Below are 56576 nucleotides of genomic sequence, written 5' to 3'. Positions count from 1 at the left end.
TGTCGTTCTCAAAATCGGTGGAGCTGCATGACAAAGTCATCGGGCATTATCTGAACATAAAACACTATCAATAAGTTGGAGTCATTACCCAGAGTATACTGTTATCGAAAAAACCACTTTAAATCAAAATTTTAACATCCCATTAAAGGCGCGTTATATCAAAACGGGTAATGTAAAAAGTGGTCTGGTTAATTCTGTCGCCACCTTTGAAGTGTATTATCGATAAGCTTTCCCTGACTCCTATTTCATAAATGTTAATGTGGTTTTACTTTGCAGTGCAATCATTAACATTTTTTGATTCCTCTGGTTGATTCTTGAACTTTTATATTGAACTGAAGGGGATGCTACTTGCTATCGCCGTAGCGTTTCGAATATTATCTCATCTTTATAATAATCATTCTCGTTTACGTTATCATTCACTTTACATCAGAGATATACCAATGGCGCGTTCCAAAACTGCTCAGCCAAAACACTCACTGCGTAAAATTGCAGTTGTAGTAGCCACAGCGGTTAGCGGCATGTCTGTTTACGCACAGGCAGCGGTTGAACCGAAAGAAGACACTATCACCGTTACCGCTGCACCAGCGCCGCAAGAAAGCGCATGGGGGCCAGCTGCAACTATTGCGGCGCGACAGTCCGCTACCGGCACCAAAACCGATACACCGATTCAAAAAGTGCCGCAGTCAATTTCTGTTGTGACCGCCGAAGAAATGGCGCTGCATCAGCCTAAGTCAGTAAAAGAAGCGCTTAGCTATACGCCAGGCGTTTCGGTCGGTACGCGTGGTGCATCAAACACTTATGATCATTTGATTATTCGTGGTTTTGCAGCAGAAGGCCAAAGCCAGAATAACTATCTCAACGGTCTGAAGTTGCAAGGCAACTTCTATAACGATGCAGTTATTGACCCGTATATGCTGGAACGCGCTGAAATTATGCGTGGCCCTGTTTCTGTTCTTTACGGTAAAAGTAGCCCTGGCGGCCTGTTAAATATGGTCAGCAAGCGCCCAACCACCGAACCGCTGAAAGAAATCCAATTTAAAGCGGGCACAGACAGCCTGTTCCAGACCGGTTTCGACTTTAGCGATGCGCTGGATGATGATGGCGTTTACTCTTATCGTCTGACCGGACTGGCGCGCTCTGCCAATGCCCAGCAAAAGGGCGCGGAAGAGCAGCGTTATGCCATTGCGCCAGCGTTTACCTGGCGTCCGGATGATAAAACCAATTTCACCTTCCTTTCTTACTTCCAGAACGAGCCGGAAACCGGTTATTACGGCTGGCTGCCGAAAGAGGGAACCGTTGAGCCGCTGCCGAACGGTAAGCGTCTGCCGACAGATTTTAACGAAGGGGCGAAGAACAACACCTATTCTCGTAATGAGAAGATGGTGGGCTACAGCTTCGATCACGAATTTAACGACACCTTTACTGTGCGTCAGAACCTGCGCTTTGCTGAAAACAAAACCTCGCAAAACAGCGTTTATGGTTACGGCGTCTGCTCCGATCCGGCGAATGCTTACAGCAAACAGTGTGCCGCTTTAGCGCCAGCCGATAAAGGTCACTACCTGGCACGTAAATACGTCGTTGATGATGAGAAGCTGCAAAACTTCTCCGTTGATACCCAGTTGCAGAGCAAGTTTGCCACTGGCGATATCGACCACACTCTGCTGACCGGTGTCGACTTTATGCGTATGCGTAATGACATCAACGCCTGGTTTGGTTACGACGACTCCGTACCGCTGCTCGATCTGTACAATCCGGTGAATACCGATTTCGACTTCAATGCGAAAGATCCGGCAAACTCCGGTCCTTACCGCATTTTGAATAAGCAGAAACAAACGGGTGTTTATGTTCAGGATCAGGCGCAGTGGGATAAAGTGCTGGTCACCCTGGGCGGTCGTTATGACTGGGCGGATCAAGAGTCTCATAACCGCGTTGAAGGGACGACCGATAAACGTGATGACAAACAGTTTACCTGGCGTGGTGGTGTTAACTACCTGTTTGATAATGGTGTAACACCTTACTTCAGCTATAGCGAATCGTTTGAACCTTCTTCACAAGTTGGGAAGGATGGTAATATTTTTGCGCCGTCTAAAGGTAAGCAGTATGAGGTCGGCGTGAAATATGTACCGGAAGATCGCCCAATTGTGGTTACTGGTGCTGTGTATAATCTCACTAAAACCAACAACCTGATGGCGGACCCTGAGGGTTCCTTCTTCTCGGTTGAAGGTGGCGAGATCCGCGCTCGTGGCGTAGAAATCGAAGCGAAAGCGGCGCTGTCGGCGAGTGTTAACGTAGTAGGTTCTTATACTTACACCGATGCGGAATACACCACCGACACTACCTATAAAGGCAATACGCCTGCACAGGTGCCAAAACACATGGCTTCGCTGTGGGCTGACTATACCTTCTTTGACGGTCCGCTTTCAGGTCTGACGCTGGGCACCGGTGGTCGTTATACTGGCTCCAGCTATGGTGATCCGGCTAACTCCTTTAAAGTGGGAAGTTATACGGTCGTGGATGCGTTAGTGCGTTATGATCTGGCGCGAGTCGGCATGGCGGGCTCCAACGTGGCGCTGCATGTTAACAACCTGTTCGATCGTGAATACGTCGCCAGCTGCTTTAACACCTATGGCTGCTTCTGGGGCGCAGAACGTCAGGTCGTTGCAACCGCAACCTTCCGTTTCTAATTTCTCTTTTGGGGCACGGATTTCCGTGCCCGTTTCACAAGTTGGCTGTTATGCAGGAATACACGAATCATTCCGATACCACTTTTGCACTGCGTAATATCTCCTTTCGTGTGCCCGGGCGCACGCTTTTGCATCCGCTGTCGTTAACCTTTCCTGCCGGGAAAGTGACCGGTCTGATTGGTCACAACGGTTCTGGTAAATCCACTCTGCTCAAAATGCTTGGCCGTCACCAACCGCCGTCGGAAGGGGAAATTCTTCTTGATGCCCAGCCGCTGGAAAGCTGGAGCAGCAAAGCGTTTGCCCGCAAGGTGGCTTATTTGCCGCAGCAACTTCCCCCGGCTGAAGGGATGACGGTGCGTGAACTGGTGGCGATTGGTCGTTACCCGTGGCATGGCGCGCTGGGACGCTTTGGCGTGGCAGATCGCGAAAAGGTCGAGGAAGCTATCGCGCTGGTTGGTTTAAAACCGCTGGCGCATCGGCTGGTCGATAGCCTCTCAGGCGGTGAACGTCAGCGGGCGTGGATCGCCATGCTGGTGGCGCAGGATAGCCGTTGTCTGTTGCTCGACGAACCGACCTCGGCTCTGGATATCGCCCACCAGGTTGATGTGCTGGCGCTGGTGCACCGTTTAAGTCAGGAACGTGGTCTGACGGTCATTGCCGTGCTGCACGATATCAATATGGCTGCGCGTTACTGTGATTATCTGGTCGCCCTGCGCGGCGGTGAAATGATTGCTCAGGGAACGCCTGCGGAAATTATGCGCGGCGAAACCCTCGAAATGATTTATGGCATCCCGATGGGTATTTTGCCGCATCCGGCGGGTGCTGCACCTGTGAGTTTTGTTTATTGATGAGCGGCTTACCTCTTATTTCGCGCCGTCGACTGTTAACGGCGATGGCGCTTTCTCCGTTGTTATGGCAGATGAATACCGCCCGCGCGGCGGCTATTGATCCCAATCGTATTGTGGCGCTGGAGTGGTTGCCGGTGGAATTACTGCTGGCGCTCGGCATCGTACCTTACGGCGTGGCGGATACCATCAACTATCGCCTGTGGGTCAGCGAACCGCCATTACCTGAATCGGTGATTGACGTCGGTTTGCGGACAGAACCTAACCTTGAACTGCTGACCGAAATGAAGCCGTCGTTTATGGTCTGGTCGGCAGGGTATGGCCCTTCACCAGAAATGCTGGCACGCATTGCGCCTGGGCGCGGATTTAACTTCAGCGACGGCAAACAGCCGCTGGCGATGGCGCGTAAGTCACTGACGGAAATGGCAGATTTACTTAACCTGCAAAGCGCAGCAGAAACGCATTTAGCGCACTATGAAGACTTTATCCGCAGCATGAAACCCCGCTTTGTGAAGCGTGGTGCGCGCCCATTATTACTGACGACGCTTATCGATCCGCGCCATATGCTGGTCTTTGGCCCGAACAGCCTGTTCCAGGAAATTCTCGATGAGTACGGCATCCCAAATGCCTGGCAGGGAGAAACCAACTTCTGGGGCAGTACCGCCGTCAGTATCGATCGTCTGGCAGCGTATAAAGACGTTGATGTGCTCTGTTTTGATCACGACAACAGCAAAGATATGGACACCCTAATGGCGACGCCGCTGTGGCAGGCTATGCCGTTTGTCCGTGCCGGACGCTTTCAGCGCGTCCCCGCAGTCTGGTTTTATGGTGCGACGCTCTCGGCAATGCATTTTGTGCGTATTCTGGATAACGCCATTGGAGGTAAAGCGTGAGTAAACGTATTGCGCTTTTCCCGGCGTTATTGTTGGCGCTGCTGGTGATTGCCGCAGCGATGCTCACCTGGATGAACTTCTCGCAGGCGCTGCCGCGTAGCCAGTGGGTGCAGGCCACCTGGTCGCCGGATATCGATGTCATCGAGCAGATGATTTTTCACTACAGCTTGCTGCCGCGTCTGGCGATTTCGCTGCTGGTGGGCGCGGGTCTGGGGCTGGTGGGCGTGCTATTTCAGCAAGTGCTGCGTAACCCGCTGGCGGAGCCGACCACGTTGGGCGTCGCAACTGGTGCGCAACTGGGAATTACTGTCACTACACTCTGGGCGATCCCTGGTGCGATGGCGAGCCAGTTTGCTGCGCTGGCGGGGGCTTGCGTTGTTGGCTTAATCGTTTTTGGCGTCGCGTGGGGGAAACGGCTTTCGCCGGTAACACTGATCCTCGCGGGGCTGGTGGTGAGCCTTTATTGTGGGGCAATTAATCAGCTACTGGTTATCTTCCATCACGACCAGCTGCAAAGCATGTTCCTGTGGAGTACCGGAACGCTGACGCAAACCGACTGGGGCGGCGTTGAGCGTTTATGGCCACAGCTGCTGGGCGGCGTGATGCTGACGTTACTGCTACTTCGTCCATTAACCCTGATGGGGCTTGATGATGGCGTGGCGCGTAATCTCGGGCTGGCCTTATCGCTCGCGCGTCTGGCGGCGCTGTCGCTGGCGATAGTCATCAGTGCTCTGTTGGTGAACGCGGTGGGGATTATCGGCTTTATCGGGTTGTTCGCGCCACTGCTGGCAAAAATGTTGGGGGCGCGGCGTCTGCTGCCAAGACTGCTGCTGGCGTCGCTGATTGGTGCGCTGATCCTCTGGCTTTCCGATCAAATCATCCTCTGGCTGACTCGCGTGTGGATGGAAGTTTCTACCGGTTCGGTGACGGCGTTGATAGGTGCGCCGCTGTTACTGTGGCTGCTGCCGCGTTTACGCAGCATTAGCGCGCCGGATATGAAGGTGAACGATCGTGTCGCTGCTGAACGCCAACATGTGCTGGCGTTTGCCCTCGCGGGCGGCGTGCTGCTGTTGATGGCTGTGGTGGTGGCGCTGTCGTTTGGTCGTGATGCGCACGGCTGGACGTGGGCGAGCGGGGCGCTGCTCGATGATTTAATGCCCTGGCGCTGGCCGCGAATTATGGCGGCACTGTTTGCGGGCATCATGCTGGCAGTGGCGGGCTGTATTATTCAGCGGCTGACCGGAAACCCGATGGCAAGCCCCGAAGTGCTGGGGATTAGTTCAGGCGCGGCGTTTGGTGTGGTATTGATGCTGTTTTTGGTGCCGGGTAATGCCTTTGGCTGGCTGTTACCCGCGGGCAGTCTCGGCGCGGCGGTGACGCTGTTGATCATTATGATCGCCGCCGGACGCGGTGGATTTTCTCCACACCGCATGTTACTGGCGGGGATGGCGTTAAGTACAGCGTTCACCATGCTTTTGATGATGTTGCAGGCAAGTGGTGACCCGCGAATGGCGCAAGTTCTGACCTGGATTTCCGGTTCGACCTACAACGCGACCGAGGCGCAGGTCTGGCGCACCGGAATTGTGATGGTGATTTTGCTGGCGATTACCCCGCTGTGCCGCCGCTGGCTGACCATTTTACCGCTGGGAGGTGATACCGCACGAGCCGTGGGAATGGCGCTGACGCCGACGCGAATTGCGCTACTGCTGCTGGCGGCTTGCCTGACGGCGACCGCGACAATGACCATCGGGCCGTTGAGTTTTGTTGGCCTGATGGCACCGCATATCGCACGGATGATGGGCTTTCGACGGACGATGCCGCACATCGTGATTTCGGCGCTGGTAGGGGGATTGTTGCTGGTGTTCGCTGACTGGTGTGGGCGGATGGTGCTGTTTCCATTCCAGATCCCAGCGGGGCTGCTGTCGACCTTTATCGGCGCGCCGTATTTTATCTATTTGTTGAGAAAGCAGAGCCGTTAATTTTTCCATATAACGGCCCTTAACTCCTGGATGGATAAAGCTTTTACGCGGCAACGGATGCCCGATGCGACGCTGTGGCGTCTTATCGGGCCTACAAACGGTCCTGATCTGTAGGTCGGATAAGGCGTTTACGCCGCATCCGACAAACCATGCTGGATCACAACTTCGCAAATACCCGACGTGCAGCATCGATGGTGTTATTGATATCTTCCATGCTGTGCGCCACAGACATAAAGCCCGCTTCAAACGCTGACGGTGCCAGGTAAACACCTTCGTCCAGCATCATATGGAAGAAACGCTTAAAGCGCTCGACGTCGCAGGCCATCACATCCTGATAGCACGTCACGGACTCGGCGTCGGTAAAGAAAATACCGAACATGCCGCCAACGTGGTTAACGACCAATGGAATTCCCGCTTCTTCTGCCGCTTCCAGCAGACCTTCTGCCAGACGTGTTGTCAGCTCATCCAGCGTCTCGTGAACGCCCGGCTGCGCGACTTCATTCAGACAGGCGAAACCGGCTGCCATCGCAATCGGGTTACCGGAAAGCGTACCCGCCTGGTAGACCGGACCGGTTGGGGCCAGCGCATCCATCACATCACGACGACCACCGAATGCGCCTACTGGCATTCCACCGCCGATGATTTTGCCCAGGCAGGTGAGGTCTGGCACCACGTCGTAATAATCCTGCGCGCCAGCCAGCGCTACGCGGAAACCGGTCATCACTTCATCGATGATCAGCAACGCGCCAAATTCGTCACACAGCGCACGCAGACCCGGCATGAACTCTGGCAGCGGCGGAACACAGTTCATATTGCCTGCCACCGGCTCGACGATAATACAGGCAATCTCTTGCGGGTATTGCTCAAACGCGGCGCGTACAGAAGCCAGATCGTTATAAGTACAGGTTAAGGTATGTTTGGCGAAATCTGCCGGAACGCCCGGCGAGTTTGGCTGGCCTAACGTGAGTGCGCCAGAACCGGCTTTTACCAGCAGGCAGTCAGCGTGACCGTGGTAACAACCTTCAAATTTAATGATTTTGTCGCGACCGGTAAAACCGCGGGCCAGGCGGATGGCGCTCATCGTCGCTTCGGTGCCGGAGTTCACCATGCGCACCATATCCATGGTCGGGACCAGTTCGGTCACCAGTTGCGCCATTTTCACTTCCATTTCGGTCGGTGCGCCAAAGCTCAGACCGCGTTCGGCGGCTTCAATCACGGCATTGCGGATCGCCGGATGGTTATGGCCCAGCACCATCGGCCCCCAGGAACCGACATAATCGATATAGGCTTTGCCATCAACATCGTACAGATAAGCGCCGTCCGCTTTTTCGATAAACAGTGGAGTGCCGCCCACGCCGGTAAAGGCGCGAACAGGGGAGTTCACACCGCCAGGGATCAGCTCGCGCGCTGCGCTGTATAGATTTTCAGACTTACTCATGGAGGGTTCCTGATTCGTAGAAAAAGTGAATGGCTGCTATTCTATGTTATTCATAACAAGTTAAATACTCGTCAAACGTCAGGTTGCTTGTACTGGTACAATCCTGATTTCTTAGAGTATAAAAGTTTTGTGCATTTGAAACATTACGCTTTGCAAAGGATTTTCATGGAACGTGCGAGTAAAATGCCGTCATCTTATTTGTATGACCAATAAGTGATCATTGGATGAAAACTGATACTCCCTCTTTAGAAACACCGCAGGCCGCGCGCCTGCGACGCAGACAACTGATTCGCCAACTTCTTGAGCGCGATAAAACACCGTTAGCTATTTTGTTTATGGCTGCCGTCGTCGGCACGCTTGTCGGGCTGGCAGCGGTTGCTTTTGACAAAGGCGTCGCCTGGTTACAGAACCAACGGATGGGGGCGCTGGTCCATACGGCCGATAATTATCCGCTACTGTTAACCGTCGCTTTTCTCTGTTCGGCAGTGCTGGCGATGTTCGGCTACTTTTTGGTGCGCAAATACGCGCCGGAAGCCGGTGGCTCGGGGATCCCGGAAATTGAAGGGGCGCTGGAAGATCAACGTCCCGTTCGCTGGTGGCGTGTATTGCCGGTGAAATTCTTTGGCGGGCTTGGGACACTCGGCGGCGGCATGGTGTTGGGGCGTGAAGGGCCAACCGTGCAGATCGGCGGTAATATCGGTCGGATGGTGCTTGATATATTCCGCCTGAAAGGTGATGAAGCGCGCCATACGCTGCTGGCAACCGGTGCAGCAGCGGGGCTGGCGGCGGCCTTTAACGCGCCGCTGGCGGGTATATTGTTTATTATCGAAGAGATGCGTCCGCAGTTTCGCTATACGTTAATTTCGATTAAAGCGGTATTTATTGGTGTCATTATGTCGACCATTATGTACCGGATTTTTAATCATGAAGTTGCGTTGATTGACGTCGGTAAACTTTCTGACGCGCCGCTTAATACACTGTGGCTTTATCTGATCCTCGGTATTATTTTTGGCATTTTCGGCCCTATTTTTAATAAATGGGTGCTGGGGATGCAGGATTTGCTGCACCGTGTGCACGGCGGCAATATTACCAAATGGGTACTGATGGGCGGTGCGATTGGCGGTCTGTGTGGATTGCTGGGGTTTGTGGCACCAGCAACTTCGGGCGGCGGTTTTAACCTGATTCCTATCGCCACGGCGGGGAACTTCAGCATGGGAATGCTGGTGTTTATCTTCGTCGCGCGAGTCATTACTACCTTACTTTGCTTCTCTTCCGGTGCGCCGGGCGGTATTTTTGCCCCGATGTTGGCGCTGGGTACTGTGCTGGGTACTGCTTTCGGAATGGTTGCCGTTGAGCTGTTTCCGCAATATCACCTTGAGGCGGGGACGTTTGCTATTGCCGGAATGGGGGCGTTACTGGCGGCATCTATTCGCGCGCCGTTAACGGGGATCATTCTGGTTCTGGAGATGACCGATAACTATCAGCTCATTTTGCCAATGATTATTACCGGTCTTGGCGCAACACTATTAGCACAATTTACCGGTGGGAAACCGCTATACTCGGCGATTCTTGCACGCACGCTGGCGAAACAGGAAGCTGAGCAACTGGCGCGAAGCAAGGCCGCATCAGCCAGCGAGAATACTTGAACGAAATACCAGGGTATTAGATAATGGCGATTATTATTGGGTTAGAATTTGCCCAATTGCCGATGTCGTTTGGAGCAAAATATGAGTGATGACGTAGCACTGCCGCTGGAGTTTACCGACGCAGCAGCCAACAAAGTTAAAAGCCTGATCGCTGACGAAGATAACCCGAATCTGAAATTACGCGTGTATATCACCGGTGGCGGTTGTAGCGGCTTCCAGTATGGTTTCACCTTTGATGATCAGGTGAACGAAGGCGATATGACCATCGAAAAACAGGGCGTTGGCCTGGTGGTTGACCCGATGAGCCTGCAATATCTGGTCGGCGGTTCTGTTGACTATACCGAAGGTCTGGAAGGTTCTCGTTTCATCGTGACCAACCCGAACGCGAAAAGCACCTGCGGTTGCGGTTCTTCCTTCAGCATCTAATCTGTTGTTCATGTGCCGGATAAACTATCCGGCACATCTTCACTCTTCAACGCCCATTCTCATCCAGCGCAAACGTCGGTAGCTTAAGATGCCAACGAATAGCCGCCAGTCGAATCAATAGCGTCACGACCATGCCCATCATACTGGCTGTTTCCAGGGGCACGGAAAATGTGTAATAAGCCGTAGCGTGGACAATACCGCCGATAATACAGGCCGTTGCGTAGATTTCTGTGCGTAAAATCATGGGGATTTCGCGGGCCAGTACATCACGAATGATCCCGCCGCCAACGCCAGTAATGACGCCCATACAAACCGCGATCAACGGACCGGCTTCCGCATTAAAGGCTTTATTCACGCCAATGCCGACAAACACCGCCAGACCAACGGCATCCAGCACCGGCAACATCCATTTCGGTAAGCGTCTTGGCTGGCGCACCAGCACGATCGTCAGCATGCTGGTCACCATTGCAACAACCAGATCGGTGGGATCTTTCACCCAAAAGACCGGGCCGTGATCCAGCGCCATGTCGCGAATTGTCCCGCCGCCTACTGCGGTAACCACGCCTAATACCAGGACACCAAAAGGGTCCATACGCAATTTTCCGGCTAACAAAACGCCGGAGATGGCAAATACCGCTGTGCCGACTATATCCAGCCAATAGACGAGCATTGTTCTATCCCCACTGAGCACCTGAAAAGATCAGGCGCTAATCTACCTGTGAAAGCGCATTACAGAGCTGTTGTGCAGCGAGGATAATACGTGGGCTTGCACGTTCAAACCAGTCACTCGTGAGAGGAATAACGGGAATTTTGAGCTGTTCGCCCCAGTATTGTTTGATTTTAGGAATTTGGTCCGGTCCGCCGGTAATGATAATTGCCTGTGGCGCGCGTGCTAACACCTGTTCGCGGCTAACTTGCGGCCAGGGAACCCGGCTGTCTTTAAAGATGTTTTCTCCGCCACAAACTTCGAGTACCTGGTTTTGAATCGATTCTTTTCCACTGGTAAATGGCGGATTAATGCCGAATTGCAGAAAAACACGTTTTTTAGGTTTATCAGCATATTGCGCTTTCAATTGTGCGTACTGGTCCAGCAGAGATTGCGCGGCTTGTTCAGCCTTGTCCGGTTGTGGGCTCCAGGGGGCCAGTTGACGTAACGCATTGGCAATTTGTTCAATGCTTGTCGCATCGACCCACATCACTTTTATTCCCAGCGAAGCTAACTGGTCAACCTGCCGCTCGGCATTACCTCCACGCCAGGCAATCACCAGATCGGGTTTAAGGGCCACAATGCGTTCGAGATTCATCCCCTGCCAGGTTGAAACCTGCTCAATCTTTTGCGCTTGTGGAGGGTAGTCGGAATAACTGCTGACCCCAACCGGCGTGATCCCGGCGGCAAAAGCAAGTTCAGTGTTGGCGGGTGAAAGCGTGATGACGCGCGGTGCGGCGTTGAGCCACAGCGGCGCGAGAAAAGACAGGGCGACCAGCGCCCTGAACAGTGACTTAGCCATGTGCCAGTTTCTGCACCAGTGACTCAACCATCAGGCTGGACTGTTTAGCAGCAACAGCCAGGAACTCATCGAAGCTAAGATGAGACTGTTGATCGGCCACGTCGGAGATGGCGCGTACGACAACAAACGGGACGTTGAAATTGTGGCAGACATGAGCGATTGCCGTCGCTTCCATCTCTACAGCAATGGCCTGCGGGAAGTTGTGGCGGATTTTCGCCAGGCCAACAGAACCGTTGATGAAAGCGTCGCCGCTGACAATCAGGCCACGTACAGCGTTAAGATTCAGTTCGGCAATGCAGGCCTCAGCGGCAGCGATCAGTTTATCGTCAGCTTTGAAGCCAGCCGGGCAGCCAGGTAACTGACCGTATTCGTAACCAAATGCCGTGACATCCGCGTCGTGATAACGTGCTTCGTCCGAGACAACGATATCGCCCACTTTCAGCGTTGGCGCCAGGCCACCGGCAGAACCGGTGTTAATAATCACATCTGGCTTGCAGTGTTCCAACAGCAGAGTTGCACCCAGTGCCGCAGCAACTTTACCGATGCCCGATTTCAGAAGCGCAACCTCGGTTCCATTCAGTTGGCCGGTATAGATTTCGCAACCGCCCAGACTGATAGTTTGACGGTTTTCGATTTTGTCACGCAGCAGCGTAACTTCTTCTTCCATTGCACCAATGATGCCGATTTTCATAGATTTACTCGCGATAAGCCCGATTTGAAGGCATAGTTTACCATGCGCTTACGGGGAAGCGTATTTCTCACGCGGGAGAGGACATGGCACAGATTGATTTCCGAAAAAAAATAAACTGGCATCGTCGTTACCGTTCACCGCAGGGCGTTAAAACCGAACATGAGATCCTGCGAATCTTCGAGAGCGATCGCGGGCGTATCATCAACTCTCCGGCAATTCGTCGTCTGCAACAAAAGACCCAGGTTTTTCCACTGGAGCGCAATGCCGCCGTGCGCACGCGTCTTACCCACTCGATGGAAGTCCAGCAGGTGGGGCGCTACATCGCCAAAGAAATTTTAAGCCGTCTGAAAGAGCTTAAATTACTGGAAGATTATGGTCTGGATGAACTGACCGGCCCCTTTGAAAGTATTGTTGAGATGTCATGCCTGATGCACGATATCGGCAATCCGCCGTTTGGCCATTTTGGTGAAGCGGCGATAAATGACTGGTTTCGCCAGCGTTTGTATCCGGCTGATGCCGAAAGCCAGCCTCTGACCGATGATCGCTGCTGCGTGGCGGCATTACGTTTACGGGAAGGGGAAGAACCGCTTAACGAACTGCGGCGCAAAATTCGTCAGGACTTATGCCATTTTGAGGGGAATGCACAAGGTATTCGTCTGGTGCATACATTGATGCGGATGAATCTCACCTGGGCACAGGTTGGCGGTATTTTAAAATATACCCGTCCGGCGTGGTGGCGTGGCGAAACGCCTGAGACGCATCACTATTTAATGAAAAAACCAGGTTATTATCTTTCTGAAGAAGCCTATATTGCCCGGTTGCGTAAAGAACTTAAATTGGCGCTTTACAGCCGTTTTCCATTAACGTGGATTATGGAAGCTGCCGACGACATCTCCTATTGTGTGGCAGATCTTGAAGATGCGGTAGAGAAAAGAATATTCAGCGTTGAGCAGCTTTATCATCATTTGCACGAAGCGTGGGGCCAGCATGAGAAAGGTTCGCTCTTTTCGCTGGTGGTTGAAAATGCCTGGGAAAAATCACGCTCAAATAGTTTAAGCCGCAGTACGGAAGATCAGTTTTTTATGTATTTACGGGTAAACACCCTAAATAAACTGGTACCCTACGCGGCACAACGATTTATTGATAATCTGCCTGCGATTTTCGCCGGAACGTTTAATCATGCATTATTGGAAGATGCCAGCGAATGCAGCGATCTTCTAAAGCTATATAAAAATGTCGCTGTAAAACATGTGTTTAGCCATCCAGATGTCGAGCAGCTTGAATTGCAGGGCTATCGGGTCATTAGCGGATTATTAGAGATTTATCGCCCTTTATTAAGCCTGTCGTTATCAGACTTTACTGAACTGGTAGAAAAAGAACGGGTGAAACGTTTCCCTATTGAATCGCGCTTATTCCACAAACTCTCGACGCGCCATCGGCTGGCCTATGTCGAGGCTGTCAGTAAATTACCGTCAGATTCTCCTGAGTTTCCGCTATGGGAATATTATTACCGCTGCCGCCTGCTACAGGATTATATCAGCGGTATGACCGACCTCTATGCGTGGGATGAATACCGACGTCTGATGGCCGTAGAACAATAACCAGGCTTTTGTAAAGACGAACAATAAATTTTTACCTTTTGCAGAAACTTTAGTTCGGAACTTCGCGCTATAAAACGAATCTGAAGAACACAGCAATTTTGCGTTATCTGTTAATCGAGACTGAAATACATGAAAAAAACCACATTAGCACTGAGTGCACTGGCTCTGAGTTTAGGTTTGGCGTTATCTCCGCTCTCTGCAACGGCGGCTGAGACTTCTTCAGCAACGACAGCCCAGCAGATGCCAAGCCTTGCACCGATGCTCGAAAAGGTGATGCCTTCAGTGGTCAGCATTAACGTAGAAGGTAGCACAACCGTTAATACGCCGCGTATGCCGCGTAATTTCCAGCAGTTCTTCGGTGATGATTCTCCGTTCTGCCAGGAAGGTTCTCCGTTCCAGAGCTCTCCGTTCTGCCAGGGGGGCCAGGGCGGTAATGGCGGCGGCCAGCAACAGAAATTCATGGCGCTGGGTTCCGGCGTCATCATTGATGCCGATAAAGGCTATGTCGTCACCAACAACCACGTTGTTGATAACGCGACGGTGATTAAAGTCCAGCTGAGCGATGGTCGTAAGTTCGAGGCGAAGATGGTTGGCAAAGATCCGCGCTCTGATATCGCGCTGATCCAGATCCAGAATCCGAAAAACCTGACCGCAATTAAGATGGCGGATTCTGATGCACTGCGCGTGGGTGATTACACCGTAGCAATTGGTAACCCGTTTGGTCTGGGCGAGACGGTAACTTCCGGGATTGTCTCTGCGCTGGGACGTAGCGGCCTGAACGCTGAAAACTACGAAAACTTCATCCAGACCGATGCTGCGATCAACCGTGGTAACTCCGGTGGCGCGCTGGTTAACCTGAACGGCGAACTGATTGGTATCAACACCGCGATCCTCGCACCGGACGGCGGAAACATCGGTATCGGTTTTGCTATCCCGAGCAACATGGTGAAAAACCTGACCTCGCAGATGGTGGAATACGGCCAGGTGAAACGTGGTGAGCTGGGTATTATGGGCACTGAGCTGAACTCCGATCTGGCGAAAGCGATGAAAGTTGACGCCCAGCGCGGTGCTTTTGTAAGCCAGGTTCTGCCGAACTCTTCCGCCGCGAAAGCGGGCATTAAAGCGGGTGATGTGATCACCTCACTGAACGGTAAGCCAATCAGCAGCTTTGCCGCACTGCGTGCTCAGGTGGGCACTATGCCGGTAGGCAGCAAACTGACCCTGGGCTTACTGCGCGACGGGAAGCAGGTTAACGTGAACCTGGAACTGCAGCAGAGCAGCCAGAATCAGGTTGATTCCAGCACCATCTTCAACGGCATTGAAGGCGCTGAGATGAGCAACAAAGGCAAAGATCAGGGCGTGGTGGTGAACAACGTGAAAACGGGCACTCCGGCTGCGCAGATCGGCCTGAAGAAAGGTGATGTGATTATTGGTGCGAACCAGCAGGCAGTGAAAAACATCGCTGAACTGCGTAAAGTTCTCGACAGCAAACCGTCTGTGCTGGCACTGAATATTCAGCGCGGCGACAGCACCATCTATCTGTTAATGCAGTAATCTTCCTCAACCCCTTCCTGAAAACGGGAAGGGGTTCTCCTTACAATCTGTGAACTTCACCACAACTCCATACATCTTCCTCATCCTTTGGGCATTTGCACAATGCCGTACGTTACGTACTTCCTTATGCTAAGCCGTGCATAACGGAGGACTTATGGCTGGCTGGCATCTTGATACCAAAATGGCGCAGGATATCGTGGCGCGCACCATGCGCATCATTGATACCAATATTAACGTAATGGATGCCCGCGGGCGTATTATCGGCAGCGGCGATCGTGAGCGTATTGGTGAATTGCACGAAGGTGCATTGCTGGTACTTTCACAGGGACGAGTCGTCGATATCGATGACGCGGTGGCACGTCATCTGCACGGTGTGCGGCAGGGGATTAATCTACCATTACGGCTGGAAGGTGAAATTGTCGGCGTAATCGGCCTGACTGGTGAACCAGAGAATCTGCGTAAATATGGCGAACTGGTCTGCATGACGGCTGAAATGATGCTGGAACAGTCGCGGTTGATGCATCTGTTGGCGCAGGATAGCCGTTTGCGGGAAGAACTGGTGATGAACCTGATTCAGGCGGAGGAGAATACTCCCGCACTCACTGAATGGGCGCAACGGTTGGGGATCGATCTCAATCAACCGCGAGTGGTGGCTATTGTTGAGGTCGATAGCGGTCAACTTGGCGTGGATAGCGCAATGGCGGAGTTACAGCAACTGCAAAACGCGCTGACTACACCCGAGCGTAATAATCTGGTGGCGATTGTTTCACTGACCGAAATGGTGGTGTTGAAACCGGCGTTGAATTCGTTTGGGCGCTGGGATGCAGAAGATCATCGTAAGCGAGTTGAACAACTGATTGCCCGCATGAAAGAGTATGGTCAGCTACGTTTTCGCGTTTCGCTGGGTAACTATTTTACCGGACCAGGCAGTATTGCCCGCTCTTATCGTACGGCGAAAACGACGATGGTGGTGGGTAAACAGCGGATGCCAGAAAGTCGCTGCTATTTTTATCAGGATTTGATGTTGCCTGTGTTGCTCGACAGTTTGCGTGGCGATTGGCAGGCCAACGAACTGGCGCGACCGCTGGCGCGGCTGAAAGCGATGGACAATAACGGTTTACTGCGGCGAACGCTGGCGGCGTGGTTTCGTCACAATGTGCAACCGCTGGCAACGTCAAAGGCGCTGTTTATCCATCGTAATACCCTGGAATATCGGCTTAATCGTATATCGGAACTGACCGGGCTTGATTTGGGCAATTTTGATGACAGGTTGCTGCTGTATGTGGCGCTGCAACTAGATGAAGAGCGGTAGGTCGATTACAAAATTACAGCCGGGTGAGACTTTACCCGGCCCACAGAATGACATTATTTACGCGTCAGTTTTTCCAGATCGGCTTCAATCTCGCTGATTTTGTTAGTGACGACTGATTCCAGGTGACGTAAATCGTCGAGGATCTTACGCTTAAGATCGACCTCGCTGCGGTCACGCTGGCAGATTTGATCAAGTTCATCAATGATATACCGCAGGTTCGGGCTGATTTCCTGCACTTCTTTATAACCTTGACCCACACCATCAGCGACGACCGTTTTGCGCTGACGTGGATATTTAAATTTCACGCTCTTGGCGAAAAACTCGCCTTTGTCTTTCTGGAAATAGATTTTCAGAATATCGTTGTTGGCTTCCTGCCGGAGGCTGTAACGATCAATTTCTTCAGGATTGGTAATACCCAGACTTTTCAGATTGTCGTACATAGCGTTACCTCAAAATGAGTCAGTAAATTGTGCTTATTTTAGCATTTGGCCTGGCCCGCCCGGCTCGACTGTGATCGCAGAAAGCCTTTTTCTTCCAGACTTCTATCATGGCGTAAAAATCAAAAAATTACCTGCTTTATTCTGGCGATAAAATTCACGTTCTACACCAGTTCCAGCATCGTTACTTCCGGGCGGCTGTTCAGACGCAAACCATATAAACTGCCCACGCCGCGGGTTGTGTAGATGTGTCGTTCGCCAAAGGCATTTAATCCGGCGACGTAACGTTTATCTTCGACAGGGGCAAAAGGTTCACCAACCAACGGTACGCGCAGTTGCCCGCCGTGAGTATGGCCGCACAGCATCAGATCCCAGGGATCATCACGCATGACTTCTTTGCTGTCGGGATTATGCGCCAGCACCAGTCTTGGCAGATTGGCTTCGCTGGCGGGAGGCGGTTTGCATTGTCCGGCCCATAAGTCACCGGTGCCTACCAGTTCGAATTGCCTGTTCGGCGTGGCGATCACCGTAGCCTGGTTAAACAACACCGTGATGCCCACTGATTTCAACGTCTCGCCAATTAAGTGATTTTTTTCTGTACCAACAGGGCGATCGTGGTTGCCGAAGCAGGCAAACGTCGGCGCACATTCGGCAAGGGGGGAGAGTACGTCACTAAACGCCGAAAAATTCAGCGGCATATCAAATAATACGTAATCGCCGCCCAGTAATATCAAATCGGGCTTTTGTTCTATGCCAAGAGCAATCGCGTCAGAAATCAGGCTTAAAGGAACAAAACGAGAGTAATGGAGATCGGCCAGAAACAGAATTTTGAATGGTGCGGCTTTTTCTTCAAAAAAGGCGAAGCGGTGATGGCTTAATTCAAGCCAGCCGGGTTCCAGGTAATGCATATAACCGAAACCTGAACTCACCGTTAACGTCGCGGCGGCAGCCTGTAAAAAACGCCTGCGTGTGATCATCATTCATCCCTGTAAAAAAACGGGCAGCTTCATGCTGCCCGTGTACTTACTTTTAGTCGATGGTGCGTAGCAGTTCGTTAATGCCAACTTTGCCGCGAGTTTTCGCGTCAACTTTCTTAACGATCACCGCACAGTAGAGGCTGTATTTGCCATCTTTCGACGGCAGATTACCTGAAACAACCACAGACCCCGCCGGAACGCGACCGTAGTGGATTTCGCCGGTTTCACGGTCGTAAATACGGGTGCTTTGACCAATGTATACGCCCATAGAGATGACGGAACCTTCTTCGACAATTACGCCTTCAACCACTTCAGAGCGCGCGCCGATGAAGCAGTTATCTTCAATGATGGTCGGATTAGCCTGCAGCGGCTCCAGCACGCCGCCGATACCTACGCCACCGGAAAGGTGGACATTTTTACCAATCTGCGCACAGGAACCGACGGTCGCCCAGGTATCAACCATGGTGCCTTCATCAACATATGCGCCGATGTTGACGTAAGACGGCATCAGCACGGTGTTACGGGCAATGAACGCGCCCTGACGCACTGCCGCTGGTGGCACGACGCGGAAGCCTTCTTTCTGGAAACGTGCTTCATCGTAGTTAGCGAATTTCATTGGCACTTTGTCGAAGTAGCGGCTTTCTGCCCCTTCGATCACCTGATTATCATTAATACGGAAAGAGAGCAGCACCGCTTTTTTCAACCACTGATGCGTCACCCACTGACCGTCAATTTTTTCCGCTACACGCAGTGCGCCGGAATCCAGCAGGGCGATCACCTGATTTACCGCTTCGCGGGTAACGGTGTCTGCATTGGCTGGCGTGATCTCGGCACGGCGTTCAAAAGCGGTTTCAATAATGTTCTGTAACTGCTGCATTGTTAAACTCTTTTCATATCAGTAAACACATCACCCTTTATCGTTTGGATTGAGGGCCTCTGTCAACCGCTGATGCACTTCCTGCTGCAACTCGTTATTAAGCGCACGCCGGTCAGCGGTGGCAATTATGAATAAATCTTCTACTCGCTCGCCAATGGTTGTAATTCGGGCACCATGAAGCGAAATTCCCAGATCGGCAAAAATTTTCCCGACTCGCGCCAGCAAGCCAGGTTGGTCGAGGGCGATCAGTTCGAGGAACGATTTGCGGTCGGTATGGGTCGGCAAAAACGTCACTTCGGTTTCAACAGTAAAATGGCGCAATTTGGCAGGCTGGCGACGCGGCTGCGGTGGCTGCCAGCTACTTTGTGTCAGTACTTGCTCCAGACCAAACCGAATAACCTCATGACGATCGGCGGACAGCGGGCTGCCATCGGGTTCCAGCACTATAAAGGTATCCATCGCCATACCGTCACGAGTGGTGAAAATTTGTGCGTCGTGGACACTTAAATTGCGGCGGTCTAATTCGGCACAGACGGCAGCAAACAGATAGGGGCGGTCCGGGCTCCAGATAAAAATCTCGGTGCCTCCACGCGTAGCCTGCGGGCTAAGCAGTACCAGCGGTTTGCTTAAATCATGCTGTAATAAATGGCGTGCGTGCCAGGCCAGTTGATTTGGGCTATGACGGACAAAATAGTTAGCGCGACAGCGTGACCAAATTTGGTGCAGCGCCTCTTCGTCGATGTTATCCATGCGCAGTAGTGCCAGCGCCTGGAGTTGGTGATGGCGAACCCGTTCGCGCATATCCGGCGTGTTTTGCATTCCGCGTCGTAGCTGCTTTTCGGTGGCAAAATAGAGTTCGCGCAACAGACTTTGCTTCCAGCTATTCCACAGTGTTTCGTTGGTGGCGCAAATGTCAGCCACTGTCAGGCATACCAGATAGCGCAGACGATTTTCCGTTTGAACTTCTTCGGCAAACTGCTTGATGACTTCCGGGTCCTGAATATCGCGGCGCTGAGCTGTCACCGACATCAACAAGTGCTGGCGAACCAGCCAGGCCACCAGCTGTGTTTCGCGTGAGTTCAGCCCGTGGAGTTCGGCAAAATGCACTACATCCTGAGCACCGAGAATGGAGTGGTCTCCGCCGCGTCCTTTGGCGATATCGTGAAACAGCGCGGCGATGAAAATCAGCTCAGTTGACGGCAGGCGCGGCCAGACGTCCACACACAACGGATGGCGCTGTCGCGTTTCTTCACTGGCAAAACTCTCCAGTTTCAACATCACGCGGATAGTATGTTCATCCACCGTGTAGGCGTGGAACAGGTCAAACTGCATCTGCCCGACGATATGCGACCATTGCGGCATATACGCGCCGAGCACGCTATGGCGATGCATTGGCAATAGTCCGCGTCGCACCGCTCCGGGGTGGCGTAGAATGCTCAAAAACAGTTTTCGCGCTTCCGGAATATTGCACAGTGGTTGTTGCAGATGGCGACGGGCGTGGCGCAACTGGCGCAGCGTGGTGGAGTAAATGCCGGTGATCGCACTGTTGCGCACCATGGTGTAGAACATACGCAAGATGGCTTCCGGCTGGCGCATAAACAGTGTTTCATCGCGCAGGTCGATTAGCGTACCGCGTAGCTGAAACTCATCGTCGATTGGACGTGGTTTTTCGTCGGCGGGCAGGGCGAGGATGGCTTCATCGAACAGTTGCAGCAGCATCTGGTTGAGTTCGCTGACGCGGCGCGTAACGCGGAAGTAATCCTTCATCATCCGCTCGACGGGTTCGTTACCTTCGCCACTGTAATTCAGACGCTGGGCGACGCTAAGCTGGCGATCAAACAGCAGGCGATTATCGTAACGGCTGACGACCAGATGCAGGGCAAAGCGAATACGCCACAATATATGCAGACATTCGTTTAATTCCGCCCGCTCCGCTGAGGTTAAGAAGCCAAACCCTACCATTTCATCCAGTGAAGTCGCGCCAAAATGACGGCGGGCAACCCATTGCAGAGTGTGGATATCACGCAAGCCGCCGGGGCTACTTTTGATGTCTGGCTCAAGGTTGTAGCTGGTGCCGTGGTAACGCTGATGGCGCTGGTTCTGTTCTTCAACTTTCGCTGCGTAGAATTTGTCGGAAGGCCAGAATCCTTCGCTGAAAATATGTTTTTGCAGTTCGAGGAATAACGCAACATCGCCAATTAACAAGCGGGATTCGATTAAATTGGTGGCGACGGTTAAATCCGATAACCCTTCCAGTATGCACTCCTCAAGCGTGCGTACGCTATGACCGACTTCCAGCTTCACATCCCAGAGCAGCGTTAATAGCTCGCCAACTTTCTGTGCCTGATCGTCCGGGAGTTTCTTACGGCTTAAGATCAGTAAATCGATGTCGGAAAGTGGATGCAATTCACCGCGGCCATAGCCACCGACGGCAACCAATGCCCGGTCGGCAATCTGGCTGAATCCCGCTTCAATCCATAACCGTTGCAGGAGTTGGTCGATAAACTCGGTGCGTGCCTCAATCAATTGTTCTGCGGAGTTCCCATTGTCAAAGGCATCACCCAGCCAACGCTGGAAGGTATCAATATGGGCTTTTATCCCACAAACGGTTAATTCATCACGGGGCCAGGCGCATGGATTTTGCGGTTGACCGGGCAGGGTGGGGAGAGCGGTGTTTGCATACTGTTCTGGAAGGGTATTCATTGTGCGCCACCCATAAGATTAAATTATCGTATTAAAAAAGCCGGCATTCGCCGGCTTCATCTTATTCTTCGTGCGAGATTATCGCTGGGATGGTGTCATCCTTGCGTAGCGTCAGAATTTCGCAGCCGTTATCGGTCACCACAATAGTATGCTCATATTGTGCAGACAAGCTGCGATCTTTGGTTTTTACCGTCCAGCCATCTTTCATGGTGCGGATCTCTTTTTTGCCCGCGTTGACCATTGGCTCGATGGTGAAGGTCATCCCCGGTTTCAGCACGACGTTGGTTTCACGGGAGTCATAGTGCAGCACCTGCGGTTCTTCGTGGAAGCCGCGACCAATACCGTGTCCGCAATATTCACGAACGACGGAGAAGCCTTCTGCTTCGACAAATTTCTGAATCGCCGCACCGATTTCGCGCAGATTAATGCCCGGTTTTACCATGCGCAGCGCCAGGTAAAGGCTCTCTTGCGTTACGCGGCACAGACGTTCGCCCATGATGGTTGGCTTACCGACGATAAACATTTTTGAGGTATCGCCGTGGAAACCATCTTTGATTACAGTGACGTCGATGTTAACGATATCGCCATCTTTCAGCAGCTTGGCGTCGTCCGGGATACCGTGGCATACCACTTCATTAATAGAGATACACACGGATTTCGGATAGCCGTGATAGCCGAGGCAGGCAGAAACCGCGTGTTGTTCATTAACAATGTAATCATTACAGATGCGATCCAGCTCGCCGGTGCTGACGCCCGGTTTAACATACGGTTCGATCATTTCCAGCACTTCGGCAGCCAGTCGGCCAGCGACGCGCATTTTTTCGATATCTTCAGGGGTCTTGATTGAGATAGCCATTAATTCTGTCCATCAGCGTCGGTGATACCGACAATATATATGTAAGTGTCGTCAATGGTATCACACCCGGGCAAATTGAGAATCATTCTGAATTTCGCCAAACGTGCCACTGAACGTTTTCTATAATAGAAAATTCATCGTCTGATGCTGTACACAGCGCCAACAATTATTGGTGTCCACGACGTATTTGTGGTATAAAGCGCGCCGGACTTCCGATCCATTTCGTATACACAGACTGGACGGAAGTGACAATCTCACTTTGTGTAACAACACACACGTATCGGCACATATTCCGGGGTGCCCTTTAGGGTCGGTAATATGGGATACGTGGAGGCATAACCCCAACTTTTATATAGAGGTTTTAATCATGGCAACTGTTTCCATGCGCGACATGCTCAAGGCTGGTGTTCACTTCGGTCACCAGACCCGTTACTGGAACCCGAAAATGAAGCCGTTCATCTTCGGTGCGCGTAACAAAGTTCACATCATCAACCTTGAGAAAACTGTACCGATGTTCAACGAAGCTCTGGCTGAACTGAACAAGATTGCTTCTCGCAAAGGTAAAATCCTTTTCGTTGGTACTAAACGCGCTGCAAGCGAAGCGGTGAAAGACGCTGCTCTGAGCTGCGACCAGTTCTTCGTGAACCATCGCTGGCTGGGCGGTATGCTGACTAACTGGAAAACCGTTCGTCAGTCCATCAAACGTCTGAAAGACCTGGAAACTCAGTCTCAGGACGGTACTTTCGACAAGCTGACCAAGAAAGAAGCGCTGATGCGCACTCGTGAGCTGGAGAAACTGGAAAACAGCCTGGGCGGTATCAAAGACATGGGCGGTCTGCCGGACGCTCTGTTTGTAATCGATGCTGACCACGAACACATTGCTATCAAAGAAGCAAACAACCTGGGTATTCCGGTATTTGCTATCGTTGATACCAACTCTGATCCGGACGGTGTTGACTTCGTTATCCCGGGTAACGACGACGCAATCCGTGCTGTGACCCTGTACCTGGGCGCTGTTGCTGCAACCGTACGTGAAGGCCGTTCTCAGGATCTGGCTTCCCAGGCGGAAGAAAGCTTCGTAGAAGCTGAGTAATAAGGCTTGATAACTCCCCCAAAATAGTTCGAGTTGCAGAAAGGCGGCAAGCTCGAGAATTCCCGGGAACTTACATCAGTAAGTGACCGGGATGAGCGAGCGAAGACAACGCATCTGCGGCGCGAAATATGAAGGGGGAGAGCCCTTATAGACCAGGTAGTACACGTTTGGTTAGGGGGCCTGCATATGGCCCCCTTTTTCACTTTTATATCTGTGCGGTTTAATGCCGGGCAGATCACATCTCCGAGGATTTTAGAATGGCTGAAATTACCGCATCCCTGGTAAAAGAGCTGCGTGAGCGTACTGGCGCAGGCATGATGGATTGCAAAAAAGCACTGACTGAAGCTAACGGCGACATCGAGCTGGCAATCGAAAACATGCGTAAGTCCGGTGCTATTAAAGCAGCGAAAAAAGCAGGCAACGTTGCTGCTGACGGCGTGATCAAAACCAAAATCGACGGCAACTACGGCATCATTCTGGAAGTTAACTGCCAGACTGACTTCGTTGCAAAAGACGCTGGTTTCCAGGCGTTCGCAGACAAAGTTCTGGACGCAGCTGTTGCTGGCAAAATCACTGACGTTGAAGTTCTGAAAGCACAGTTCGAAGAAGAACGTGTTGCGCTGGTAGCGAAAATTGGTGAAAACATCAACATTCGCCGCGTTGCTGCGCTGGAAGGCGACGTTCTGGGTTCTTATCAGCACGGTGCGCGTATCGGCGTTCTGGTTGCTGCTAAAGGCGCTGACGAAGAGCTGGTTAAACACATCGCTATGCACGTTGCTGCAAGCAAACCAGAATTCATCAAACCAGAAGATGTATCCGCTGAAGTGGTAGAAAAAGAATACCAGGTACAGCTGGATATCGCGATGCAGTCTGGTAAGCCGAAAGAAATCGCAGAGAAAATGGTTGAAGGCCGCATGAAGAAATTCACCGGCGAAGTTTCTCTGACCGGTCAGCCGTTCGTTATGGAACCAAGCAAAACTGTTGGTCAGCTGCTGAAAGAGCATAACGCTGAAGTGACTGGCTTCATCCGCTTCGAAGTGGGTGAAGGCATCGAGAAAGTTGAGACTGACTTTGCAGCAGAAGTTGCTGCGATGTCCAAGCAGTCTTAATTATCGAAAAGGAGCCGCCTGAGGGCGGCTTCTTTTTGCGCCCATCTTGTAAATTCAGCTAACCCTTATGGGGCTGCGCTGAAAAGCGACGTACAATGTCGCCGGTATTAATTCATTTCAATCGTTGACAGTCTCAGGAAAGAAACATGGCTACCAATGCAAAACCCGTCTATAAACGCATTCTGCTTAAGTTGAGTGGCGAAGCTCTGCAGGGCACGGAAGGCTTCGGTATTGATGCAAGCATACTGGATCGCATGGCTCAGGAAATCAAAGAACTGGTTGAACTGGGTATTCAGGTTGGTGTGGTGATTGGTGGGGGTAACCTGTTCCGTGGCGCTGGTCTGGCGAAAGCGGGTATGAACCGCGTTGTGGGCGACCACATGGGGATGCTGGCGACCGTAATGAACGGCCTGGCAATGCGTGATGCACTGCACCGCGCCTATGTGAACGCTCGTCTGATGTCCGCTATTCCATTGAATGGCGTGTGCGACAGCTACAGCTGGGCAGAAGCTATCAGCCTGTTGCGCAACAACCGTGTGGTGATCCTCTCCGCCGGTACAGGTAACCCGTTCTTTACCACCGACTCAGCAGCTTGCCTGCGTGGTATCGAAATTGAAGCTGATGTGGTGCTGAAAGCAACCAAAGTTGACGGCGTGTTTACCGCTGATCCGGCGAAAGATCCAACCGCAACCATGTACGAGCAACTGACTTACAGCGAAGTGCTGGAAAAAGAGCTGAAAGTCATGGACCTGGCGGCCTTCACGCTGGCTCGTGACCATAAATTACCGATTCGTGTTTTCAACATGAACAAACCGGGTGCGCTGCGCCGTGTGGTAATGGGTGAAAAAGAAGGGACTTTAATCACGGAATAATTCCCGTGATGGATAAATAAGGGTAAGATTCCGCGTAAGTATCGCGGGGGCGTAAGTCTGGTTATAAGGCGTTATTGTTGCAGGCAGTTTGGTCACGGCCAGCGCGCAGCAACCGGAGCGTACACAAGTACGTGAGGATGGCGAGCACTGCCCGGGGCCAAAATGGCAAATAAAATAGCCTAATAATCCAGACGATTACCCGTAATATGTTTAATCAGGGCTATACTTAGCACACTTCCACTGTGTGTGACTGTCTGGTCTGACTGAGACAAGTTTTCAAGGATTCGTAACGTGATTAGCGATATCAGAAAAGATGCTGAAGTACGCATGGACAAATGCGTAGAAGCGTTCAAAACCCAAATCAGCAAAATACGCACGGGTCGTGCTTCTCCCAGCCTGCTGGATGGCATTGTCGTGGAATATTACGGCACGCCGACGCCGCTGCGTCAGCTGGCAAGCGTAACGGTAGAAGATTCCCGTACTCTGAAAATCAACGTGTTTGATCGTTCAATGTCTCCGGCCGTTGAAAAAGCGATTATGGCGTCCGATCTTGGCCTGAACCCGAACTCTGCGGGTAGCGACATCCGTGTTCCGCTGCCGCCGCTGACGGAAGAACGTCGTAAAGATCTGACCAAAATTGTTCGTGGTGAAGCAGAACAAGCGCGTGTTGCAGTACGTAACGTGCGTCGTGACGCGAACGACAAAGTGAAAGCACTGTTGAAAGATAAAGAGATCAGCGAAGACGACGATCGCCGTTCTCAGGACGATGTACAGAAACTGACTGATGCTGCAATCAAGAAAATTGAAGCGGCGCTGGCAGACAAAGAAGCAGAACTGATGCAGTTCTGATTTCTTGAACGACAAAAACGCCGCTCAGTAGATCCTTGCGGATCGGCTGGCGGCGTTTTGCTTTTTATTCTGTCTCAACTCTGGATGTTTCATGAAGCAACTCACCATTCTGGGCTCGACCGGCTCGATTGGTTGCAGCACGCTGGACGTGGTGCGCCATAATCCCGAACACTTCCGCGTAGTTGCGCTGGTGGCAGGCAAAAATGTCACTCGCATGGTAGAGCAGTGCCTGGAATTCTCTCCCCGCTATGCCGTAATGGACGATGAAGCGAGTGCGAAACTTCTTAAAACGATGCTACAGCAACAGGGTAGCCGCACCGAAGTCTTAAGTGGTCAGCAGGCAGCTTGTGATATGGCAGCACTTGAAGATGTTGATCAGGTGATGGCAGCTATTGTTGGCGCAGCTGGCCTGTTGCCTACGCTTGCTGCGATCCGCGCGGGTAAAACCATTTTGCTGGCCAATAAAGAATCACTGGTCACTTGCGGACGTCTGTTTATGGACGCCGTAAAGCAGAGTAAAGCGCAATTGTTACCAGTCGATAGCGAACATAACGCCATTTTTCAGAGTTTACCGCAACCTATCCAGCATAATCTGGGATACGCTGACCTTGAGCAAAATGGCGTGGTGTCCATTTTGCTTACCGGGTCTGGTGGCCCTTTCCGTGAGACGCCATTGCGCGATTTGGCAACAATGACGCCGGATCAAGCCTGCCGTCATCCGAACTGGTCGATGGGGCGTAAAATTTCTGTCGATTCGGCTACCATGATGAACAAAGGTCTGGAATACATTGAAGCGCGTTGGTTGTTTAACGCCAGTGCCAGCCAGATGGAAGTGCTGATTCATCCGCAGTCAGTGATTCACTCAATGGTGCGTTATCAGGACGGCAGTGTTCTGGCGCAGTTGGGTGAACCGGATATGCGTACGCCAATTGCCCACACCATGGCCTGGCCGAATCGCGTGAACTCTGGTGTGAAGCCGCTCGATTTTTGCAAACTCAGTGCGTTGACATTTGCCGCACCGGATTATGATCGTTATCCATGCCTGAAACTGGCGATGGAGGCGTTCGAACAAGGCCAGGCAGCGACGACAGCATTGAATGCCGCAAACGAAATCACCGTTGCTGCTTTTCTTGCGCAACAAATCCGCTTTACGGATATCGCCGCGTTGAATTTATCCGTACTGGAAAAAATGGATATGCGCGAACCACAATGTGTGGACGATGTGTTATCTGTTGATGCGAACGCGCGTGAAGTCGCCAGAAAAGAGGTGATGCGTCTCGCAAGCTGAGGATAATCCGGCTACAGAGAGTCGTGCTATTTGTTAGCGTAGGGCTTCAGTGATATAGTCTGCGCCATCTGACCATAAGTAGTTGGCTTTATAAGGTCAGGTATGCCGTGGTTTTACACGGCTTTTTTTTGTATAGGCTTCAGTATTCCTGAGTACCGTAAACCCTGTCAGGGAATAAGAAACGCGTGATGTTGTCTGCTACTCAACCACTTAGCGAAAAATTGCCAGCGCATGGCTGTCGTCATGTTGCGATCATTATGGACGGCAATGGTCGCTGGGCAAAAAAGCAAGGGAAGATTCGTGCCTTTGGGCATAAAGCCGGGGCAAAATCCGTCCGCCGGGCTGTCTCTTTTGCGGCCAACAACGGTATTGAGGCGTTAACTCTGTATGCCTTTAGTAGTGAAAACTGGAACCGACCAGCGCAGGAAGTCAGTGCGTTAATGGAACTGTTTGTGTGGGCGCTTGATAGCGAAGTAAAGAGTCTGCACCGACATAACGTACGTCTGCGTATTATTGGCGATACCAGTCGCTTTAACTCGCGTTTGCAAGAACGTATTCGTAAATCGGAAGCGCTAACAGCCGGAAATACCGGTCTAACGCTGAATATTGCGGCGAACTACGGTGGACGTTGGGATATAGTCCAGGGAGTCAGGCAACTGGCTGAAAAGGTGCAGCAAGGAAACCTGCAACCAGATCAGATAGATGAAGAGATGCTAAACCAGCATGTCTGTATGCATGAACTGGCCCCTGTAGATTTAGTAATTAGGACTGGGGGGGAGCATCGCATTAGTAACTTTTTGCTTTGGCAAATTGCCTATGCCGAACTTTACTTTACAGATGTTCTCTGGCCCGATTTCGATGAACAAGACTTTGAAGGGGCGTTAAATGCCTTTGCTAATCGAGAGCGTCGTTTCGGCGGCACCGAGCCCGGTGATGAAACAGCCTGATGGGGGTCGCTTTTGCTGAAGTATCGCCTGATATCTGCTTTTGTGTTAATACCCGTCGTCATCGCGGCATTGTTTCTGTTGCCGCCGGTGGGGTTCGCCATTGTAACGCTGGTGGTCTGCATGCTGGCAGCGTGGGAATGGGGACAGCTTAGCGGTTTTACCACTCGCTCGCAGCGAGTATGGTTGGCGGTGTTATGTGGGTTATTGTTGGCGCTGATGCTTTTTCTGTTGCCGGAATATCACCGAAATATTCATCAACCGCTGGTTGAAATCTCACTTTGGGCTTCGCTGGGTTGGTGGATTGTCGCGCTATTGCTGGTGCTGTTTTACCCAGGTTCCGCAGCAATCTGGCGTAACTCTAAAACATTGCGCATTATTTTTGGCGTGCTAACCATTGTTCCCTTCTTCTGGGGCATGCTGGCGTTACGGGCCTGGCACTACGACGAGAATCATTACAGTGGCGCAATATGGCTGCTCTATGTCATGATCCTGGTATGGGGCGCTGACTCTGGCGCATATATGTTTGGCAAATTGTTTGGTAAACATAAGCTGGCACCGAAGGTTTCTCCGGGTAAAACCTGGCAAGGCTTTATCGGTGGACTCGCGACTGCAGCGGTAATCTCATGGGGTTATGGCATGTGGGCGAATCTCGACGTCGCTCCCGTCACCTTACTCATTTGCTCTATTGTCGCAGCGTTAGCCTCAGTACTCGGCGATCTGACCGAGAGTATGTTTAAGCGTGAAGCAGGAATTAAGGACAGCGGTCATTTAATTCCAGGACACGGTGGTATTTTAGATCGTATTGATAGTCTGACGGCTGCGGTACCGGTCTTTGCTTGCTTGTTGTTACTGGTATTCAGGACGCTTTAACGGAAGGTATTATGCTGAGTTTTCTCTGGGATTTGGCTTCGTTCATCGTTGCACTGGGTGTACTTATCACCGTGCATGAATTTGGTCATTTCTGGGTTGCCCGGCGTTGTGGTGTTCGCGTTGAGCGTTTCTCAATAGGTTTTGGCAAGGCGCTCTGGCGCCGAACTGATAAGCTAGGCACCGAATATGTCATCGCCCTGATCCCGTTGGGCGGTTATGTCAAAATGCTGGATGAGCGCGCAGAACCGGTTGTTCCGGAACTCCGCCACCATGCCTTCAATAATAAATCTGTCGGCCAACGTGCGGCGATTATTGCCGCAGGTCCGGTTGCAAACTTCATTTTTGCTATCTTTGCCTACTGGCTGGTTTTTATTATTGGTGTACCTGGCGTACGTCCGGTGGTTGGCGAAATAGCAGCCAATTCGATAGCTGCGGAAGCACAAATTGCACCAGGTACGGAACTAAAAGCCGTAGATGGTATCGAAACGCCTGATTGGGATGCCGTGCGTTTGCAGTTGGTCGATAAAATTGGCGATGAAAGCACCACCATTACGGTAGCGCCATTTGGCAGCGACCAACGACGGGATGTAAAGCTCGATTTACGTCACTGGGCGTTTGAGCCTGATAAAGAAGATCCGGTATCTTCGCTGGGGATTCGTCCTCGTGGCCCGCAAATTGAACCTGTACTGGAAAATGTGCAGCCAAACTCGGCCGCAAGTAAGGCAGGTTTGCAAGCAGGCGACAGGATCGTTAAAGTCGATGGTCAGCCCTTAACGCAGTGGGTGACCTTTGTGATGCTTGTCCGGGATAACCCGGGTAAATCCTTAGCGTTAGAAATCGAAAGACAGGGGAGTCCCTTGTCTTTGACATTAATCCCGGAGAGTAAACCGGGTAATGGTAAAGCGATTGGTTTTGTCGGTATTGAGCCGAAAGTCATTCCTTTGCCAGATGAGTATAAAGTTGTACGCCAGTATGGGCCGTTCAACGCTATCGTCGAAGCCACGGACAAAACGTGGCAGCTGATGAAGCTGACGGTCAGTATGCTGGGAAAATTGATCACCGGTGATGTGAAACTGAACAACCTCAGTGGGCCGATCTCTATCGCCAAGGGGGCTGGGATGACAGCGGAACTCGGGGTTGTTTATTACCTGCCGTTTCTTGCGCTCATTAGCGTGAACTTAGGGATAATTAACCTGTTTCCGTTGCCCGTACTTGACGGGGGGCATCTGCTGTTCCTTGCGATCGAAAAGATCAAGGGCGGACCGGTATCCGAGCGGGTTCAAGACTTTTGTTATCGCATTGGCTCGATTTTGCTGGTGCTGTTAATGGGGCTTGCACTTTTCAATGATTTCTCTCGGTTATGAGAGTTAGTTAGGAAGAACGCATAATAACGATGGCGATGAAAAAGTTGCTCATAGCGTCGCTGCTGTTTAGCAGCGCCACCGTATACGGTGCTGAAGGATTCGTAGTGAAAGATATTCATTTCGAAGGCCTTCAGCGTGTCGCCGTTGGTGCGGCCCTCCTCAGTATGCCGGTGCGCACAGGCGACACGGTTAATGATGAAGATATCAGTAATACCATTCGCGCTCTGTTTGCTACCGGCAACTTCGAGGATGTTCGCGTCCTTCGTGATGGTGATACCCTTCTGGTTCAGGTAAAAGAACGTCCGACCATTGCCAGCATTACTTTCTCCGGTAACAAATCGGTGAAAGATGACATGCTGAAGCAAAACCTCGAGGCTTCTGGCGTGCGTGTGGGCGAATCCCTCGATCGCACCACCATTGCCGATATCGAGAAAGGTCTGGAAGACTTCTACTACAGCGTCGGTAAATATAGCGCCAGCGTTAAAGCTGTCGTGACCCCGCTGCCGCGCAACCGTGTTGACCTAAAACTGGTGTTCCAGGAAGGTGTGTCAGCTGAAATCCAGCAAATTAACATTGTTGGTAACCATGCTTTCACCACCGACGAACTGATCTCTCATTTCCAACTGCGTGACGAAGTGCCGTGGTGGAACGTGGTAGGCGATCGTAAATACCAGAAACAGAAACTGGCGGGCGACCTTGAAACCCTGCGCAGTTACTATCTGGATCGCGGTTATGCCCGTTTCAACATCGACTCTACCCAGGTCAGTCTGACGCCAGATAAAAAAGGTATTTACGTCACGGTGAACATCACCGAAGGCGATCAGTACAAGCTTTCTGGCGTTGAAGTGAGCGGTAACCTTGCCGGGCACTCCGCTGAAATTGAGCAGTTGACTAAGATCGAGCCGGGCGAGCTGTATAACGGCACCAAAGTGACCAAAATGGAAGATGACATTAAAAAGCTTCTTGGTCGCTACGGTTATGCCTATCCGCGCGTACAGTCGATGCCTGAAATTAACGATGCTGACAAAACCGTTAAATTACGTGTGAACGTTGATGCGGGTAACCGTTTCTATGTGCGTAAGATCCGTTTTGAAGGTAACGATACCTCGAAAGATGCCGTCCTGCGTCGCGAAATGCGTCAGATGGAAGGTGCATGGCTGGGGAGCGATCTGGTCGATCAGGGTAAGGAGCGTCTGAATCGTCTGGGCTTCTTTGAAACTGTCGATACCGATACCCAACGTGTTCCGGGTAGCCCGGACCAGGTTGATGTAGTCTACAAGGTGAAAGAACGTAACACCGGTAGCTTCAACTTCGGGATTGGTTACGGTACTGAAAGTGGCGTGAGCTTCCAGGCTGGTGTGCAACAGGATAACTGGTTAGGTACGGGTTATGCTGTTGGTATCAACGGGACCAAAAACGATTACCAGACCTATGCTGAACTGTCGGTAACCAACCCGTACTTCACCGTAGATGGCGTAAGCCTCGGTGGTCGTCTCTTCTATAATGACTTCCAGGCAGATGACGCCGACCTGTCCGACTATACCAACAAGAGTTATGGTACAGACGTGACGTTGGGCTTCCCGGTTAACGAATATAACTCGCTGCGTGCAGGTCTGGGTTATGTACATAACTCCCTGTCCAACATGCAGCCTCAGGTTGCGATGTGGCGTTATCTGTACTCTATGGGTGAACATCCGAGTACCTCTGATCAGGATAACAGCTTCAAAACGGACGACTTCACGTTCAACTATGGTTGGACCTATAACAAGCTTGACCGTGGTTACTTCCCGACAGATGGTTCACGTGTCAACCTGACCGGTAAAGTGACCATTCCGGGATCGGATAATGAATACTACAAAGTGACGTTAGACACGGCGACTTATGTGCCGATCGATGACGATCACAAATGGGTTGTTCTGGGTCGTACCCGCTGGGGTTATGGTGATGGTTTAGGCGGCAAAGAGATGCCGTTCTACGAGAACTTCTATGCCGGTGGTTCCAGCACCGTGCGTGGCTTCCAGTCCAATACCATTGGTCCGAAAGCAGTTTACTTCCCGCATCAGGCTAGTAATTATGATCCGGACTATGATTACGAATGTGCGACTCAGGACGGCGCGAAAGACCTGTGTAAATCGGATGATGCTGTAGGCGGTAACGCTATGGCGGTTGCCAGCCTCGAGTTCATCACCCCGACGCCGTTCATTAGCGACAAGTATGCTAACTCGGTTCGTACTTCCTTCTTCTGGGATATGGGTACCGTTTGGGATACAAACTGGGATTCCAGCCAATATTCTGGATATCCGGACTATAGTGATCCAAGCAATATCCGTATGTCTGCGGGTATCGCATTACAATGGATGTCCCCATTGGGGCCGTTGGTGTTCTCCTACGCCCAGCCGTTCAAAAAGTACGATGGAGACAAGGCAGAACAGTTCCAGTTTAACATCGGTAAAACCTGGTAAGTGTTCTCCACAAAGGAATGTAGTGGTAGTGTAGCGATGACTTTAGGCGATCAATATAAGATCGCCGGGCCACGCAAAGAACTGCACCCTCCGGTGCAAATGGGATGGTAAGGAGTTTATTGTGAAAAAGTGGTTATTAGCTGCAGGTCTCGGTTTAGCACTGGCAACTTCTGCTCAGGCGGCTGACAAAATTGCAATCGTCAATATGGGCAGCCTGTTCCAGCAGGTAGCGCAGAAAACCGGTGTTTCTAACACGCTGGAAAATGAGTTCAAAGGCCGTGCCAGCGAACTGCAGCGTATGGAAACCGATCTGCAGGCTAAAATGAAAAAGCTGCAGTCCATGAAAGCGGGCAGCGATCGTACCAAACTGGAAAAAGACGTGATGGCTCAGCGCCAGACTTTTGCTCAGAAAGCGCAGGCTTTTGAGCAGGATCGCGCTCGTCGTTCCAACGAAGAACGTGGCAAACTGGTTACTCGTATCCAGACTGCTGTGAAATCCGTTGCCAACAGCCAGGATATCGATCTGGTTGTTGATGCAAACGCCGTTGCTTACAACAGCAGCGATGTAAAAGACATCACTGCTGACGTACTGAAACAGGTTAAATAAGTAATGCCTTCAATTCGACTGGCTGATTTAGCGCAGCAGTTGGATGCAGAACTACACGGTGATGGCGATATCGTCATCACCGGCGTTGCGTCCATGCAATCTGCACAAACAGGTCACATCACGTTCATGGTTAACCCAAAATACCGTGAGCATTTAGGCTTGTGCCAGGCGTCCGCGGTTGTCATGACCCAGGACGATCTTCCTTTCGCGAAAAGTGCCGCGCTGGTAGTGAAGAACCCCTACCTGACTTACGCGCGCATGGCGCAAATTTTAGATACCACGCCGCAGCCTGCGCAGAACATTGCACCCAGTGCAGTGATTGACGCGACGGCGAAGCTGGGTAACAACGTATCGATTGGCGCTAACGCGGTGATTGAGTCCGGCGTTGAACTGGGCGATAACGTGATTATCGGTGCCGGTTGCTTCGTAGGTAAAAACAGCAAAATCGGTGCAGGTTCGCGTCTCTGGGCGAACGTAACCATTTACCATGAGATCCAGATCGGTCAGAATTGCCTGATCCAGTCCGGAACAGTGGTAGGCGCAGACGGCTTTGGCTATGCCAACGATCGGGGTAACTGGGTGAAGATCCCACAGATTGGTCGCGTAATTATTGGCGATCGCGTGGAGATCGGTGCCTGTACTACTATCGATCGCGGTGCGCTGGATGACACCGTTATTGGCAATGGCGTGATCATTGATAACCAGTGCCAGATTGCACATAACGTCGTGATTGGCGACAATACGGCGGTTGCCGGTGGCGTCATTATGGCGGGAAGCCTGAAAATTGGTCGTTACTGCATGATCGGCGGAGCCAGCGTAATCAATGGGCATATGGAAATATGCGACAAAGTGACGGTTACGGGCATGGGTATGGTGATGCGTCCCATCACTGAACCAGGCGTCTATTCCTCAGGCATTCCGCTGCAACCCAACAAAGTCTGGCGCAAAACCGCTGCACTGGTGATGAACATTGATGACATGAGCAAGCGTTTAAAATCGCTTGAGCGCAAGGTTAATCAACAAGACTAACGTTCCATCTTTTGTTCGCCAAACTTTACGGCCTGTCTCATTCTTACGATTGCGGCAGGCCGTGTTATTATTGTCGTTTCTTATATTTTGACAGGAAGAGTATCTTGACTACTAACACTCATACTCTGCAGATTGAAGAGATTTTAGAACTTCTGCCGCACCGTTTCCCGTTCTTACTGGTGGATCGCGTGCTGGATTTTGAAGAAGGTCGTTTTCTGCGCGCAGTAAAAAATGTCTCTGTCAATGAGCCATTCTTCCAGGGCCATTTTCCTGGAAAACCGATTTTCCCGGGTGTGCTTATTCTTGAAGCAATGGCACAGGCAACAGGTATTCTGGCGTTTAAGAGCGTAGGAAAACTGGAACCGGGCGAGCTGTACTACTTCGCCGGTATTGACGAAGCGCGCTTCAAGCGCCCGGTCGTGCCAGGCGATCAAATGATCATGGAAGTCACTTTCGAAAAAACGCGCCGCGGCCTGACCCGTTTTAAAGGGGTTGCTCTGGTCGACGGTAAAGTAGTTTGCGAAGCAACGATGATGTGTGCTCGTAGCCGGGAGGCCTGATACGTGATTGATAAATCCGCCTTTGTGCATCCAACCGCCATTGTGGAAGAGGGCGCATCGATTGCCGCCAATGCTCACATTGGTCCTTTTTGTATCGTTGGACCCCATGTCGAAATTGGTGAGGGTACCGTACTGAAATCTCACGTTGTCGTGAATGGTCATACTAAAATTGGCCGCGACAATGAGATTTATCAGTTCGCCTCCATCGGCGAAGTCAACCAGGATCTTAAATATGCTGGCGAACCGACCCGTGTGGAAATCGGCGATCGTAACCGCATTCGCGAAAGCGTCACCATTCATCGTGGCACAGTCCAGGGCGGTGGATTGACGAAGGTGGGCAGCGACAACTTACTGATGATCAACGCGCACATTGCGCACGATTGTACGGTAGGTAACCGCTGCATCCTCGCCAACAACGCAACGCTGGCGGGTCATGTATCGGTAGACGACTTCGCGATCATCGGCGGCATGACCGCAGTCCATCAGTTCTGCATCATTGGTGCGCACGTGATGGTTGGCGGCTGTTCCGGTGTGGCGCAGGACGTCCCTCCTTATGTCATTGCGCAGGGTAACCACGCAACGCCGTTCGGTGTCAACATCGAAGGGCTGAAGCGCCGCGGATTCAGCCGTGAGGCGATTACCGCTATCCGCAATGCGTATAAGCTGATTTATCGCAGCGGTAAAACGCTCGATGAAGTGAAACCGGAAATTGCCGAACTGGCGGAAACATATCCGGAAGTGAAAGCGTTTACCGATTTCTTTGCACGCTCAACGCGCGGTCTGATTCGTTAATGACTGAACAGCGTCCATTAACGATTGCCCTGGTCGCCGGAGAAACCTCCGGCGATATCCTGGGGGCCGGTTTAATCCGTGCTCTGAAAGAACGTGTGCCCAACGCCCGATTTGTTGGTGTTGCCGGGCCACGAATGCAGGCCGAAGGCTGCGAAGCCTGGTACGAAATGGAAGAGCTGGCGGTGATGGGCATTGTTGAAGTGCTCGGGCGTCTGCGTCGCTTACTGCATATTCGTGCCGATCTGACAAAGCGTTTTGGCGAACTGAAGCCAGATGTTTTTGTCGGCATTGATGCACCTGACTTCAATATTACCCTCGAAGGTAATCTTAAAAAGCAGGGTATCAAAACCATTCATTACGTCAGTCCGTCCGTCTGGGCGTGGCGACAGAAACGCGTTTTCAAAATAGGCAGAGCCACCGATCTGGTGCTCGCATTTCTGCCTTTCGAAAAAGCGTTTTATGACAAATACAACGTGCCGTGCCGTTTTATCGGTCACACCATGGCTGATGCCATGCCGTTAGATCCAGATAAAAATGCCGCCCGTGATGTGCTGGGGATCCCTCACGATGCTCACTGTCTTGCGTTGCTGCCGGGAAGTCGTGGTGCGGAAGTGGAGATGCTTAGTGCCGATTTCCTGAAAACGGCCCAGCTTTTGCGCCAGACGTACCCCGATCTGGAGATCGTGGTGCCGCTGGTGAATGCCAAACGCCGTGAGCAGTTTGAGCGTATCAAAGCGGAAGTTGCGCCAGATCTTTCGGTTCATCTGCTGGATGGGATGGGCCGTGAGGCGATGGTCGCCAGTGATGCGGCGCTACTGGCGTCGGGTACGGCAGCCCTGGAGTGCATGCTGGCGAAATGCCCGATGGTGGTGGGATATCGCATGAAGCCTTTTACCTTCTGGCTGGCGAAGAGGCTGGTGAAAACCGAGTATGTCTCGCTGCCAAATTTGCTGGCGGGCAGAGAGTTAGTCAAAGAATTATTGCAGGAAGAGTGTGAGCCGCAAAAACTGGCTGCGGCGCTGTTACCGCTGTTGGCGAACGGGAAAACCAGCCACGCGATGCACGATACCTTCCGTGAACTGCATCAGCAGATCCGCTGCAATGCCGATGAGCAGGCGGCACAAGCCGTTCTGGAGTTAGCACAATGATCGAATTTGTTTATCCACACACGCAGCTGGTTGCGGGTGTGGATGAAGTTGGACGCGGGCCGTTGGTTGGCGCGGTGGTTACCGCTGCGGTGATCCTTGACCCGGCGCGCCCGATTGCTGGGCTGAATGATTCCAAAAAGCTGAGCGAAAAACGCCGTCTGGCGCTCTGCGAAGAGATCAAAGAGAAAGCGTTAAGCTGGAGTCTGGGCCGCGCGGAACCCCACGAAATCGACGAACTGAATATTTTACACGCGACCATGCTGGCGATGCAGCGCGCCGTCGCGGGGCTGCATATTGCGCCGGAATATGTGTTGATTGATGGTAACCGCTGCCCAAAATTACCGATGCCTTCGATGGCAGTGGTGAAAGGCGATAGCCGCGTACCGGAAATCAGTGCTGCGTCTATCCTGGCGAAAGTGACGCGCGACGCTGAAATGGCGGCGCTGGATATTGTTTTCCCGCAATATGGTTTTGCCCAGCACAAAGGGTATCCAACCGCTTTTCATCTGGAAAAACTGGCTGAATATGGCGCGACTGAACATCATCGTCGCAGCTTTGGGCCTGTCAAACGCGCACTGGGACTTGCGTCCTGATTCTTGTGTCGAGATTAAGTAAACCGGAATCTGAAGATGTCTGAACCACGTTTCGTACACCTGCGGGTGCACAGCGACTACTCGATGATCGATGGCCTGGCCAAAACCGCGCCGCTGGTAAAAAAGGCGGCGGCGTTGGGTATGCCAGCACTGGCGATCACCGATTTCACCAACCTTTGCGGTCTGGTGAAGTTCTACGGAGCGGGACATGGCGCAGGGATTAAGCCTATCGTCGGGGCAGATTTTAATGTCCAGTGCGACCTGCTGGGTGATGAGTTAACCCACCTGACGGTGCTGGCGGCAAACAATACCGGCTATCAGAATCTGACGTTGCTGATCTCAAAAGCGTATCAGCGCGGGTACGGTGCCGCTGGGCCTATCATCGATCGCGACTGGCTTATCGAATTAAACGAAGGGCTGATCCTCCTTTCCGGCGGGCGCATGGGCGACGTCGGGCGCAGCCTTTTGCGTGGTAACAGCGCGCTGGTAGATGAGTGCGTTGCATTTTATGAAGAGCACTTCCCGGATCGCTATTTTCTCGAGCTGATCCGCACCGGCAGGCCGGACGAAGAAAGTTATCTGCACGCGGCAGTGGAGCTGGCGGAAGCGCGCGGTTTGCCCGTCGTGGCGACCAATGACGTGCGCTTTATCGACAGCAGCGACTTTGACGCGCACGAAATCCGCGTCGCGATCCATGACGGCTTTACTCTCGACGATCCCAAACGCCCGCGTAATTATTCGCCGCAGCAATATATGCGCAGCGAAGAGGAGATGTGCGAGCTGTTTGCCGACATCCCCGAAGCCCTTGCCAACACTGTTGAGATCGCCAAACGCTGTAACGTGACTGTGCGTCTGGGTGAATACTTCCTGCCGCAGTTCCCGACCGGGGACATGAGCACCGAAGATTATCTGGTCAAGCGTGCAAAAGAAGGCCTGGAAGAGCGTCTGGCGTTTTTATTCCCTGACGAGGAAGAACGTCTTAAGCGTCGCCCGGAGTATGACGAGCGTCTGGATACTGAACTTCAGGTTATCAACCAGATGGGCTTCCCGGGTTACTTCCTCATCGTTATGGAATTTATCCAGTGGTCGAAGGATAACGGCGTACCGGTAGGGCCTGGCCGTGGTTCCGGTGCAGGGTCACTGGTGGCCTACGCGCTGAAAATTACCGACCTCGATCCGCTGGAATTTGACCTGCTGTTCGAACGTTTCCTTAACCCGGAACGTGTCTCCATGCCTGACTTTGACGTTGACTTCTGTATGGAGAAACGCGATCAGGTTATCGAACACGTGGCAGACATGTACGGTCGTGATGCGGTATCGCAGATCATCACCTTCGGTACAATGGCGGCAAAAGCGGTGATCCGCGACGTAGGCCGCGTGCTGGGGCATCCATACGGCTTTGTCGATCGTATCTCGAAACTGATCCCGCCCGATCCGGGGATGACGCTGGCGAAAGCGTTTGAAGCCGAGCCGCAACTGCCGGAAATCTACGAAGCGGACGAAGAAGTTAAGGCGCTGATCGACATGGCGCGCAAACTGGAAGGGGTCACCCGTAACGCTGGTAAGCACGCCGGTGGGGTGGTTATCGCGCCGACCAAAATTACCGATTTTGCGCCGCTTTATTGCGATGAAGAGGGCAAACATCCGGTTACCCAGTTTGATAAAAGCGACGTTGAATACGCCGGGCTGGTGAAGTTCGACTTCCTTGGTTTGCGTACGCTCACCATCATCAACTGGGCGCTGGAGATGATCAACAAGCGGCGGGCGAAGAATGGCGAGCCGCCGCTGGATATCGCCGCGATCCCGCTGGATGACAAGAAAAGTTTCGACATGCTGCAACGCTCGGAAACCACGGCGGTATTCCAGCTTGAATCGCGCGGCATGAAGGACCTGATCAAGCGTCTGCAACCTGACTGCTTCGAAGATATGATCGCACTGGTGGCACTGTTCCGCCCCGGCCCGTTGCAATCAGGGATGGTGGATAACTTTATCGACCGTAAACATGGTCGCGAAGAGATCTCCTATCCGGATGTGCAGTGGCAGCATGAAAGCCTGAAACCGGTACTGGAGCCAACCTACGGCATCATCCTGTATCAGGAACAGGTCATGCAGATTGCCCAGGTGCTTTCTGGTTATACCCTCGGTGGCGCGGATATGCTGCGTCGTGCGATGGGTAAGAAAAAGCCGGAAGAGATGGCCAAGCAGCGTTCTGTATTTGCTGAAGGCGCAGAAAAGAACGGGATCAACGCCGAACTGGCGATGAAAATCTTCGACCTGGTGGAGAAATTCGCCGGTTACGGATTTAACAAATCGCACTCTGCGGCCTATGCTTTGGTTTCATATCAAACGTTATGGCTGAAAGCGCACTATCCAGCGGAGTTTATGGCGGCAGTAATGACCGCCGATATGGACAACACCGAGAAGGTGGTGGGCCTGGTGGATGAGTGCTGGCGGATGGGGCTGAAAATCCTGCCACCAGATATAAACTCCGGTCTTTACCATTTCCACGTCAACGACGACGGCGAAATCGTGTATGGTATTGGCGCGATCAAAGGGGTAGGTGAAGGTCCGATTGAGGCGATCATCGAAGCCCGTAATAAAGGCGGCTATTTCCGTGAACTGTTTGATCTCTGCGCCCGTACAGACACCAAAAAGTTAAACCGGCGAGTGCTGGAAAAACTGATCATGTCCGGGGCGTTTGACCGTCTTGGGCCACACCGCGCGGCGCTGATGAACTCGCTGGGCGATGCGTTAAAGGCGGCTGATCAACACGCGAAAGCAGAAGCCATCGGTCAGGCTGATATGTTCGGCGTGCTGGCAGAAGAGCCGGAACAAATTGAACAATCCTACGCCAGTTGCCAACCGTGGCCGGAGCAGGTGGTGTTAGATGGGGAACGTGAAACGTTAGGTCTGTACCTGACGGGACACCCTATCAACCAGTATTTAAAAGAGATTGAGCGTTATGTCGGAGGCGTAAGGCTGAAAGACATGCACCCGACAGAACGTGGTAAAGTCACCACGGCTGCGGGGCTCGTTGTTGCTGCGCGGGTTATGGTCACCAAGCGCGGCAATCGTATCGGTATCTGCACGCTGGATGACCGTTCCGGGCGGCTGGAAGTGATGTTGTTTACTGACGCCCTGGATAAATACCAGCAATTGCTGGAAAAAGACCGCATACTTATCGTCAGCGGACAGGTCAGCTTTGATGACTTCAGCGGTGGGCTTAAAATGACCGCTCGCGAAGTGATGGATATTGACGAAGCCCGGGAAAAATATGCTCGCGGGCTTGCTATCTCGCTGACGGACAGGCAAATTGATGACCAGCTTTTAAACCGACTCCGTCAGTCTCTGGAACCCCACCGCTCTGGGACAATTCCAGTACATCTCTACTATCAGAGGGCGGATGCACGCGCGCGGTTGCGTTTTGGCGCGACGTGGCGTGTCTCTCCGAGCGATCGTTTATTAAACGATCTCCGTGGCCTCATTGGTTCGGAGCAGGTGGAACTGGAGTTTGACTAATACAGGAATACTATGAGTCTGAATTTCCTTGATTTTGAACAGCCGATTGCAGAGCTGGAAGCGAAAATCGATTCTCTGACTGCGGTTAGCCGCCAGGATGAGAAACTGGATATTAATATCGATGAAGAAGTGCATCGTCTGCGTGAAAAAAGCGTAGAACTGACGCGTAAAATCTTCGCCGATCTCGGTGCATGGCAGATTGCGCAACTGGCACGCCATCCACAGCGTCCTTATACCCTGGATTACGTTCGCCTGGCCTTTGATGAATTTGACGAACTGGCTGGCGACCGCGCGTATGCAGACGATAAAGCTATCGTCGGGGGTATCGCCCGTCTCGATGGTCGTCCGGTGATGATCATTGGTCATCAAAAAGGTCGTGAAACCAAAGAAAAAATTCGCCGTAACTTTGGTATGCCAGCGCCAGAAGGTTACCGCAAAGCACTGCGTCTGATGCAAATGGCTGAACGCTTTAAGATGCCAATCATCACCTTTATCGACACCCCGGGGGCTTATCCGGGTGTGGGCGCAGAAGAACGCGGTCAGTCTGAAGCCATTGCACGCAACCTGCGTGAAATGTCTCGCCTTAGCGTACCGACTATTTGCACCGTTATCGGTGAAGGTGGTTCTGGCGGCGCGCTGGCGATTGGCGTGGGCGATAAAGTGAATATGCTGCAATACAGCACCTATTCTGTTATCTCGCCGGAAGGTTGTGCGTCCATTCTGTGGAAGAGCGCCGACAAAGCGCCGCTGGCGGCTGAAGCGATGGGGATCATCGCTCCGCGTTTGAAAGAACTGAAACTGATCGACTCCATCATCCCGGAACCGCTGGGCGGTGCTCACCGTAACCCGGAAGCGATGGCGGCGTCTCTGAAAGCGCAGCTGCTGGCGGATCTGGCCGATCTCGACGTGTTAAGCACTGAAGATTTAAAAAATCGTCGTTATCAGCGCCTGATGAGCTACGGTTACGCGTAATTCGCAAATGTTCTGAAAAGGGTCACTTCGGTGGCCCTTTTTTATCGCCATGGTTTGAGCGGGCTATGATTAAGGAAGGATTTTCCAGGAGGAACACATGAACATCATTGCCATTATGGGACCGCATGGCGTCTTTTATAAAGATGAGCCCATCAAAGAACTGGAGTCGGCGCTGGTGGCGCAAGGTTTTCAGATTATCTGGCCACAAAACAGCGTTGATTTGCTGAAATTTATCGAACACAACCCACGAATATGCGGCGTGATTTTTGACTGGGATGAATACAGTCTCGATTTATGTAGCGATATCAATCAACTTAATGAATATCTCCCGCTTTATGCCTTCATCAATACTCACTCGACGATGGATGTCAGCGTGCAGGATATGCGGATGGCGCTCTGGTTCTTTGAATATGCGCTGGGGCAGGCAGAAGATATCGCCATTCGTATGCGTCAGTACACCAACGAATATCTCGATAACATTACCCCGCCATTCACTAAAGCCTTGTTTACTTATGTCAAAGAGCGGAAGTACACCTTTTGTACGCCGGGGCATATGGGTGGTACCGCGTATCAGAAAAGCCCGGTAGGCTGTCTGTTTTATGATTTTTTCGGCGGGAATACCCTCAAGGCGGACGTCTCTATTTCGGTAACCGAGCTAGGTTCGTTGCTCGACCACACCGGGCCACATCTGGAAGCGGAAGAGTACATCGCACGGACTTTCGGCGCGGAACAGAGTTATATCGTCACCAACGGAACATCGACGTCGAACAAAATTGTGGGTATGTACGCCGCGCCATCCGGCAGTACGCTGTTAATTGACCGCAATTGTCATAAATCGCTGGCGCATCTGTTGATGATGAACGATGTCGTGCCGGTCTGGCTAAAACCAACACGTAATGCGTTGGGGATTCTGGGTGGGATCCCGCGACGAGAATTTACCCGCGACAGTATCGAAGAGAAAGTCGCTGCTACCACGCAGGCACAATGGCCGGTTCATGCGGTGATCACCAACTCAACCTATGATGGCTTGCTCTACAACACCGACTGGATCAAACAGACGCTGGATGTCCCCTCGATCCACTTCGATTCCGCCTGGGTCCCGTATACTCATTTTCATCCGATCTATCAGGGCAAAAGTGGTATGAGTGGCGATCGGGTGGCAGGAAAAGTTTTCTTCGAAACGCAATCGACCCACAAAATGCTGGCGGCGTTGTCGCAGGCATCACTGATCCACATTAAAGGTGAGTACGACGAAGAGGCGTTTAATGAAGCCTTTATGATGCATACCACCACTTCGCCCAGTTATCCCATTGTTGCTTCGGTTGAGACAGCGGCGGCGATGCTGCGTGGTAATCCGGGCAAACGGCTGATTAACCGTTCAGTAGAACGAGCGCTGCATTTTCGCAAAGAGGTCCAGCGGCTGCGGGAAGAGTCTGACGGCTGGTTTTTCGATATCTGGCAACCGCCGCAGGTGGATGAAGCCGAATGCTGGCCCGTTGCGCCTGGCGAACAGTGGCACGGCTTTAACGATGCGGATGCCGATCATATGTTTCTCGATCCGGTTAAAGTCACTATTTTGACACCGGGGATGGACGAGCAGGGCAATATGAGCGATGAGGGGATCCCGGCGGCGCTGGTGGCAAAATTCCTCGACGAACGTGGGATCGTAGTAGAGAAAACCGGCCCTTATAACCTGCTGTTTCTCTTTAGTATTGGCATCGATAAAACCAAAGCAATGGGATTATTGCGTGGGTTGACGGAATTTAAGCGCTCTTACGATCTCAACCTGCGGATCAAAAATATGCTGCCCGATCTCTATGCAGAAGATCCCGATTTTTATCGCAATATGCGTATTCAGGATCTGGCGCAAGGGATCCATAAGCTGATTCGTAAACACGATCTTCCCGGTTTGATGTTGCGAGCATTTGATACTTTACCGGAGATGATCATGACGCCACATCAGGCATGGCAACGGCAGATTAAAGGCGAAGTAGAAACCATTGCGCTGGAACAACTGGTCGGTAGAGTATCGGCAAATATGATCCTGCCTTATCCGCCTGGCGTACCGCTACTGATGCCAGGAGAAATGCTGACCGAGGAGAGCCGCACGGTACTCGATTTTCTGCTGATGCTCTGTTCAGTGGGCCAGCGCTACCCCGGCTTTGAAACGGATATTCACGGCGCGAAACAGGACGAAGATGGCGTTTACCGCGTACGAGTCCTAAAAATGGCGGGATAACTTGCCAGAGCGGCTTCCGGGCGAGTAACGTGCTGTTAACAAATAAAGGAGGCGTTATGCTGGGTTTAAAACAGGTTCACCATATTGCGATTATTGCGACGGATTATGCGGTGAGCAAAGCTTTCTACTGCGATATTCTCGGTTTCACGCTGCAAAGCGAAGTCTATCGCGAAGCGCGCGATTCGTGGAAAGGGGATTTGGCGCTTAATGGGCAATATGTGATTGAGCTTTTCTCATTTCCGTTCCCGCCGGAGCGCCCCAGCAGACCGGAAGCTTGCGGCCTGCGTCATCTGGCTTTTAGCGTTGATGATATCGATGCGGCAGTGGCGCATCTTGAAAGCCATAACGTGAAATGTGAAGCCATACGTGTCGATCCCTACACGCAAAAGCGCTTCACATTCTTTAACGATCCGGACGGACTGCCGTTGGAACTGTATGAGCAGTAAGGCTTGTCATCGCCATATTTGCCCGGTAACGTGCCGGGCATTGCTACTGTAAAATCGCACCATCATGACACTCACTCTCAATAGACAACTTCTCATCTCACGCCAGATTCTGGTGGCCTTTAGCGGCGGGCTTGACTCCACCGTTCTGCTGCATCAGTTGGTGCAGTGGCGGACGGAAAATCCGGGCGTCACCCTGCGCGCTATTCATGTGCATCATGGTTTAAGTGCCAACGCTGATGCTTGGGTGAAACATTGTGAAAATATCTGCCAGCAGTGGCAGGTGCCGCTGGTGGTTGAGCGTGTGCAACTTGCGCAAGAGGGGCTAGGTATTGAGGCTCAGGCGCGGCAGGCACGTTATCAGGCATTTGCTCGTACCCTGTTACCTGGTGAAGTGCTGGTTACAGCGCAACATCTCGACGATCAATGTGAAACGTTTCTGCTGGCGTTAAAACGTGGTAGCGGCCCTGCAGGGCTTTCGGCTATGGCGGAAGTCTCGGAGTTTGCCGGAACGCGGCTGATCCGACCGTTGCTCGCCCGCACACGGGGAGAACTGGAGCAGTGGGCGTTGGCGCATGGTTTACGTTGGATTGAAGACGAAAGTAATCAGGACGACTCATACGATCGTAACTTCCTGCGCCTACACGTAGTGCCGTTATTGCAGCAGCGTTGGCCGCATTTTGCCGAAGCAACGGCCCGCAGCGCTGCACTTTGTGCTGAGCAAGAGAGCCTGCTGGATGAACTGCTGGCAGATGATTTAGCACACTGTCAAACGCCGCAGGGGACGCTGCAGATTGCGCCAATGCTGGCGATGAGTGATGCCCGTCGCGCGGCGATTATCCGCCGCTGGCTGGCAGGGCAGAATGCACCGATGCCTTCCCGCGACGCGTTGGTGAGGATCTGGCAGGAAGTGGCGCTGGCGCGAGAAGATGCTTCCCCCTGTTTACGTTTGGGGGCGTTTGAAATCCGCCGCTATCAATCGCAACTGTGGTGGATTAAATCCGTCACTGGGCAAAGCGAAACCATTGTGCCGTGGCAGACGTGGTTACAACCGCTGGAATTACCGGCGGCGCTGGGAAGTGTACAGCTTACTGCGGGAGGCGATATTCGCCCTCCGCGTGCAGACGAAGCGGTCAGTGTGCGTTTCAAAGCGCCAGGATTGCTGCATATTGTCGGGCGCAATGGTGGGCGTAAGTTAAAGAAAATCTGGCAGGAACTGGGCGTACCGCCGTGGTTGCGTGACACCACGCCACTGCTGTTTTATGGCGAAACGCTGATTGCAGCGGCAGAGGTATTTGTGACGCAAGAAGGTGTGGCTGAAGGTGAGAATGGCGTAAGTTTTGTCTGGCGGCGAAACGCTTAGTTAAGTGAAAGCCGGATAAGACGCATCAAACGTCGCATCCGGCGAAAGTAAATCAGGACTCGCTCACCACCACCGTACCGATTTCCGGGTGGCTAAAGCTGGTAATTTTATCCAGACGTAGCTCGCGGGTTTCGCCAGCAGCTTCGACGACCAGATATTCCACATTTTTGCGGGAGACTAAATCGCTGGCCTTCCCCTGCAGTTTTTCGCCATCTTTCAGCTCAAGTGTCAGCATTAAATGATGCTGGCAGGCGAGCTCAAGATTATCGTAATCATCACAATTGATTGGTTGATACGTATCATTCATTGACATAATCGCTCACCAGTAAGTTTGCCGCAGCGTATGCTGCTTTTTCCCTGACAGCCTCAGAAAGGGCATCGTCGGCAGCCATTTCATTCAGCACTTTCAAAACGCAGCCCAGCGCGTCCGGAACGTATCCTAAGTCTCCGCTGGCGATTTCCGCGTACCGCTTGCGTATTAACTCACAATATTTTTCCACATGCCCTCCTGTCAGCACTCTGACTTAACCGTGGATGCAAGTCTAAGCCTACGAAGATAAACTCTGTTTCGCAAGGTGACTATACCACACTCATTTCTGCAATATCAGCGTCGCAACTGCACGTATTCCGTTACAATGGCCTCCTGATTCGAAAGGAGTTTTCTTATGGCGCTTAAAGCGACAATTTATAAAGCGACGGTTAATGTGGCCGATCTCGACCGCAACCAGTTTCTCGATGCCTCTCTGACGCTGGCGCGCCACCCTTCAGAAACACAGGAGCGCATGATGCTGCGCCTGCTGGCGTGGCTGAAATATGCCGATGAGCGTCTGCAATTTACCCGAGGTTTGTGTGCCGATGATGAGCCGGAAGCGTGGCTGCGTAATGATCATCTGGGCATTGATTTGTGGATTGAACTGGGATTGCCGGATGAGCGGCGGATTAAGAAAGCCTGCACCCAGGCCGCAGAAGTGGCGCTGTTTGCCTATAATAGTCGGGCAGCGCAAATCTGGTGGCAGCAAAATCAGAGCAAATGTGCGCAGTTTGCCAATCTTTCCATCTGGTATCTGGACGACGAGCAACTGGCAAAAGTGAGCGCCTTTGCCGATCGTACCATGACGCTGCAGGCAACGATTCAGGATGGGGTGATTTGGTTATCGGATGATAAGAATAATCTGGAAGTAAACTTAATCGCCTGGCAACAACCTTCATGATTATGATTTCCCGACATGTTGCTATCCCCGATGGCGAGCTTGAGATCACCGCCATTCGTGCGCAGGGCGCGGGCGGGCAGCATGTGAATAAGACCTCAACGGCTATTCATCTACGTTTTGACATTCGAGCGTCCAGCCTGCCAGAGTATTACAAAGAGCGCCTGCTCGCTGCCAGCCATCATCTGATTAGCAGCGATGGAGTGATTGTCATCAAGGCACAGGAATATCGCAGCCAGGAACTGAACCGCGAAGCGGCGCTGGCACGGTTGGTGGCAGTGATTAAAGAATTAACAACAGAACAAAAAACCCGGCGACCGACACGACCTACCCGCGCATCAAAAGAGCGCAGGCTGGTATCGAAAGCACAAAAATCAAGCGTGAAGGCGTTGCGCGGCAAAGTGCGCGGCGGTCGGGAATAAAAAGAAGGAATGGATGGTGAAAAAAGCGATAGTGACAGCGATGGCTGTAATCAGCCTCTTTACACTGATGGGATGTAATAATCGGGCCGAAGTCGATACGCTTTCCCCGGCGCAGGCCGCTGAACTGAAGCCGATGCCGCAAAGCTGGCGCGGCGTGCTGCCGTGTGCTGATTGCGAAGGTATCGAAACCTCACTGTTCCTCGAAAAAGACGGAACATGGGTGATGAATGAACGTTATCTGGGCGCGCGTGAAGAGCCTTCCTCTTTCGCCTCCTACGGTACATGGGCGCGAACCGCTGACAAACTGGTATTAACCGACAGTAAAGGTGAAAAGTCATATTATCGGGCGAAAGGAGATGCGCTGGAGATGCTCGATCGTGAAGGCAATCCGATCGAATCGCAGTTCAACTATACACTGGAACCGGCAAAATCCAGCCTGCCAGTGACGCCGATGACTCTACGCGGCATGTATTTTTATATGGCTGATGCGGCAACCTTTACTGATTGTGCGACCGGAAAACGTTTCATGGTAGCGAATAACGCTGAGCTGGAACGGGGCTATTTGGCTGCCCGCGGCAACAGCGAGAAACCGGTGTTACTGTCAGTAGAAGGTCACTTTACGCTTGAGGCTAATCCGGATACTGGTGCGCCGACCAAAGTATTTGCGCCCGATACGGCAGGTAAATTTTACCCGCACCAGGATTGCAGTAGTTTGGGGCAGTAAGCCATCGTGAGACAGAAACAAACGAAAAATTGCCTGATGCGCAGCGCTTATCAGGCCTACAGCCAATAATGCAACATTTTGTATTAGCACGATTTTGTAGGCCGGGTAAGGCGCTCACGCCTCATCCGGTATTTTGTGGACGAGGCTGGCTTTTATCACTGAGTCAACCCAACGAAGCGACCCGCTTTGATATAAATCCCTGGCTTCAAGTGCCCAATATACTCTAATTGCGTTTCTGGCTTAAACACAGAGACATCGCCAGTACGCATATGCATCAGATCGGCAGGGCTAATCCAGCCAGACTGTGCCAGCGTAAGCGGATGTCCGGCTTTGGCAAATGCATCAGTGACAAATTCCGAACAAAACCACGACTTTTTGTCTCCTTCGCTCACACTGCTTAACTGCGCTTTCGCCAGGCCGCTGACGCACTGTTGGCGAAAATCCTCGGAGAACGGATTCAGTGAGCACATCTGGCGAGTCACCATAAATGGAATAAATTCGACAATGCCGCGATAGTTATAACCGCTATCTTTGATTTTATTGGCAAACGCGGTAATTTCTGTGGCTTGTTGCGGGGTAAGATCCGGGACTCGTAAGACGAAAAGCTTATCACTATGCTTCATCGCTTTTTTAAGGGAAACAATCTGGATGCCATCTCCTGTCGCTTCTGCAACGTTATTATCTCCCAAAAAGATTGCAACGTGGCTCACTGAGGAAGTGCTGAAGACGCGGATACCAAATGAAGTTACCCCAAGGCTTGAGGAGAACAGTAAATCGCCGGGTTTGAGATCAGGTTCTGTTATTTCTTTTATTGATTGTTCGGTGAAAGAGCTTTGATGCTGGAATTTGACTGCCCATGTTTTTGCCTTGGCATCTACCGCTGTGGCTGATGAGTCTGGTTGGCTGATATCAACGGTACAGGCCGAAAGTAAAAGAAAGCAGGGGAGAAGCAGGCACCAGTGCGCCTTTGGTTTATCCATTTTATACAATCCATGTAAAAAAGGGTCCTGAAATTCAGGACCCTTTCTGGCATCAGCCTTTAATCTGTTTCACCAGATAATCGACGATGTCACCGGTCTTAATTAACTGTTTCTCACCGTTACGACGGTATTTGTATTCGATATCGTCGTTGTCGAGGTTACGGTCGCCCAACACGATAGTGTGCGGAATACCGATCAGTTCCATATCAGCAAACATCACGCCCGGACGTTCTTTGCGATCATCCAGCAGCACTTCGATACCCTGTGCGCGCAGTTCGCTATACAGTTTCTCAGCCAGCTCCTGTACGCGGAAGGATTTGTGCATGTTCATCGGCAGAATCGCCACCTGGAAAGGTGCGATAGCGTCAGGCCATACGATGCCGCGTTCGTCGTAGTTCTGCTCAATTGCCGCCGCTACTACGCGCGTTACGCCGATACCGTAGCAACCCATAGTCAGGATCTGATTACGGCCATCTTCACCCTGAACGGAGGCTTTAAGTGCTTCGGAGTACTTAGTACCCAGCTGGAAGATGTGACCGACTTCGATACCACGTTTGATCAGCAGCGTACCCTGTCCATCCGGGCTTGGATCGCCAGCCACTACGTTACGGATATCCGCAACTTCCGGGGTTGCGACATCGCGATCCCAGTTGATACCGAAGTAGTGTTTGCCATCGATGTTAGCACCAGCAGCAAAATCACTCATCGCCGCAACAGTACGGTCAATTACTACCGGAATCGGCATGTTTACCGGACCCAGTGAACCCGGACCGGCTTTAACCACGGCACGAATTTCTTCTTCAGTCGCGAAAGTCAGCGGGCTTGCAACCTGCGGCAGTTTCTCAGCTTTAACTTCGTTCAGCTCGTGGTCACCGCGAACCAGCAGCGCAACCAGCGGGAAGCTACTGCCTTCAACGGCTTTAACCAGCAGAGTCTTAACCGTTTTTTCAATCGGCAGATTGAATTGTTCTACCAGTTCAGCGATGGTTTTCGCGTTCGGCGTATCAACCAGCGTCATTTCCTGGGTAGCAGCAGCGCGCGGTTCTTTCGGCGCGATAGCTTCTGCCAGCTCAATGTTCGCTGCATAGTCAGAGGTGTCGGAGAAGACCACATCGTCTTCACCGCTCTGCGCCAGCACCTGGAATTCGTGAGAGGCGCTGCCGCCGATAGAACCGGTATCGGCCTGTACGGCGCGGAAATCCAGCCCCATGCGGCTGAAGATTTTGCTGTAGGCCGCATACATTGCATCGTAGGTTTCCTGCAGGGATTCCTGAGAGGTATGGAAAGAGTAAGCATCTTTCATCAGGAATTCGCGGGAACGCATGACGCCGAAACGCGGGCGTACTTCATCACGGAACTTGGTTTGGATCTGATAGAAGTTCAGCGGCAGCTGTTTGTAAGAGCTCAGCTCGTTACGAATCAGGTCGGTAATCACTTCTTCATGAGTTGGGCCAAGTACGAACGGACGGTCACCACGGTCAGCAATACGCAGCAATTCCGGGCCATACTGTTCCCAACGACCACTCTCTTGCCACAGTTCAGATGGCTGAACCACCGGCATTAACACCTCGATCGCACCGGCGTTGTTCATCTCTTCACGCACGATGTTTTCGACTTTTTTCAGAACGCGCACGCCGGTCGGCAGCCAGGTGTATAACCCGGAGGCCAGCTTGCGGATCATCCCGGCGCGTAACATCAGCTGATGGCTGATCACCTCGGCGTCGGCAGGTGTCTCCTTAAGAGTGGAGAGCAGGTATTGGCTAGTACGCATGTTGTTACGGTTCCAGTTGGAAGGTAGAGCAGGCTCAAGGCGAGCCTGGGACAAAAAAAGTGATTTAGTTTACCAGTGCAAAAGAAATGTCAAAAGAGAAGGGCGCGAATTTAACGCGGTTCCAGCGCAAAGACTTCAAAACCAGCGTCGGTGACGCGCCAGCGAACGTTAAAATTATGCAGCCAGACGGCATAGGTTTTGCCCGTTTCCTCACCTTTACGATAGGCTGGACGCGGGTCCTGCGCCAGTACTTCGCGGATAAACAGCGTTAACTGCGGATAGCGCTTCTCCAATGTCAAAAGCTGCTTTTCGACCTCTAAGGTAAAACTCACCGCCATCTCTGCCGCTGGTGCACTTTGCGCATAGCTGGCACTGGCATCAGGAAGCGATTCGGCAAAGGGAAGATACGGTTTGATATCTACCACCGGCGTACCATCGACCAGATCCAGACTGCCGAGCTTCAGAATCACGTTATCTTTATGACAAATAACTTCCTTCAGCTCTACCAGCGACATACCAATCGGGTTAGGGCGGAAAGTAGAGCGTGTGGCGAAAACGCCCATTCTGGCGTTACCGCCGAGGCGCGGTGGACGCACAGTCGGACGCCAGCCGCCTTCCATTGTTTGATGAAAGACAAAAAGGATCCATAAATGGCTAAACGCTTCCAGGCCGCGAACGGCGTCGGCCTGGTTGTAGGGAGCAATGAGATGCAGTTCACCGTTGGCGCTTTTTACCAGACCTGGCTGGCGCGGAACGGCGAATTTTTCTTTATAGGGCGAGCGAATAACGCCTATTTGCTCGAACTGGAAACTGCTCATTTCGCCGTAATGTTAAGCGCAGAACCGATACATACAGCCTGACGATAGCAGCCTGGCGTACCGCTGGTAACTTCGCAGCTATGCAGTAATACCGCATTGGCTTTCATTTTAGAGGCATTGATTTGCATCCGCTTACGCGCGGTTGGAATGCTCGGCGGAGAGTCCTGATTAGAGGCCTGGCAAGAATCGCCACTGACTTCACCGAGATCGCGGAATGGTTTGCCGACTAATTCTTCTGCATTGGTATAAATTCGGACCGGCGCGGCGCGCGGTGCTTTTGGTTTTGCAGGCTCCGCTTTCGGCTGGGGTGCAGTGCTTTGAACGGGTTCGACAGGGGATCTGCTTAACATGGAACAGCCGCTTAGCATGAGTGCTACTAAACAGATCGGTAAAGCACGCATAGTATTTCCTCAATGTATGATCAAAACGTCAATATTGAATCAGGAGCTTGTAAAAATGACAAGACGGGCAAGCGCCCGTCCTGAATGATATTACAAATTGTGGAAACAGCCTAAAAATTACCAGCCTTTAACAGCGCCACCGTTAAACACTTTGTTCGCTGCTTCGTAAACTTCGTCAGACTGATAAGCCTGGACGAATTTCTTCACGTTCTCTGCGTCTTTATTATCTTCACGCGTCACGATCAGGTTTACGTACGGAGACTCTTTATCTTCGACAAAGATACCGTCTTTCGCCGGAGTCAGGCCAATCTGGCTGGCATAGGTGGTGTTGATAACCGCCAGAGCGATTTGCGCATCGTCCAGAGAGCGCGGCAGCTGCGGTGCTTCCAGCTCAACAATTTTCAGGTTTTTTGGGTTCTCAACAACATCAAGAACTGTTGGCAACAGGCCAACGCCATCTTTCAGTTTGATCAAGCCCACTTTTTGCAGCAGCAGCAGTGAACGACCAAGGTTAGTCGGGTCGTTTGGCACGGCAACCTGCGAACCATCCTGCAGTTCATCCAGCGATTTGATTTTCTTGGAGTAACCGGCAATCGGATACACAAACGTGTTGCCTACTGCGACCAGTTTGTAGCCACGATCTTTCAGTTGCTGATCAAGGTACGGTTTATGCTGGAAGGCGTTGGCGTCGATATCGCCTTTGCTCAATGCTTCGTTTGGCAGAACATAGTCGTTGAAGGTGACCAGCTCAACGTCCAGGCCATATTTGTCTTTCGCGACTTTCTGCGCGACTTCTGCAACCTGCTGTTCGGCACCAACAATCACGCCGACTTTAATGTGGTTTGGATCTTTTTCATCCTGACCGCAGCCTACCAGTGCCAGTGATCCAATCAGGGCTCCCACTGCCGCAAAGGTTTTGAATTTGAACGCCATACCTTATTCCTTCTTCAATTATTTATGTTGTGTTGAACGTTATTTGCGAGTGACAGCCCGGACGATGCGGTCGCCTGCGAACTGAATTAAATAAACCAGAATGACCAGCAATACCAGTACCGTATTCATCACCGTCGCGTTGTAGCCGATGTAGCCATACTGATAGCCAATCTGACCTAAACCACCGGCACCGACTGCGCCACCCATTGCGGAATAACCAACCAGGGTAATCAGGGTGATAGTTGCCGCATTCACCAGACCTGGCAACGCCTCCGGTAACAGCACTTTACGGACGATCTGCATTGGCGTGGCACCCATTGCGCGGGAAGCTTCAATTAACCCGGTTGGGATCTCCAGCAGAGCGTTCTCGACCATACGGGCAATAAACGGTGCTGCACCAACTGTCAGCGGAACAATCGCTGCTTGCAAACCAATCGATGTACCGACAATAACGCGAGTAAACGGAATCATCCATACCAGCAAGATAATGAACGGGATGGATCGGAAAATGTTCACAATCGCAGAAACGGTACGATACAGCTTCGCGTTAGCAATAATTTGCCCCGGACGCGTGACATAAAGCAGGACGCCAACCGGCAGGCCAATCACAAAACCAAAAAAACCGGATACGAAGGTCATTGCCAGCGTTTCCCATACGCCACGAACCAGCAGCCACATCATCGGCTCAGACATAACCCAGTACCTCTACTTTTACATGGTGTTCCTGCAGCCAGGCAATGGCGGCTTGCGTATCTTGTTGTGTGCCGTGCATTTCAGTCAGCATGATGCCGAACTTAACGCCACCGGCGTAATCCATCTGCGCGCTAATAATGTTGTTATTGACGTTGAAACGACGCGCGGTTTCAGAAAGCAGCGGGGCATCGACCGATTGACCGGTAAACTCCAGACGCAGCATCGGCACGCAGTCAGCGAATGGTTCCGCTTGCAGTCGTTCCTGATAGTCTTCCGGGATATCCAGATGCAGGGTCGACTGAATAAACTTCTGCGCTAGCGGCGTTTTCGGATGCGAGAACACTTCACTTACCGTGTCCTGCTCGATCAACTCGCCATTACTGATCACCGCCACGCAATCACAAATGCGCTTCACAACGTCCATTTCGTGGGTGATCAACAGAATCGTCAAACCCAGACGACGATTGATGTCTTTCAGCAGTTCGAGAATAGAACGTGTTGTTGCCGGGTCCAGCGCGCTGGTGGCCTCATCACACAGCAATACTTTGGGATTGCTGGCTAACGCACGGGCAATCGCCACACGTTGTTTCTGCCCACCGGAAAGGTTAGACGGGTAACTATCATGCTTATCGCCAAGACCAACCAATGACAGTAATTCTGTCACGCGACGTTTAATCTCGTCTTTCGGCGTGTTGTCCAGCTCCAGCGGCAGTGCCACGTTGCCAAAAACAGTGCGCGAAGAGAGCAGGTTAAAATGCTGGAAAATCATACCAATCTGGCGGCGAGCTTTGGTCAACTCGGATTCTGACAGCGTGGTCAGTTCCTGACCATCGACCAGCACGCTACCCTCGGTTGGGCGCTCCAGCAGGTTTACACAACGGATAAGCGTACTTTTACCCGCACCTGAGGCACCGATAACGCCATAAATTTGTCCAGCTGGCACATGCAGGCTGACGTTGTTCAACGCCTGGATGGTGCGGGTGCCCTGGTGGAACACTTTGGTGATATTCGAAAGTTTTATCATTGATTATTTATTATCGTCATTAAGTTAGTCGTGGCATTTCGAATGCCTGAAACGGTCAAAGCCGTCAATGAAATGGATGTTAAGGCATCCAGACGTCTAAATCAATCAGGTTTATGCGAAGAGCACTTTCTTGCAGGTCGAAACATGCGATACTAGCGTCACATGCCTTATTAAGGAGCTATAAAAGGTGGCGAAGAGCGTACCCGCAATTTTTCTTGACCGTGATGGCACCATTAATGTCGATCACGGCTATGTCCATGAGATCGACAACTTTGAATTTATCGACGGTGTTATTGACGCCATGCGCGAGCTAAAAAAAATGGGCTTTGCGCTGGTGGTAGTAACCAACCAGTCTGGCATTGCTCGCGGTAAATTTACTGAAGCACAGTTTGAAACGCTGACCGAGTGGATGGACTGGTCGCTGGCGGACCGCGATGTCGATCTGGATGGTATCTATTATTGCCCGCATCATCCGCAGGGTAGTGTTGAAGAGTTTCGCCAGGTCTGCGACTGCCGCAAACCACATCCGGGGATGCTTTTGTCAGCACGCGATTATTTGCATATTGATATGGCCGCTTCTTATATGGTGGGCGATAAATTAGAAGATATGCAGGCAGCGGCTGCGGCGAACGTGGGAACAAAAGTGCTGGTGCGTACGGGAAAACCTATTACGCCTGAAGCAGAAAACGCGGCGGATTGGGTGTTAAATAGCCTGGCAGACCTGCCGCAAGCGATAAAAAAGCAGCAAAAACCGGCGTAATGATTAAAAGATGAGCGGTTGAAATAAAAATGCATTTTTCCGCTTGTCTTCCTGAGACGACTCCCTATAATGCGCCTCCATCGACACGGCGGATGTGAATCACTTCACACAAACAGCCGGTTCGGTTGAAGAGAAAAATCCTGAAATTCAGGGTTGACTCTGAAAGAGGAAAGCGTAATATACGCCACCTCGCGACAGTGAGCTGAAAGCCGCGTCGCAACTGCTCTTTAACAATTTATCAGACAATCTGTGTGGGCACTCGAAGATACGGATTCTTAACGTCGCAAGACGAAAAA

General features: G+C 51.9%; 54 protein-coding genes and 1 pseudogene. 37 read left to right on the top strand and 18 right to left on the bottom strand.

The window, feature by feature from the left end:
* The 6 genes and pseudogenes from BEB42_RS22960 to fhuB form a co-directional block, all read left to right on the top strand.
* A partial coding sequence (locus BEB42_RS22960; RefSeq protein WP_004200914.1) for an IS1 family transposase occupies positions 1-74 on the top strand: 74 nt, incomplete at its 5' end.
* Between the two features lie 17 nt (positions 75-91).
* Positions 92-226: pseudogene (locus BEB42_RS26870) on the top strand (fimbrial protein); the annotation flags it as partial.
* Positions 227-440: 214 nt separating this feature from the next.
* The gene (fhuA, locus tag BEB42_RS22950; RefSeq protein ID WP_000124407.1) at positions 441-2684 is read left to right on the top strand and encodes a ferrichrome porin FhuA; all 2244 of its coding nucleotides are present in this window, start codon (positions 441-443) and stop codon (positions 2682-2684) included.
* A gap of 50 nt (positions 2685-2734) precedes the next feature.
* Positions 2735-3532, top strand: a complete 798-nt coding sequence (fhuC, locus tag BEB42_RS22945; RefSeq protein WP_001353452.1) for a Fe3+-hydroxamate ABC transporter ATP-binding protein FhuC — start codon at positions 2735-2737, stop codon at positions 3530-3532.
* Positions 3532-4422 carry a Fe(3+)-hydroxamate ABC transporter substrate-binding protein FhuD gene (gene fhuD / locus BEB42_RS22940; RefSeq protein WP_001353451.1) on the top strand — a complete coding sequence of 297 codons (891 nt, stop codon included), beginning with the start codon at positions 3532-3534 and terminating at the stop codon, positions 4420-4422. Before fhuC ends, fhuD begins: the two co-directional genes overlap by 1 nt.
* Positions 4419-6401: a Fe(3+)-hydroxamate ABC transporter permease FhuB gene (fhuB, locus tag BEB42_RS22935; protein WP_000044022.1), complete on the top strand. Its 1983-nt coding sequence runs from the start codon at positions 4419-4421 to the stop codon at positions 6399-6401. Before fhuD ends, fhuB begins: the two co-directional genes overlap by 4 nt.
* A gap of 157 nt (positions 6402-6558) precedes the next feature.
* Here the strand turns inward: fhuB and hemL are convergent, their stop codons facing one another.
* Positions 6559-7839 (bottom strand): glutamate-1-semialdehyde 2,1-aminomutase, encoded by a 1281-nt coding sequence (gene hemL, locus BEB42_RS22930; RefSeq protein ID WP_000045312.1) that lies wholly within the window; start codon positions 7837-7839, stop codon positions 6559-6561.
* 165 nt (positions 7840-8004) lie between these two features.
* On the opposite strand from hemL, the gene yadX reads away from it, so the two are divergent.
* Genes yadX through erpA form a run of 4 tightly spaced genes read left to right on the top strand, consistent with a single transcriptional unit; the run spans position 8005 to position 9911 of the window.
* Positions 8005-8052 carry a protein YadX gene (gene yadX / locus BEB42_RS26865; protein ID WP_211180485.1) on the top strand — a complete coding sequence of 16 codons (48 nt, stop codon included), beginning with the start codon at positions 8005-8007 and terminating at the stop codon, positions 8050-8052.
* A gap of 11 nt (positions 8053-8063) precedes the next feature.
* A complete protein-coding gene (gene clcA / locus BEB42_RS22925) occupies positions 8064-9485 on the top strand; it encodes a H(+)/Cl(-) exchange transporter ClcA (protein WP_000845394.1) in 1422 nt (473 codons plus the stop codon).
* A 23-nt stretch (positions 9486-9508) separates the two neighbouring features.
* Entirely contained in the window at positions 9509-9574 is a 66-nt protein-coding gene (gene yadW, locus BEB42_RS26335; RefSeq protein ID WP_120795373.1) for a small protein YadW, read from the top strand.
* Complete coding sequence (erpA, locus tag BEB42_RS22920; RefSeq protein WP_001295564.1) at positions 9567-9911, top strand: iron-sulfur cluster insertion protein ErpA; 345 nt, start codon at positions 9567-9569, stop codon at positions 9909-9911. Before yadW ends, erpA begins: the two co-directional genes overlap by 8 nt.
* Before the next feature lie 46 nt (positions 9912-9957).
* On the opposite strand, the gene BEB42_RS22915 is transcribed toward erpA, so the two are convergent.
* Genes BEB42_RS22915 through mtnN form a run of 3 tightly spaced genes read right to left on the bottom strand, consistent with a single transcriptional unit; the run spans position 9958 to position 12110 of the window.
* Positions 9958-10581, bottom strand: coding sequence for a TRIC cation channel family protein (locus BEB42_RS22915; RefSeq protein WP_000964221.1), 624 nt, complete (start codon positions 10579-10581; stop codon positions 9958-9960).
* A gap of 37 nt (positions 10582-10618) precedes the next feature.
* A complete protein-coding gene (gene btuF, locus BEB42_RS22910) occupies positions 10619-11419 on the bottom strand; it encodes a vitamin B12 ABC transporter substrate-binding protein BtuF (protein WP_001353450.1) in 801 nt (266 codons plus the stop codon).
* The gene (mtnN, locus tag BEB42_RS22905; protein WP_000689844.1) at positions 11412-12110 is read right to left on the bottom strand and encodes a 5'-methylthioadenosine/S-adenosylhomocysteine nucleosidase; all 699 of its coding nucleotides are present in this window, start codon (positions 12108-12110) and stop codon (positions 11412-11414) included. Before mtnN ends, btuF begins: the two co-directional genes overlap by 8 nt.
* An 83-nt stretch (positions 12111-12193) precedes the next feature.
* Between mtnN and dgt the strand changes: the two genes are divergently transcribed.
* The 3 genes from dgt to cdaR all read left to right on the top strand — a co-directional run bounded on the left by dgt (position 12194) and on the right by cdaR (position 16577).
* Positions 12194-13711 carry a dGTPase gene (gene dgt / locus BEB42_RS22900; protein ID WP_000057103.1) on the top strand — a complete coding sequence of 506 codons (1518 nt, stop codon included), beginning with the start codon at positions 12194-12196 and terminating at the stop codon, positions 13709-13711.
* Between the two features lie 129 nt (positions 13712-13840).
* A complete protein-coding gene (gene degP, locus BEB42_RS22890) occupies positions 13841-15265 on the top strand; it encodes a serine endoprotease DegP (protein WP_000753951.1) in 1425 nt (474 codons plus the stop codon).
* Between the two features lie 154 nt (positions 15266-15419).
* Positions 15420-16577, top strand: coding sequence for a DNA-binding transcriptional regulator CdaR (gene cdaR / locus BEB42_RS22885; protein ID WP_000929430.1), 1158 nt, complete (start codon positions 15420-15422; stop codon positions 16575-16577).
* Between the two features lie 53 nt (positions 16578-16630).
* On the opposite strand, the gene BEB42_RS22880 is transcribed toward cdaR, so the two are convergent.
* The 5 genes from BEB42_RS22880 to map form a co-directional block, all read right to left on the bottom strand.
* Positions 16631-17017: a DUF3461 family protein gene (locus BEB42_RS22880; RefSeq protein WP_000272188.1), complete on the bottom strand. Its 387-nt coding sequence runs from the start codon at positions 17015-17017 to the stop codon at positions 16631-16633.
* A gap of 161 nt (positions 17018-17178) precedes the next feature.
* A complete protein-coding gene (gene yaeI, locus BEB42_RS22875; protein ID WP_000633010.1) occupies positions 17179-17991 on the bottom strand; it encodes a phosphodiesterase YaeI in 813 nt (270 codons plus the stop codon).
* Between the two features lie 52 nt (positions 17992-18043).
* Positions 18044-18868, bottom strand: coding sequence for a 2,3,4,5-tetrahydropyridine-2,6-dicarboxylate N-succinyltransferase (gene dapD, locus BEB42_RS22870; protein WP_001186656.1), 825 nt, complete (start codon positions 18866-18868; stop codon positions 18044-18046).
* Positions 18869-18898: 30 nt separating this feature from the next.
* Entirely contained in the window at positions 18899-21571 is a 2673-nt protein-coding gene (gene glnD, locus BEB42_RS22865) for a bifunctional uridylyltransferase/uridylyl-removing protein GlnD (RefSeq protein WP_105267572.1), read from the bottom strand.
* Positions 21572-21632: 61 nt separating this feature from the next.
* The gene (gene map, locus BEB42_RS22860) at positions 21633-22427 is read right to left on the bottom strand and encodes a type I methionyl aminopeptidase (RefSeq protein WP_001018200.1); all 795 of its coding nucleotides are present in this window, start codon (positions 22425-22427) and stop codon (positions 21633-21635) included.
* Between the two features lie 367 nt (positions 22428-22794).
* On the opposite strand from map, the gene rpsB reads away from it, so the two are divergent.
* The 20 genes from rpsB (at position 22795) to tilS (ending at position 46546) form a co-directional block, all read left to right on the top strand.
* Positions 22795-23520: a 30S ribosomal protein S2 gene (rpsB, locus tag BEB42_RS22850; protein WP_000246882.1), complete on the top strand. Its 726-nt coding sequence runs from the start codon at positions 22795-22797 to the stop codon at positions 23518-23520.
* A 257-nt stretch (positions 23521-23777) separates the two neighbouring features.
* Positions 23778-24629 (top strand): translation elongation factor Ts, encoded by an 852-nt coding sequence (tsf, locus tag BEB42_RS22840; protein ID WP_000818114.1) that lies wholly within the window; start codon positions 23778-23780, stop codon positions 24627-24629.
* 146 nt (positions 24630-24775) lie between these two features.
* Positions 24776-25501 carry a UMP kinase gene (gene pyrH / locus BEB42_RS22835; protein ID WP_000224573.1) on the top strand — a complete coding sequence of 242 codons (726 nt, stop codon included), beginning with the start codon at positions 24776-24778 and terminating at the stop codon, positions 25499-25501.
* Positions 25502-25792: 291 nt separating this feature from the next.
* Positions 25793-26350: a ribosome recycling factor gene (frr, locus tag BEB42_RS22830; RefSeq protein WP_000622418.1), complete on the top strand. Its 558-nt coding sequence runs from the start codon at positions 25793-25795 to the stop codon at positions 26348-26350.
* A gap of 91 nt (positions 26351-26441) precedes the next feature.
* Complete coding sequence (gene ispC, locus BEB42_RS22825) at positions 26442-27638, top strand: 1-deoxy-D-xylulose-5-phosphate reductoisomerase (RefSeq protein ID WP_000811923.1); 1197 nt, start codon at positions 26442-26444, stop codon at positions 27636-27638.
* A 188-nt stretch (positions 27639-27826) separates the two neighbouring features.
* Positions 27827-28585 carry a (2E,6E)-farnesyl-diphosphate-specific ditrans,polycis-undecaprenyl-diphosphate synthase gene (gene ispU / locus BEB42_RS22820; protein ID WP_001295562.1) on the top strand — a complete coding sequence of 253 codons (759 nt, stop codon included), beginning with the start codon at positions 27827-27829 and terminating at the stop codon, positions 28583-28585.
* A gap of 12 nt (positions 28586-28597) precedes the next feature.
* A complete protein-coding gene (cdsA, locus tag BEB42_RS22815) occupies positions 28598-29455 on the top strand; it encodes a phosphatidate cytidylyltransferase (protein ID WP_000922437.1) in 858 nt (285 codons plus the stop codon).
* A gap of 11 nt (positions 29456-29466) precedes the next feature.
* A complete protein-coding gene (rseP, locus tag BEB42_RS22810) occupies positions 29467-30819 on the top strand; it encodes a sigma E protease regulator RseP (RefSeq protein WP_001295561.1) in 1353 nt (450 codons plus the stop codon).
* A gap of 29 nt (positions 30820-30848) precedes the next feature.
* Positions 30849-33281, top strand: coding sequence for an outer membrane protein assembly factor BamA (gene bamA, locus BEB42_RS22805; RefSeq protein WP_105267571.1), 2433 nt, complete (start codon positions 30849-30851; stop codon positions 33279-33281).
* Positions 33282-33402: 121 nt separating this feature from the next.
* On the top strand, positions 33403-33888 hold the full coding sequence (gene skp, locus BEB42_RS22800) for a molecular chaperone Skp (RefSeq protein ID WP_000758956.1): 486 nt from the start codon (positions 33403-33405) through the stop codon (positions 33886-33888).
* Between the two features lie 3 nt (positions 33889-33891).
* Positions 33892-34917, top strand: coding sequence for a UDP-3-O-(3-hydroxymyristoyl)glucosamine N-acyltransferase (gene lpxD, locus BEB42_RS22795; protein ID WP_001139282.1), 1026 nt, complete (start codon positions 33892-33894; stop codon positions 34915-34917).
* A gap of 104 nt (positions 34918-35021) precedes the next feature.
* Complete coding sequence (gene fabZ / locus BEB42_RS22790; protein WP_000210739.1) at positions 35022-35477, top strand: 3-hydroxyacyl-ACP dehydratase FabZ; 456 nt, start codon at positions 35022-35024, stop codon at positions 35475-35477.
* Positions 35478-35480: 3 nt separating this feature from the next.
* Complete coding sequence (gene lpxA / locus BEB42_RS22785) at positions 35481-36269, top strand: acyl-ACP--UDP-N-acetylglucosamine O-acyltransferase (protein ID WP_000565958.1); 789 nt, start codon at positions 35481-35483, stop codon at positions 36267-36269.
* Positions 36269-37417 (top strand): lipid-A-disaccharide synthase, encoded by a 1149-nt coding sequence (gene lpxB / locus BEB42_RS22780; RefSeq protein WP_000139668.1) that lies wholly within the window; start codon positions 36269-36271, stop codon positions 37415-37417. The genes lpxA and lpxB overlap by 1 nt, the downstream gene beginning before the upstream one ends.
* Positions 37414-38010, top strand: a complete 597-nt coding sequence (gene rnhB, locus BEB42_RS22775; RefSeq protein WP_000569424.1) for a ribonuclease HII — start codon at positions 37414-37416, stop codon at positions 38008-38010. Before lpxB ends, rnhB begins: the two co-directional genes overlap by 4 nt.
* Before the next feature lie 36 nt (positions 38011-38046).
* Complete coding sequence (gene dnaE / locus BEB42_RS22770; protein WP_001294748.1) at positions 38047-41529, top strand: DNA polymerase III subunit alpha; 3483 nt, start codon at positions 38047-38049, stop codon at positions 41527-41529.
* A 12-nt stretch (positions 41530-41541) separates the two neighbouring features.
* Positions 41542-42501, top strand: a complete 960-nt coding sequence (gene accA / locus BEB42_RS22765) for an acetyl-CoA carboxylase carboxyl transferase subunit alpha (protein ID WP_000055746.1) — start codon at positions 41542-41544, stop codon at positions 42499-42501.
* A 97-nt stretch (positions 42502-42598) separates the two neighbouring features.
* Complete coding sequence (ldcC, locus tag BEB42_RS22760; protein WP_001021007.1) at positions 42599-44740, top strand: lysine decarboxylase LdcC; 2142 nt, start codon at positions 42599-42601, stop codon at positions 44738-44740.
* A gap of 56 nt (positions 44741-44796) precedes the next feature.
* On the top strand, positions 44797-45186 hold the full coding sequence (locus tag BEB42_RS22755; protein ID WP_000901098.1) for a VOC family protein: 390 nt from the start codon (positions 44797-44799) through the stop codon (positions 45184-45186).
* A 64-nt stretch (positions 45187-45250) separates the two neighbouring features.
* On the top strand, positions 45251-46546 hold the full coding sequence (gene tilS, locus BEB42_RS22750) for a tRNA lysidine(34) synthetase TilS (protein ID WP_105267570.1): 1296 nt from the start codon (positions 45251-45253) through the stop codon (positions 46544-46546).
* Positions 46547-46598: 52 nt separating this feature from the next.
* Here tilS and rof read toward each other — a convergent pair whose 3' ends face one another.
* Together rof and BEB42_RS22740 are read right to left on the bottom strand one after the other, a co-directional pair.
* On the bottom strand, positions 46599-46859 hold the full coding sequence (gene rof / locus BEB42_RS22745; RefSeq protein ID WP_000062318.1) for a Rho-binding antiterminator: 261 nt from the start codon (positions 46857-46859) through the stop codon (positions 46599-46601).
* Complete coding sequence (locus BEB42_RS22740; protein WP_000417058.1) at positions 46846-47046, bottom strand: YaeP family protein; 201 nt, start codon at positions 47044-47046, stop codon at positions 46846-46848. The genes rof and BEB42_RS22740 overlap by 14 nt, the downstream gene beginning before the upstream one ends.
* 165 nt (positions 47047-47211) lie before the next feature.
* On the opposite strand from BEB42_RS22740, the gene BEB42_RS22735 reads away from it, so the two are divergent.
* From BEB42_RS22735 to nlpE, 3 genes are read left to right on the top strand one after another with little or no spacing between them, the layout of a single operon-like run.
* Positions 47212-47757 (top strand): YaeQ family protein, encoded by a 546-nt coding sequence (locus BEB42_RS22735; protein WP_001185279.1) that lies wholly within the window; start codon positions 47212-47214, stop codon positions 47755-47757.
* Positions 47754-48176, top strand: a complete 423-nt coding sequence (gene arfB, locus BEB42_RS22730; protein ID WP_000605341.1) for an alternative ribosome rescue aminoacyl-tRNA hydrolase ArfB — start codon at positions 47754-47756, stop codon at positions 48174-48176. Before BEB42_RS22735 ends, arfB begins: the two co-directional genes overlap by 4 nt.
* Positions 48177-48189: 13 nt before the next feature.
* A complete protein-coding gene (nlpE, locus tag BEB42_RS22725; RefSeq protein WP_000239168.1) occupies positions 48190-48900 on the top strand; it encodes an envelope stress response activation lipoprotein NlpE in 711 nt (236 codons plus the stop codon).
* A 155-nt stretch (positions 48901-49055) separates the two neighbouring features.
* Here nlpE and BEB42_RS22720 read toward each other — a convergent pair whose 3' ends face one another.
* The 7 genes from BEB42_RS22720 to metN all read right to left on the bottom strand — a co-directional run bounded on the left by BEB42_RS22720 (position 49056) and on the right by metN (position 55520).
* Positions 49056-49880: a YaeF family permuted papain-like enzyme gene (locus BEB42_RS22720; RefSeq protein ID WP_001353447.1), complete on the bottom strand. Its 825-nt coding sequence runs from the start codon at positions 49878-49880 to the stop codon at positions 49056-49058.
* Positions 49881-49932: 52 nt separating this feature from the next.
* A complete protein-coding gene (gene proS / locus BEB42_RS22715; protein WP_001260696.1) occupies positions 49933-51651 on the bottom strand; it encodes a proline--tRNA ligase in 1719 nt (572 codons plus the stop codon).
* A 110-nt stretch (positions 51652-51761) separates the two neighbouring features.
* Positions 51762-52469: a tRNA (N6-threonylcarbamoyladenosine(37)-N6)-methyltransferase TrmO gene (gene tsaA / locus BEB42_RS22710; protein WP_000093999.1), complete on the bottom strand. Its 708-nt coding sequence runs from the start codon at positions 52467-52469 to the stop codon at positions 51762-51764.
* Entirely contained in the window at positions 52466-52870 is a 405-nt protein-coding gene (gene rcsF / locus BEB42_RS22705) for an Rcs stress response system protein RcsF (RefSeq protein ID WP_001202321.1), read from the bottom strand. The genes tsaA and rcsF overlap by 4 nt, the downstream gene beginning before the upstream one ends.
* A gap of 117 nt (positions 52871-52987) precedes the next feature.
* On the bottom strand, positions 52988-53803 hold the full coding sequence (gene metQ, locus BEB42_RS22700; protein ID WP_000874226.1) for a methionine ABC transporter substrate-binding lipoprotein MetQ: 816 nt from the start codon (positions 53801-53803) through the stop codon (positions 52988-52990).
* A gap of 39 nt (positions 53804-53842) precedes the next feature.
* The gene (locus tag BEB42_RS22695; RefSeq protein WP_001294600.1) at positions 53843-54496 is read right to left on the bottom strand and encodes a methionine ABC transporter permease MetI; all 654 of its coding nucleotides are present in this window, start codon (positions 54494-54496) and stop codon (positions 53843-53845) included.
* Entirely contained in the window at positions 54489-55520 is a 1032-nt protein-coding gene (gene metN / locus BEB42_RS22690; RefSeq protein WP_000593991.1) for a methionine ABC transporter ATP-binding protein MetN, read from the bottom strand. The genes BEB42_RS22695 and metN overlap by 8 nt, the downstream gene beginning before the upstream one ends.
* A gap of 187 nt (positions 55521-55707) precedes the next feature.
* Between metN and gmhB the strand changes: the two genes are divergently transcribed.
* Positions 55708-56280 carry a D-glycero-beta-D-manno-heptose 1,7-bisphosphate 7-phosphatase gene (gmhB, locus tag BEB42_RS22685; RefSeq protein WP_001140174.1) on the top strand — a complete coding sequence of 191 codons (573 nt, stop codon included), beginning with the start codon at positions 55708-55710 and terminating at the stop codon, positions 56278-56280.
* Positions 56281-56576: the final 296 nt, after the last annotated feature.

It is taken from the genome of Escherichia sp. MOD1-EC5990, assembly GCF_002965285.1.
GTDB classification, from domain to species: Bacteria; Pseudomonadota; Gammaproteobacteria; order Enterobacterales; family Enterobacteriaceae; genus Escherichia; species Escherichia coli_F.
This window is presented reverse-complemented; position numbering and strand designations above follow the sequence as displayed.

Excerpts from the sequence above, each read along its gene's own strand:
- rpsB (WP_000246882.1), top strand. The coding sequence starts at position 22,795 with ATGGCAACTGTTTCCATGCGCGACATGCTCAAGGCTGGTGTTCACTTC.
- fhuC (WP_001353452.1), top strand. The coding sequence starts at position 2,735 with ATGCAGGAATACACGAATCATTCCGATACCACTTTTGCACTGCGTAAT.
- hemL (WP_000045312.1), bottom strand. The coding sequence starts at position 7,839 with ATGAGTAAGTCTGAAAATCTATACAGCGCAGCGCGCGAGCTGATCCCT.
- btuF (WP_001353450.1), bottom strand. The coding sequence starts at position 11,419 with ATGGCTAAGTCACTGTTCAGGGCGCTGGTCGCCCTGTCTTTTCTCGCG.
- metN (WP_000593991.1), bottom strand. The coding sequence starts at position 55,520 with ATGATAAAACTTTCGAATATCACCAAAGTGTTCCACCAGGGCACCCGC.
- BEB42_RS22880 (WP_000272188.1), bottom strand. The coding sequence starts at position 17,017 with ATGTACGACAATCTGAAAAGTCTGGGTATTACCAATCCTGAAGAAATT.
- proS (WP_001260696.1), bottom strand. The coding sequence starts at position 51,651 with ATGCGTACTAGCCAATACCTGCTCTCCACTCTTAAGGAGACACCTGCC.
- fhuA (WP_000124407.1), top strand. The coding sequence starts at position 441 with ATGGCGCGTTCCAAAACTGCTCAGCCAAAACACTCACTGCGTAAAATT.
- yaeI (WP_000633010.1), bottom strand. The coding sequence starts at position 17,991 with ATGATCACACGCAGGCGTTTTTTACAGGCTGCCGCCGCGACGTTAACG.
- cdaR (WP_000929430.1), top strand. The coding sequence starts at position 15,420 with ATGGCTGGCTGGCATCTTGATACCAAAATGGCGCAGGATATCGTGGCG.
- rof (WP_000062318.1), bottom strand. The coding sequence starts at position 46,859 with ATGTCAATGAATGATACGTATCAACCAATCAATTGTGATGATTACGAT.
- nlpE (WP_000239168.1), top strand. The coding sequence starts at position 48,190 with ATGGTGAAAAAAGCGATAGTGACAGCGATGGCTGTAATCAGCCTCTTT.
- BEB42_RS22915 (WP_000964221.1), bottom strand. The coding sequence starts at position 10,581 with ATGCTCGTCTATTGGCTGGATATAGTCGGCACAGCGGTATTTGCCATC.
- ispC (WP_000811923.1), top strand. The coding sequence starts at position 26,442 with ATGAAGCAACTCACCATTCTGGGCTCGACCGGCTCGATTGGTTGCAGC.
- rseP (WP_001295561.1), top strand. The coding sequence starts at position 29,467 with ATGCTGAGTTTTCTCTGGGATTTGGCTTCGTTCATCGTTGCACTGGGT.
- clcA (WP_000845394.1), top strand. The coding sequence starts at position 8,064 with ATGAAAACTGATACTCCCTCTTTAGAAACACCGCAGGCCGCGCGCCTG.
- BEB42_RS22695 (WP_001294600.1), bottom strand. The coding sequence starts at position 54,496 with ATGTCTGAGCCGATGATGTGGCTGCTGGTTCGTGGCGTATGGGAAACG.
- metQ (WP_000874226.1), bottom strand. The coding sequence starts at position 53,803 with ATGGCGTTCAAATTCAAAACCTTTGCGGCAGTGGGAGCCCTGATTGGA.
- BEB42_RS22755 (WP_000901098.1), top strand. The coding sequence starts at position 44,797 with ATGCTGGGTTTAAAACAGGTTCACCATATTGCGATTATTGCGACGGAT.
- lpxD (WP_001139282.1), top strand. The coding sequence starts at position 33,892 with ATGCCTTCAATTCGACTGGCTGATTTAGCGCAGCAGTTGGATGCAGAA.
- BEB42_RS22720 (WP_001353447.1), bottom strand. The coding sequence starts at position 49,880 with ATGGATAAACCAAAGGCGCACTGGTGCCTGCTTCTCCCCTGCTTTCTT.
- glnD (WP_105267572.1), bottom strand. The coding sequence starts at position 21,571 with ATGAATACCCTTCCAGAACAGTATGCAAACACCGCTCTCCCCACCCTG.
- ispU (WP_001295562.1), top strand. The coding sequence starts at position 27,827 with ATGTTGTCTGCTACTCAACCACTTAGCGAAAAATTGCCAGCGCATGGC.
- lpxB (WP_000139668.1), top strand. The coding sequence starts at position 36,269 with ATGACTGAACAGCGTCCATTAACGATTGCCCTGGTCGCCGGAGAAACC.
- fhuD (WP_001353451.1), top strand. The coding sequence starts at position 3,532 with ATGAGCGGCTTACCTCTTATTTCGCGCCGTCGACTGTTAACGGCGATG.
- tsf (WP_000818114.1), top strand. The coding sequence starts at position 23,778 with ATGGCTGAAATTACCGCATCCCTGGTAAAAGAGCTGCGTGAGCGTACT.
- accA (WP_000055746.1), top strand. The coding sequence starts at position 41,542 with ATGAGTCTGAATTTCCTTGATTTTGAACAGCCGATTGCAGAGCTGGAA.
- degP (WP_000753951.1), top strand. The coding sequence starts at position 13,841 with ATGAAAAAAACCACATTAGCACTGAGTGCACTGGCTCTGAGTTTAGGT.
- ldcC (WP_001021007.1), top strand. The coding sequence starts at position 42,599 with ATGAACATCATTGCCATTATGGGACCGCATGGCGTCTTTTATAAAGAT.
- arfB (WP_000605341.1), top strand. The coding sequence starts at position 47,754 with ATGATTATGATTTCCCGACATGTTGCTATCCCCGATGGCGAGCTTGAG.
- rnhB (WP_000569424.1), top strand. The coding sequence starts at position 37,414 with ATGATCGAATTTGTTTATCCACACACGCAGCTGGTTGCGGGTGTGGAT.
- rcsF (WP_001202321.1), bottom strand. The coding sequence starts at position 52,870 with ATGCGTGCTTTACCGATCTGTTTAGTAGCACTCATGCTAAGCGGCTGT.
- dnaE (WP_001294748.1), top strand. The coding sequence starts at position 38,047 with ATGTCTGAACCACGTTTCGTACACCTGCGGGTGCACAGCGACTACTCG.
- BEB42_RS22735 (WP_001185279.1), top strand. The coding sequence starts at position 47,212 with ATGGCGCTTAAAGCGACAATTTATAAAGCGACGGTTAATGTGGCCGAT.
- dapD (WP_001186656.1), bottom strand. The coding sequence starts at position 18,868 with ATGCAGCAGTTACAGAACATTATTGAAACCGCTTTTGAACGCCGTGCC.
- mtnN (WP_000689844.1), bottom strand. The coding sequence starts at position 12,110 with ATGAAAATCGGCATCATTGGTGCAATGGAAGAAGAAGTTACGCTGCTG.
- map (WP_001018200.1), bottom strand. The coding sequence starts at position 22,427 with ATGGCTATCTCAATCAAGACCCCTGAAGATATCGAAAAAATGCGCGTC.
- erpA (WP_001295564.1), top strand. The coding sequence starts at position 9,567 with ATGAGTGATGACGTAGCACTGCCGCTGGAGTTTACCGACGCAGCAGCC.
- tsaA (WP_000093999.1), bottom strand. The coding sequence starts at position 52,469 with ATGAGCAGTTTCCAGTTCGAGCAAATAGGCGTTATTCGCTCGCCCTAT.
- dgt (WP_000057103.1), top strand. The coding sequence starts at position 12,194 with ATGGCACAGATTGATTTCCGAAAAAAAATAAACTGGCATCGTCGTTAC.
- bamA (WP_105267571.1), top strand. The coding sequence starts at position 30,849 with ATGGCGATGAAAAAGTTGCTCATAGCGTCGCTGCTGTTTAGCAGCGCC.
- pyrH (WP_000224573.1), top strand. The coding sequence starts at position 24,776 with ATGGCTACCAATGCAAAACCCGTCTATAAACGCATTCTGCTTAAGTTG.
- tilS (WP_105267570.1), top strand. The coding sequence starts at position 45,251 with ATGACACTCACTCTCAATAGACAACTTCTCATCTCACGCCAGATTCTG.